This is a genomic window from Nocardia sp. NPDC056100 (genome assembly GCF_042266325.1).
Lineage (GTDB): Bacteria > Actinomycetota > Actinomycetes > Mycobacteriales > Mycobacteriaceae > Nocardia.
The window spans coordinates 1-56,683 of sequence record NZ_JBHJVY010000005.1 but is presented as its reverse complement, the minus strand read 5'-3'; the positions used below and the strand labels follow the sequence as shown (position 1 = coordinate 56,683).

General features: G+C 66.8%; 54 protein-coding genes, 1 rRNA gene and 1 pseudogene (1 of these 56 cut by a window edge). 16 read left to right on the top strand and 40 right to left on the bottom strand.

Features of this window, described 5'->3' with window-relative positions; genetic code table 11:
* A protein-coding gene (locus ACFC0O_RS36920; RefSeq protein ID WP_375966577.1) for a chlorohydrolase family protein crosses the window boundary here: on the top strand, positions 1–1,125 show its 3' portion. The gene continues 357 nt to the left of window position 1, outside the view; the window shows 1,125 of its 1,482 coding nt (coding positions 358–1,482); its start codon lies off the left edge, out of view; its stop codon occupies positions 1,123–1,125.
* Here the strand turns inward: ACFC0O_RS36920 and ACFC0O_RS36915 are convergent.
* Positions 1,122–1,883 carry a hypothetical protein gene (locus ACFC0O_RS36915; RefSeq protein ID WP_375966575.1) on the bottom strand — a complete coding sequence of 254 codons (762 nt, stop codon included), beginning with the start codon at positions 1,881–1,883 and terminating at the stop codon, positions 1,122–1,124. The genes ACFC0O_RS36920 and ACFC0O_RS36915 overlap by 4 nt on opposite strands.
* Before the next feature lie 274 nt (positions 1,884–2,157).
* Here ACFC0O_RS36915 and ACFC0O_RS36910 point away from each other — a divergent pair, with 274 nt between their 5' ends.
* Positions 2,158–2,331 (top strand): hypothetical protein, encoded by a 174-nt coding sequence (locus ACFC0O_RS36910; protein WP_375966573.1) that lies wholly within the window; start codon positions 2,158–2,160, stop codon positions 2,329–2,331.
* A gap of 5 nt (positions 2,332–2,336) precedes the next feature.
* Here the strand turns inward: ACFC0O_RS36910 and ACFC0O_RS36905 are convergent, their stop codons facing one another.
* From ACFC0O_RS36905 to ACFC0O_RS36885, 5 genes are all read right to left on the bottom strand, one after another.
* Positions 2,337–2,852, bottom strand: coding sequence for a winged helix-turn-helix transcriptional regulator (locus ACFC0O_RS36905; RefSeq protein ID WP_375966572.1), 516 nt, complete (start codon positions 2,850–2,852; stop codon positions 2,337–2,339).
* Positions 2,849–5,098 carry a molybdopterin-dependent oxidoreductase gene (locus ACFC0O_RS36900; protein ID WP_375966570.1) on the bottom strand — a complete coding sequence of 750 codons (2,250 nt, stop codon included), beginning with the start codon at positions 5,096–5,098 and terminating at the stop codon, positions 2,849–2,851. Before ACFC0O_RS36900 ends, ACFC0O_RS36905 begins: the two co-directional genes overlap by 4 nt.
* An 81-nt stretch (positions 5,099–5,179) precedes the next feature.
* Positions 5,180–7,645 (bottom strand): phosphoketolase, encoded by a 2,466-nt coding sequence (locus ACFC0O_RS36895; protein WP_375966569.1) that lies wholly within the window; start codon positions 7,643–7,645, stop codon positions 5,180–5,182.
* Positions 7,646–7,758: 113 nt separating this feature from the next.
* Positions 7,759–8,322 carry a TIGR03086 family metal-binding protein gene (locus ACFC0O_RS36890; protein ID WP_375966567.1) on the bottom strand — a complete coding sequence of 188 codons (564 nt, stop codon included), beginning with the start codon at positions 8,320–8,322 and terminating at the stop codon, positions 7,759–7,761.
* A 48-nt stretch (positions 8,323–8,370) separates the two neighbouring features.
* Positions 8,371–9,582: an alpha/beta hydrolase gene (locus tag ACFC0O_RS36885; protein WP_375966566.1), complete on the bottom strand. Its 1,212-nt coding sequence runs from the start codon at positions 9,580–9,582 to the stop codon at positions 8,371–8,373.
* Between the two features lie 92 nt (positions 9,583–9,674).
* Between ACFC0O_RS36885 and ACFC0O_RS36880 the strand changes: the two genes are divergently transcribed.
* The gene (locus ACFC0O_RS36880) at positions 9,675–10,250 is read left to right on the top strand and encodes a TetR/AcrR family transcriptional regulator (protein WP_375966565.1); all 576 of its coding nucleotides are present in this window, start codon (positions 9,675–9,677) and stop codon (positions 10,248–10,250) included.
* A 13-nt stretch (positions 10,251–10,263) separates the two neighbouring features.
* Here the strand turns inward: ACFC0O_RS36880 and ACFC0O_RS36875 are convergent, their stop codons facing one another.
* Complete coding sequence (locus ACFC0O_RS36875) at positions 10,264–11,940, bottom strand: CDGSH iron-sulfur domain-containing protein (RefSeq protein ID WP_375966563.1); 1,677 nt, start codon at positions 11,938–11,940, stop codon at positions 10,264–10,266.
* 122 nt (positions 11,941–12,062) lie between these two features.
* Between ACFC0O_RS36875 and ACFC0O_RS36870 the strand changes: the two genes are divergently transcribed.
* Entirely contained in the window at positions 12,063–12,971 is a 909-nt protein-coding gene (locus ACFC0O_RS36870) for a LysR family transcriptional regulator (RefSeq protein WP_375966562.1), read from the top strand.
* Here the strand turns inward: ACFC0O_RS36870 and ACFC0O_RS36865 are convergent.
* Positions 12,949–13,881, bottom strand: coding sequence for a DoxX family membrane protein (locus tag ACFC0O_RS36865; RefSeq protein WP_375966560.1), 933 nt, complete (start codon positions 13,879–13,881; stop codon positions 12,949–12,951). The two genes, ACFC0O_RS36870 and ACFC0O_RS36865, sit on opposite strands and share 23 nt — an antisense overlap.
* Before the next feature lie 282 nt (positions 13,882–14,163).
* On the opposite strand from ACFC0O_RS36865, the gene ACFC0O_RS36860 reads away from it, so the two are divergent.
* A complete protein-coding gene (locus tag ACFC0O_RS36860) occupies positions 14,164–14,934 on the top strand; it encodes an RNA polymerase sigma factor SigF (RefSeq protein ID WP_375966558.1) in 771 nt (256 codons plus the stop codon).
* Between the two features lie 60 nt (positions 14,935–14,994).
* Here the strand turns inward: ACFC0O_RS36860 and ACFC0O_RS36855 are convergent, their stop codons facing one another.
* Positions 14,995–15,402, bottom strand: coding sequence for a MarR family winged helix-turn-helix transcriptional regulator (locus tag ACFC0O_RS36855; RefSeq protein WP_375966556.1), 408 nt, complete (start codon positions 15,400–15,402; stop codon positions 14,995–14,997).
* Positions 15,403–15,458: 56 nt separating this feature from the next.
* Between ACFC0O_RS36855 and ACFC0O_RS36850 the strand changes: the two genes are divergently transcribed.
* Complete coding sequence (locus tag ACFC0O_RS36850) at positions 15,459–16,220, top strand: alpha/beta fold hydrolase (protein WP_375966554.1); 762 nt, start codon at positions 15,459–15,461, stop codon at positions 16,218–16,220.
* Here ACFC0O_RS36850 and ACFC0O_RS36845 read toward each other — a convergent pair.
* Positions 16,202–17,197, bottom strand: a complete 996-nt coding sequence (locus ACFC0O_RS36845) for an NAD(P)/FAD-dependent oxidoreductase (RefSeq protein WP_375966552.1) — start codon at positions 17,195–17,197, stop codon at positions 16,202–16,204. The genes ACFC0O_RS36850 and ACFC0O_RS36845 overlap by 19 nt on opposite strands.
* Positions 17,198–17,283: 86 nt before the next feature.
* On the opposite strand from ACFC0O_RS36845, the gene ACFC0O_RS36840 reads away from it, so the two are divergent.
* Positions 17,284–17,871 (top strand): XRE family transcriptional regulator, encoded by a 588-nt coding sequence (locus tag ACFC0O_RS36840; RefSeq protein ID WP_364632943.1) that lies wholly within the window; start codon positions 17,284–17,286, stop codon positions 17,869–17,871.
* Here the strand turns inward: ACFC0O_RS36840 and ACFC0O_RS36835 are convergent.
* Positions 17,865–18,782: an MBL fold metallo-hydrolase gene (locus tag ACFC0O_RS36835; RefSeq protein WP_375966550.1), complete on the bottom strand. Its 918-nt coding sequence runs from the start codon at positions 18,780–18,782 to the stop codon at positions 17,865–17,867. The two genes, ACFC0O_RS36840 and ACFC0O_RS36835, sit on opposite strands and share 7 nt — an antisense overlap.
* A 103-nt stretch (positions 18,783–18,885) precedes the next feature.
* Between ACFC0O_RS36835 and ACFC0O_RS36830 the strand changes: the two genes are divergently transcribed.
* Both ACFC0O_RS36830 and ACFC0O_RS36825 read left to right on the top strand, forming a co-directional pair.
* A complete protein-coding gene (locus ACFC0O_RS36830; protein ID WP_375966549.1) occupies positions 18,886–19,746 on the top strand; it encodes a LysR family transcriptional regulator in 861 nt (286 codons plus the stop codon).
* Positions 19,747–19,838: 92 nt separating this feature from the next.
* Positions 19,839–20,609, top strand: a complete 771-nt coding sequence (locus tag ACFC0O_RS36825) for an SDR family NAD(P)-dependent oxidoreductase (protein ID WP_375966548.1) — start codon at positions 19,839–19,841, stop codon at positions 20,607–20,609.
* Between the two features lies 1 nt (position 20,610).
* Here the strand turns inward: ACFC0O_RS36825 and ACFC0O_RS36820 are convergent, their stop codons facing one another.
* Positions 20,611–21,255 carry a pentapeptide repeat-containing protein gene (locus tag ACFC0O_RS36820; RefSeq protein ID WP_375966546.1) on the bottom strand — a complete coding sequence of 215 codons (645 nt, stop codon included), beginning with the start codon at positions 21,253–21,255 and terminating at the stop codon, positions 20,611–20,613.
* 132 nt (positions 21,256–21,387) lie between these two features.
* Here ACFC0O_RS36820 and ACFC0O_RS36815 point away from each other — a divergent pair, with 132 nt between their 5' ends.
* Entirely contained in the window at positions 21,388–22,260 is an 873-nt protein-coding gene (locus ACFC0O_RS36815) for an SDR family oxidoreductase (protein WP_375966545.1), read from the top strand.
* 2 nt (positions 22,261–22,262) lie between these two features.
* Here the strand turns inward: ACFC0O_RS36815 and ACFC0O_RS36810 are convergent, their stop codons facing one another.
* Positions 22,263–22,559, bottom strand: a complete 297-nt coding sequence (locus ACFC0O_RS36810) for a hypothetical protein (protein ID WP_375966544.1) — start codon at positions 22,557–22,559, stop codon at positions 22,263–22,265.
* Positions 22,560–22,710: 151 nt separating this feature from the next.
* Here ACFC0O_RS36810 and ACFC0O_RS36805 point away from each other — a divergent pair, with 151 nt between their 5' ends.
* Positions 22,711–23,106 carry a hypothetical protein gene (locus ACFC0O_RS36805; protein ID WP_375966543.1) on the top strand — a complete coding sequence of 132 codons (396 nt, stop codon included), beginning with the start codon at positions 22,711–22,713 and terminating at the stop codon, positions 23,104–23,106.
* 136 nt (positions 23,107–23,242) lie between these two features.
* On the opposite strand, the gene ACFC0O_RS36800 is transcribed toward ACFC0O_RS36805, so the two are convergent.
* The 6 genes from ACFC0O_RS36800 to ACFC0O_RS36775 all read right to left on the bottom strand — a co-directional run bounded on the left by ACFC0O_RS36800 (position 23,243) and on the right by ACFC0O_RS36775 (position 28,950).
* Complete coding sequence (locus tag ACFC0O_RS36800) at positions 23,243–24,109, bottom strand: GNAT family N-acetyltransferase (protein ID WP_364632927.1); 867 nt, start codon at positions 24,107–24,109, stop codon at positions 23,243–23,245.
* A gap of 87 nt (positions 24,110–24,196) precedes the next feature.
* Positions 24,197–25,276, bottom strand: a complete 1,080-nt coding sequence (locus tag ACFC0O_RS36795; protein WP_375966542.1) for a PrsW family intramembrane metalloprotease — start codon at positions 25,274–25,276, stop codon at positions 24,197–24,199.
* Positions 25,273–25,842, bottom strand: coding sequence for a hypothetical protein (locus tag ACFC0O_RS36790; protein ID WP_364632923.1), 570 nt, complete (start codon positions 25,840–25,842; stop codon positions 25,273–25,275). The genes ACFC0O_RS36795 and ACFC0O_RS36790 overlap by 4 nt, the downstream gene beginning before the upstream one ends.
* 147 nt (positions 25,843–25,989) lie before the next feature.
* Positions 25,990–26,838: a lysophospholipid acyltransferase family protein gene (locus tag ACFC0O_RS36785; protein ID WP_375966539.1), complete on the bottom strand. Its 849-nt coding sequence runs from the start codon at positions 26,836–26,838 to the stop codon at positions 25,990–25,992.
* Between the two features lie 397 nt (positions 26,839–27,235).
* Positions 27,236–28,003, bottom strand: coding sequence for an ABC transporter permease (locus ACFC0O_RS36780; protein WP_375966538.1), 768 nt, complete (start codon positions 28,001–28,003; stop codon positions 27,236–27,238).
* On the bottom strand, positions 28,000–28,950 hold the full coding sequence (locus ACFC0O_RS36775; protein ID WP_375966536.1) for an ABC transporter ATP-binding protein: 951 nt from the start codon (positions 28,948–28,950) through the stop codon (positions 28,000–28,002). The genes ACFC0O_RS36780 and ACFC0O_RS36775 overlap by 4 nt, the downstream gene beginning before the upstream one ends.
* Positions 28,951–29,057: 107 nt before the next feature.
* On the opposite strand from ACFC0O_RS36775, the gene ACFC0O_RS36770 reads away from it, so the two are divergent.
* Positions 29,058–29,798 (top strand): TetR/AcrR family transcriptional regulator, encoded by a 741-nt coding sequence (locus ACFC0O_RS36770; protein WP_375966535.1) that lies wholly within the window; start codon positions 29,058–29,060, stop codon positions 29,796–29,798.
* Between the two features lie 4 nt (positions 29,799–29,802).
* Here the strand turns inward: ACFC0O_RS36770 and ACFC0O_RS36765 are convergent, their stop codons facing one another.
* From ACFC0O_RS36765 to scpB, 5 genes are all read right to left on the bottom strand, one after another.
* Complete coding sequence (locus ACFC0O_RS36765; RefSeq protein WP_375966534.1) at positions 29,803–32,031, bottom strand: bifunctional serine/threonine-protein kinase/ABC transporter substrate-binding protein; 2,229 nt, start codon at positions 32,029–32,031, stop codon at positions 29,803–29,805.
* A gap of 154 nt (positions 32,032–32,185) precedes the next feature.
* Positions 32,186–33,601 (bottom strand): ribosome biogenesis GTPase Der, encoded by a 1,416-nt coding sequence (gene der / locus ACFC0O_RS36760; protein WP_375966533.1) that lies wholly within the window; start codon positions 33,599–33,601, stop codon positions 32,186–32,188.
* A complete protein-coding gene (gene cmk / locus ACFC0O_RS36755; protein ID WP_375967137.1) occupies positions 33,598–34,266 on the bottom strand; it encodes a (d)CMP kinase in 669 nt (222 codons plus the stop codon). Before cmk ends, der begins: the two co-directional genes overlap by 4 nt.
* 65 nt (positions 34,267–34,331) lie before the next feature.
* A complete protein-coding gene (locus tag ACFC0O_RS36750) occupies positions 34,332–35,927 on the bottom strand; it encodes a pseudouridine synthase (protein WP_375966531.1) in 1,596 nt (531 codons plus the stop codon).
* 11 nt (positions 35,928–35,938) lie between these two features.
* On the bottom strand, positions 35,939–36,709 hold the full coding sequence (scpB, locus tag ACFC0O_RS36745; protein WP_375966530.1) for an SMC-Scp complex subunit ScpB: 771 nt from the start codon (positions 36,707–36,709) through the stop codon (positions 35,939–35,941).
* A 98-nt stretch (positions 36,710–36,807) separates the two neighbouring features.
* Here scpB and ACFC0O_RS36740 point away from each other — a divergent pair, with 98 nt between their 5' ends.
* Positions 36,808–38,049 (top strand): RNA-guided endonuclease InsQ/TnpB family protein, encoded by a 1,242-nt coding sequence (locus ACFC0O_RS36740; protein ID WP_375966528.1) that lies wholly within the window; start codon positions 36,808–36,810, stop codon positions 38,047–38,049.
* Here ACFC0O_RS36740 and ACFC0O_RS36735 read toward each other — a convergent pair.
* The 7 genes from ACFC0O_RS36735 to steA all read right to left on the bottom strand — a co-directional run bounded on the left by ACFC0O_RS36735 (position 38,040) and on the right by steA (position 46,114).
* Positions 38,040–38,957: a segregation and condensation protein A gene (locus ACFC0O_RS36735; protein WP_375967136.1), complete on the bottom strand. Its 918-nt coding sequence runs from the start codon at positions 38,955–38,957 to the stop codon at positions 38,040–38,042. The two genes, ACFC0O_RS36740 and ACFC0O_RS36735, sit on opposite strands and share 10 nt — an antisense overlap.
* 41 nt (positions 38,958–38,998) lie before the next feature.
* Entirely contained in the window at positions 38,999–39,892 is an 894-nt protein-coding gene (locus ACFC0O_RS36730; protein WP_364635915.1) for a ParA family protein, read from the bottom strand.
* Between the two features lie 430 nt (positions 39,893–40,322).
* A complete protein-coding gene (gene xerD / locus ACFC0O_RS36725) occupies positions 40,323–41,243 on the bottom strand; it encodes a site-specific tyrosine recombinase XerD (RefSeq protein WP_364632909.1) in 921 nt (306 codons plus the stop codon).
* Positions 41,244–41,382: 139 nt separating this feature from the next.
* Positions 41,383–42,024 (bottom strand): NUDIX domain-containing protein, encoded by a 642-nt coding sequence (locus ACFC0O_RS36720; protein ID WP_375966526.1) that lies wholly within the window; start codon positions 42,022–42,024, stop codon positions 41,383–41,385.
* Between the two features lie 108 nt (positions 42,025–42,132).
* Positions 42,133–43,851, bottom strand: a complete 1,719-nt coding sequence (locus ACFC0O_RS36715) for a CTP synthase (RefSeq protein ID WP_375966524.1) — start codon at positions 43,849–43,851, stop codon at positions 42,133–42,135.
* A gap of 120 nt (positions 43,852–43,971) precedes the next feature.
* Positions 43,972–44,892 (bottom strand): copper transporter, encoded by a 921-nt coding sequence (locus tag ACFC0O_RS36710; protein ID WP_375966522.1) that lies wholly within the window; start codon positions 44,890–44,892, stop codon positions 43,972–43,974.
* 7 nt (positions 44,893–44,899) lie between these two features.
* Positions 44,900–46,114 carry a putative cytokinetic ring protein SteA gene (gene steA / locus ACFC0O_RS36705; RefSeq protein WP_375966521.1) on the bottom strand — a complete coding sequence of 405 codons (1,215 nt, stop codon included), beginning with the start codon at positions 46,112–46,114 and terminating at the stop codon, positions 44,900–44,902.
* A 139-nt stretch (positions 46,115–46,253) separates the two neighbouring features.
* On the opposite strand from steA, the gene ACFC0O_RS36700 reads away from it, so the two are divergent.
* Entirely contained in the window at positions 46,254–46,673 is a 420-nt protein-coding gene (locus ACFC0O_RS36700; protein WP_375966520.1) for an SRPBCC family protein, read from the top strand.
* 76 nt (positions 46,674–46,749) lie between these two features.
* Here the strand turns inward: ACFC0O_RS36700 and ACFC0O_RS36695 are convergent, their stop codons facing one another.
* Together ACFC0O_RS36695 and ACFC0O_RS36690 are read right to left on the bottom strand one after the other, a co-directional pair.
* Entirely contained in the window at positions 46,750–47,004 is a 255-nt protein-coding gene (locus ACFC0O_RS36695; protein ID WP_375966519.1) for a hypothetical protein, read from the bottom strand.
* Positions 47,005–47,042: 38 nt separating this feature from the next.
* A complete protein-coding gene (locus ACFC0O_RS36690; protein ID WP_364632896.1) occupies positions 47,043–47,456 on the bottom strand; it encodes an ester cyclase in 414 nt (137 codons plus the stop codon).
* A gap of 43 nt (positions 47,457–47,499) precedes the next feature.
* On the opposite strand from ACFC0O_RS36690, the gene ACFC0O_RS36685 reads away from it, so the two are divergent.
* Entirely contained in the window at positions 47,500–48,156 is a 657-nt protein-coding gene (locus ACFC0O_RS36685; protein WP_375966518.1) for a TetR/AcrR family transcriptional regulator, read from the top strand.
* A gap of 81 nt (positions 48,157–48,237) precedes the next feature.
* On the opposite strand, the gene recN is transcribed toward ACFC0O_RS36685, so the two are convergent.
* The 4 genes from recN to ACFC0O_RS36665 are packed head-to-tail and all read right to left on the bottom strand — an operon-like array spanning position 48,238 to position 52,153.
* Positions 48,238–50,010, bottom strand: a complete 1,773-nt coding sequence (gene recN, locus ACFC0O_RS36680) for a DNA repair protein RecN (protein ID WP_375966516.1) — start codon at positions 50,008–50,010, stop codon at positions 48,238–48,240.
* Entirely contained in the window at positions 49,988–50,983 is a 996-nt protein-coding gene (locus tag ACFC0O_RS36675) for an NAD kinase (RefSeq protein ID WP_375967134.1), read from the bottom strand. Before ACFC0O_RS36675 ends, recN begins: the two co-directional genes overlap by 23 nt.
* Complete coding sequence (locus ACFC0O_RS36670; RefSeq protein WP_375966515.1) at positions 50,947–51,885, bottom strand: TlyA family RNA methyltransferase; 939 nt, start codon at positions 51,883–51,885, stop codon at positions 50,947–50,949. The genes ACFC0O_RS36675 and ACFC0O_RS36670 overlap by 37 nt, the downstream gene beginning before the upstream one ends.
* 1 nt (position 51,886) lies before the next feature.
* Positions 51,887–52,153, bottom strand: a complete 267-nt coding sequence (locus ACFC0O_RS36665; protein WP_375966513.1) for a hypothetical protein — start codon at positions 52,151–52,153, stop codon at positions 51,887–51,889.
* 132 nt (positions 52,154–52,285) lie between these two features.
* On the opposite strand from ACFC0O_RS36665, the gene ACFC0O_RS36660 reads away from it, so the two are divergent.
* A complete protein-coding gene (locus ACFC0O_RS36660) occupies positions 52,286–53,044 on the top strand; it encodes a class I SAM-dependent methyltransferase (protein WP_375966512.1) in 759 nt (252 codons plus the stop codon).
* Between the two features lie 24 nt (positions 53,045–53,068).
* Here the strand turns inward: ACFC0O_RS36660 and ACFC0O_RS36655 are convergent, their stop codons facing one another.
* From ACFC0O_RS36655 to rrf, 3 genes and pseudogenes are all read right to left on the bottom strand, one after another.
* Positions 53,069–53,974, bottom strand: a complete 906-nt coding sequence (locus tag ACFC0O_RS36655; protein WP_375966510.1) for an HAD-IIA family hydrolase — start codon at positions 53,972–53,974, stop codon at positions 53,069–53,071.
* A gap of 451 nt (positions 53,975–54,425) precedes the next feature.
* Positions 54,426–55,178: pseudogene (locus tag ACFC0O_RS36650) on the bottom strand (hypothetical protein); the annotation flags it as partial.
* A 1,414-nt stretch (positions 55,179–56,592) separates the two neighbouring features.
* A 5S ribosomal RNA gene (gene rrf, locus ACFC0O_RS36645) occupies positions 56,593–56,683 on the bottom strand; the annotation flags it as partial.

Genomic DNA, 56,683 nt, shown 5'->3' with positions numbered 1-56,683 from the left:
CTGCTGCACGGAGTGACCACGGCCATGCCGATCGCCTCGGAGGTGCACAGCGACTGGGCCGAGACCTGCGCGGACGCCATCGCCATGGGCGAAGCGGCGGAGCGGCTCGGGCTGCGGGTGTATCTCGGGCCGAGTTATCGCTCGGGCGTCAATGTGGTGGACGCGGACGGCACCCGCTCCATCTACTGGAACGAGGCCCTGGGCAACGACGGATTCGACGATGCCGCACGGTTTCTGGATTGGGCGCGCGCACGGGATTCCGATCTCGTGCACGGAGCGCTACTGCCATGCCGGATCGAGACGCTCGGTGCGGACCTCATGCGGCGCACCGCGAAACTCGCGGCGGAATCCGGTGTGCTGGTACGGCTGCACGCACTACAGGGTCTGCTGGAACGACGACTGATCCTGGAGGAGTTCGGCGCGCCCCCGCTGGAGGTGCTGGCGCAGACCGGGCTGCTCGGGCCGAATCTGCTGATACCGCACGGCATTTACATCGATTCGAATCCCTTCGTCGACGCCGACACCGATACCGACCTCGCCACCCTGGCGGCCTCGGGAGCGACGGTCATCCACTGTCCGCTGACCATGGCCAGACATGGCGCGGCACTGGACAGCTTCGCGCGCTATCAATCCGCGGGTGTGCGCCTCGCACTCGGAACCGATTCCTTCCCACCGGATCTGGTGCGCGGCATCGACACCGGCGTCACCGTCGCCAAGATTCTGGCGCACCGCACCGATGCGATCGGCTACGCGGACTATGTCACCGCGGCCACCCTCGGTGGCGCGACCGCACTGGGCCGCACCGATCTCGGCCGCATCGAGGCGGGCGCGACCGCCGATCTGGTGGCCTTCCGGCTGGGCGACCCGCTCGACGGAGTGCTGGACGATCCCATTCGCACCCTCTGTATGAACAGCACGGCCCGCGCGGCGATCTTCTCCATGATCGCGGGCCGCATCGTCATGCGTGACGGGCGGATACCGGGTATCGACCTGACCGCCATGACGCGGCGTGCCCAGGGGCTGTTCGATCGGATGAAGGACGCCTACTCCGAACGAGATTATCTGCGCCGCAGCACGGATGACCTGTTCCCGGCGTCCTTCCCCGGGTCACGACGGGGCGATTAGGCCGCCGGGGCGGGCGGGGTGTTCAGCTCGTTGAAGAACTGGAACAGCGCCACGGCCGCGACCGGACCGCCGATGAAAATGGTGCCCGCGACCACGCCGATGGCGGCCAGGGCCGCGCCGGTGACCAGGCATCCGCCGATGAAACCGGGAATGGCCAGGGTGCCGATGGTGACGGCGCCCGCGCCCGCGCCGACCGCCGCGCCACCCGCGATACAGCCGATGCCCGCGCCGATCACGGTGCCGATGAGGCTGCCGATGGCGACACCGACGGAGACCTCATTGGTCAGGTTGCTCAGCGCCTGATTGAAGTTCGCGTTCGCGGTGGCGTCGATCTGCTTGACGGCCGGGGCATTCGGGGCGACCGGGGTGGCGGCCGACGGATCGGTGACCGGGGTCAGCGTGGCGGTGGTGCCGTCGATGCGGGCGGTGATCGGGAAGATCGCACCGTCGCGCTGGTAGCCCAGGGGCACGGTCGCGACGGTCTTCCCGGTCGCGTCGACGATCTGGAACTGATTGTCCTTCGCGGACAGTGAACCCGCGTCGGTCGTGATGACGACCGAGTGATCGACCACGCTCGCCCGGTAATGGATACCGGGCGCGATATCGGCGCCGACCGTGCTGTTGCCCGCGGGCTGCGCCGCGGCCACATTCGCGGTGACAGAGGTGACGGAGACTGCGGCGACGGCGACGGCCGCGGTCGCGATAAAGGAACGGAACTTCATCAGAATCTTTCCAGGTTCGGCGAATTCGGTATGCACGCCGGTAATTCGAATGCGCGACAACCGCGCTGGGCGCTCATCATGTGCCGCGAATTCGAGCCCTGTCAATCCGCGAATGGGAATAGTGACGCGCACCGCATCGATAGACTTCATGCACTGCGAAGCGCCAGGTCAGAGCCGAATTGCGGTGAATCGTAAAGGATTCGGGGCAAGCCGTAAAAGTTCCGTACAGAATTCCGCAAGGACACCGTTCGAGATTGACTCGCGGGCGGCGCGATGTGAATCCTTGGGAATTCATTTCAAGGAGATGGTCATGATGGTCACCGCACGTTCCCGTGCCATGGCGATGTTTCTGCTACTCGGCGATTCGGCACGCCGGATGCGAGCACGGCACACCCTCACCGCCGATGAGCGCCACAATCTGCGCGCCAGTTGTCATCATGCCGCCGTGCACACTGCCTCATTGGGCGGGCATTCGTACCTCTAGCGGTATTACTCGGGATTCCCCGGCTGCGCATCACCGAATCGCCCCGTGGCGAGGGCGGTTTCGCGGTGGCGGTCGGGGAAGCCGGGGCCGAGTGACACCGAGACGTCGGCGTGGCGCAAGGGTTCGCGGCAGTGCGCACAGACCACCTCGGCGTGGGTGTCGTGGTCGCAGACGGTGTGGTGCAGCACCACCGGCGGGCCGTCGGGGGCGAGGTAGCGATCACCCCAGGCCATCATGGCCGCGATGACGGGGAAGAAATCGCGGCCCTGATCGGTGAGGTGGTATTCGAAACGGGGCGGGCGCTCCTGGTAGCGCACGCGTTCGAGCAGGCCCTCGTCCACCAGGCGGGTCAGGCGCTGGGTGAGTACATTGCGGCTCAGCCCCAGAATGCGCTCGAATTCGTCGAAACGCTTTGCGCCGTAGAAGGCTTCGCGCAGGACGAGCGGCGTCCACCAGTCACCGATGAGGTCCACCGTGCGCGCCACCGTGCACGGCCAATTGGCGAACGTCGTCCGTTTCATGCGTCCACGGTATCCAAGCGGGCCGGAACGTACTTATGCCACGGGGTGCCGACCCATTCGTCGCGGGAATCGAATTCGGTGAGTTCATTGGGCGCAGCGCCGGTGGTGACCTGTGCTCCGGTGGCATCGGTGACCGAGAGCCCGAAACCATTGGGCAGGGACAGGTGGCCGGGGCGCATGCGATCGGTGGGCTCCACCGGGACCTCGACGCTGCCGCGCCGGGTGGTGACGCGAATCAGATCACCGGAGCTGACGCCGAGCTGATCGGCGTCGGATTGGCTCATGCGCAGCGTGCCGCCGCCATCGCGCTTGCGCCACAGCGGATCCCGGACGATGGTGTTCGCGGTGAAGGCGCGCCGTTCGCCGGCGGACAGTACGAACGGCCACTGACCGTCGGCGGCGTCGAGTTCGGGCAGCGTGGCCACGACGTTCAGCAGGTCCGCCAGGTGCAGCTGGATCTTGCTGTCGCGCAGCCGGTTCCAGGTCTCCTCGTAATCGTCCTCGGTGATGACGATGCCGCGTTTACCGGTGAGGATGGCCTCGAACAGCCGCTCGCCCGCCGCCAACCCGGTGCCGTATCCGGCGCGCTCGACGCTCGCGGGGAACTTGCGCGCGCAGTTGTAGGCCGCGGCCCACAGCAGCGCGGCCGCGTCCGCACCATCGGGCAGGGTCGGTCCCAGCGTCCGATACAGCAGTACCGGAGCGAGTTTCGACTTGTTCCGGTCGGCGAGAATGCCGAGGAAGGCCATGGCGAACGCCTCACGGCCCTGTGCGAGGGCTTCGCGCAGCGGGCGATAGTCGTCCTCGGTGAGCGCTCCCGATGCCTCGACCAGACGGGCGTGGATCTCCGGTTCGGCCAGGACGCCCTCGGGCGCGGGCAGCAGCGGATGCCGCAGGTGGAAGATATTGCGCGGGAAGTCGAAATTGAAGAACGTCGCCTCGTACTTCTCGAACTGGGTGGCGGCGGGCAGCACGTAGTCGGCCTGGCGCGCGGTCTCGGTCATGGCCACATCGACCACCACCACCAGCTCCAGCGATTCCAGCGCCGCGCGCATGCGGGCCGAATCCGCCAGGGAATGCACGGGATTGCTGCTCTCGATGAACATGGCGCGATAGCGGGCCGGATGATCGGTGAGGATCTCCTCGGTGATCACATTGCACGGCACCAGACCGCTGATGATCGGCGCGCCCGCGACCGGACTGCGCGGCCCCTCCCCCGCCGGATGTCCGCGATCATGGCCGATGGCGGCCATACCGGTGAAGGCGTACTGGGTGCCGGGCTTGCCCACATTGCCGGTGAGCAGCCACACCAGCTTCTCCACGTAGCTCACGACCGTGGAGTACCGGTTCATCTGCACGCCGAGATCCTCCAGCGCCGCCACCGATTCGGCGCGGGCCAGCCGATGCGTCGCCGCCACCACCAGATCGAGGTCGACATCGGCTATGGCGCAGTACTTCTCGATCGGCACCGAGCGCAGCACCGCCGCCACCTCGTCCAGGCCGAGGGTGTGTTCGGCGAGCCACGCGGTATCGATGAGGTTGTCGCGCAGCAGGATTGCCGCCATGGCCGAGAGTAGGTACACATCGGTGCCGGGCCGCAACTGCAAATGGAAATCGGCCAGTTCGGCGGTTTCGGTGCGCACCGGATCGAGCACGATCATGGATCGCTCCGGATCGCGGCCGATCTCCTTGAGCACCGTGCGGGCGCGCGGAAACCCGTGCGACTGATAGGGATTCTTGCCGATGAAGAACGCCACCTCGGCATGTTCGACATCGGCGCGCATGGGGTAGCCGGTCATGCGCGCGCCCACCCAGAAGTCACCGGTCTTCTCCTGCGCCAGCGCACTGGAGCGGTACTTCATACCGAAGGCGGCCATGGTGGCGGGCGCGTACGCCCCGCCCAGGTGATTGCCCTGACCGCCACCGCCGTAGTAGAAGATCGATTCGCCGCCGTGGCGCAGCCCGATCTCCTGCAGGCGCGCGGTGATCTCGGAAATCGCGGTATCCCAGTCGATTTCCTCGAACTCGCCATCGGGGCGGCGGCGCAGCGGCGTGGTCAGGCGGTCGGTGCGGCCGTTCTGGTAGTGGTCCAGGCGCAGCGCCTTATTGCAGGTGTAGCCCGCCGAGGCGGGGTGCAGCTTATCGCCGCGGATCTTCTCGAAGGACCGGCCGTCCGGCCCGAGCAGCACCTGAATGCCGCAGTTGCACTCGCACAGGATGCATGCCGTGGGCTGCCAGTCCGTCATTCGCCCAGCGTAGGTGAGTCAGTTCACTTGCGCTACCCACTCGGGGAAAGTCGCGGGCCGGGCGGGGGACATCCGCCGAAATCAGGTACGCGGATACGGCCACGTCCAGTTCGCGACCTCCGGGATGTCCTCGCCGTGCTCACGGGTCCAGGCGCGGGCCGTCCAGCGCGCGTCCACCATTTCCTGGCGGAGCCCGGCGGCTCGCGCCTGCAGTCCGGGTACGCGGTCGATGACATCCATGACCAGGTGGAAGCGATCCATGTCATTGAGCATCACCATGTCGAAAGGTGTTGTGGTGGTGCCCTTCTCCTTGTATCCGCGCACATGCAAACCGGAATGGTTGGCCCGCCGATAGGTGAGGCGGTGGATCAGCCAGGGATAGCCGTGGAAGGCGAAGATGACCGGGCGATCGGTGGTGAACATGGTGTCGAAGAGGCTGTCCGGCAGGCCGTGCGGATGCTCGTCCTGGGGTTGCAGGCGCATCAGGTCGACGATATTGATCACGCGAATCCGCAAGTCCGGCAGTCGTTCCCGCAGGATCGCGGCCGCCGCCAGGGTCTCCAGCGTCGGCACATCGCCCGCGCACGCCAGCACCACATCGGGGGTGGTGCCGAGGTCGTCGTTATGGCCCGCCCAGTCCCAGATGCCAGCACCGCGCGCACAGTGCACCGTGGCCTCCGGTACCGAAAGCCAGTCCGGCTGCGGCTGTTTGCCCGCGACCACGACGTTCACGTAGTGCCGCGAGCGCAGGCAGTGGTCATAGGTGGAGAGCAAGGTATTGGCGTCCGCGGGCAGATACACCCGGACGATCTCCGGTGACTTGTTCAGCACCACATCCAGGAATCCGGGGTCCTGATGGGTGAAGCCATTGTGGTCCTGCCGCCAAACATGTGAGGAAAGCAGGTAATTCAAGCTCGGAATGGGCCGTCGCCACGGCACCGCCGCGCTGGCGTCCAGCCATTTGGCGTGCTGATTGAACATGGCGTCGACAATGTGGATGAACGCCTCGTAGCAGGTGAAAACGCCGTGCCGGCCGGTGAGCAGATAACCCTCCAGCAGGCCCTCGCACATATGCTCGGACAGCACCTCGATCACCCGGCCGGTGCGATCCAATTTCACGTCGTACTCACCGATTTCGGCCTGCCAGTCCCGGCCGGTGACGGTGAGTATGTCCTGGAGGCGATTACTGGCGAGCTCATCGGGGGCGAAGGTGAGGAAGTTGTGCGGATTGGCGGCGGTGACATCGCGCAGCCAGGTGCCGAGCACCTGTGTCGCCTCATGTTTGGTCGCACCGGGTGAGGGGACCTCGACGCCGTACTCGCGCCAATCGGGCAGGGCCAGATCGCGTACCAGGGTGCCGCCATTGGCGACCGGATTGGCGCTCATCCGCCGGTCCCCCGCCGGGACCAGCCGCAACAGCTCCTCGACCGGGCGGCCGGAATCGTCGAACAGCTCGCGCGGGCGATAGGACTCCAGCCACTTCTCCAGTACCGCGCGGTGTTTCGCATCGGTCCGGGCGGCGGGCAGTGGCACCTGATGGGCCCGGAAGGTGCCCTCCACCTGTTCGCCGTCGACGATCGGCGGACACGTCCAGCCCTTCGGTGTGCGCATGACGATCATCGGCCAGACCGGGCGGGTCGGATCGCCGGTGCGCGCGATCTGCTGGATCTCGGCGATCCGATCCATACAGTCGTCCATCGCGGCGGCCATATCCTGATGCACCGCCGCCGGATCGCTACCGGACACGATGATCGGCTCATATCCGTAGCCGCGCAGCAGCGAGATCAGCTCCGATTCCGGAATGCGGGCCAGAATCGTCGGATTCGCGATCTTGTATTCGTTCAGCGCCAGAATCGGCAGCACCGCACCGTCGCGCGCCGGATTGAGGAACTTGTTGGCATGCCAGCTGCCCGCCAGCGGTCCGGTCTCGGCCTCCCCGTCGCCGATCACACAGAAGACGGTCAGGCTCGGATTGTCCAGTGCCGCACCGAAAGCGTGCAGTAGCGAATACCCGAGTTCACCGCCCTCGTGGAAGGAACCCGGCGTCTCGGGCGCACAGTGACTCGGCACGCCGCCGGGAAAGGAGAACTGCGCGAACAACGCCCGCATCCCGTCGGCATCGCGCGGAATACCGCTGTACAGCTCGGAGTAGGTGCCCTCCAGCCAGGCGCACGCGTTCGGCCCCGGCCCGCCGTGCCCCGGTCCGGCCACGAAGACCGCGTTCAGATCCCGGCTCAGAATGGCCCGATTGGCATGCGCCCACACCAGATTCAGGCCCGGCACGGTACCGAAATGCCCGAGCAGTCGCGGCTTGATCTGCTCCGCCTCCAGCGGCTCGCGCAGCAGCGGATTGGCCATCAGATAGATCTGGCCCACCGCCAGATAGTTCGCCGCCCGCCACCAGGCATCGATGAGGCGCAATTCATCGCGCTCGAGCGGTCCGGAGCTGTGATCGAGCCGATAGGGCTCGGGCGCGACCGTCTTACCGCCCGGCCCGCCTATATTATCGGCCGAAGTGTCATCATTCGCGCTGGTCAACTGCGTCATGCACCGAACTCCTCACGCTTACGGGGTGTCGCCTGGGCGGACCTTTCGGGCGGAGATTCACGCCCAGGCTACCTGCTCCCCCGGCCGACATCCGGACATAGCCGACCTCGGATTCAGAGCAGCGCCCTGCCCGTGAAGGCCAGCAGTCGCCGGTGTACGGGGGCGACTGCCGCGATACCCACCGCCGGGCCGAACATGCCGGGTCCGCGGAAGTCGTCGAAATCATTGTCGTGCAGGATTTCCAGGAGATCGGAGGCCGCGCGCTGATCGATGAGATCCTCCCGGCCGATGGCGACCGCGAGGTCCATACCGTGCACCAGGACCTCGGTCAGGTGGATCAGGGCCGCCAGGGTGCCGGGGACCGGGCCGAAGCCCAGGCGCACCGTGCCGGACAGGGCGTCCGGGCGGTGCCAGGCGGCGCGGTCGAGGGCCTCGGCGGTGCGGTAGGCGGCGTGGTGATCGGTGGTGAGCCAATCGGATTCGTGTTCACCGCCCGGATCGGCGCCGGTCAGTTCGGCGGCGAAGATGCGCATACCGCCGACCAGGTGGTTGAGTTCGGTTCGCACATCCCACTTTTCGCACGGGGTGGGCGCGGACAGCTGGTCGGCGGCGATGGCGTCGACTATGCGGCCGGTCGCGGTGAGGGCGGTGTCGATGTAGTCGACGATGCTGGACATGGTGTGCTCCAGGAACTTTCGGATGCGACGTGGTCGGATGCGGCCGGATCAGGCGAAGACGTCGTCGAGCCAGTCGTAGACGCGGGCGTAGGCCAGGCGTTGCGCACCGGATTGGCAATGCGCGTCCGCGCCTTCGGCTTCGGTGAACTTCACCAGGGTCTTGGGGCAGGTGAGGTGGTCGTACAGCAGTTCGGGCTGGCCCTGGAAGAATCCGTCGTCCACGCCGTCACAGACCAGGGTCGGGCAGGTGATGCGCTCGGCGATGCCGTCGCGCACGTGGTAATCGAGGTAGGCGGCGCAGAATTCGCGGGCGGTGCCGATTCCGAAGGTGAACTTGCCCTGATCGACGGCCCAGCGCAGCATCGGGCTGTGCTGAACGGCCGCGTCGAGCATGGCATCGAATTCGGGATCCGAATCGGCGCGCAGGCGGCGTTCGACCTCGGCGCGCTCACCGGGCAGGTTCGCGGTGGAGATATCACCGAGGTCGTAGACGCCGTCCACGGTGATCAGGGCGGAGACGCGGGGTTCGAAGGCGGCGGCGCGCGGGGTCAGCACACCGCCCATGCTGTTGCCGAACAGGGCCAGGCGGGCGGGATCGACCTCGGGGCGGGTCAGCGCGTAATCGATGACCGGGCCGACCACGTTCTCCCAATCCGGGCGGAAGTGCAGGCCGCGGCGATGCACCGCGCCGGGCTGACCCGGGCCGTCGTAGACCAGCACGTTGTAACCGCGTTCCACGGCGGCAGCCGCACCGGAGAAGTACATCTCCTCGGCGGAGCCGTCGAAACCGTTGCACATCAGCACGGTCGGGCGCGGTGCGCCGGACTCGTCGACGCGGTAGAAGTAGCCGGGCAGGGTGGTGCCCTCGTAGGGGATGTCGATCGGCTCGATCGGCGTCACCGCCAATTCCGCTGCCGCGCGGAAGCATTCGACCTGTAGGTCGTAGGCGTGGGTGACGCGCGGATCGGCCGGATCGCCGTGCAGGAAGAATTCGGCATTGCGGTAGTAGTTCGAGGCGCGCAGGAACGCGTCCCGGGCACTGACCCGATGACCGCCCGCCAGCGAGGAACGCGCCTGTGCCGCAACCCGATCGGCGGTGGTCAGCCATTCGTCATGCCAGCTGTCGTAGTCGCCGGCCTTGATGCGATGGGTGGTCGCGACGGCCTCGCCGAAATCGGCGCCGCCGTAGGTGATGTGGCCGAGGGTGCGCAGCGTCTCGTACCAGAACTGAGTGTCCTCGGGGAAGAAAACCGGTTGCATGATCGCTCCTAAAGCAGTTGATAGCGGCGTTAAGAACAACCGTAGAAGCATGCCGAACTAAACGCAACCCCCAACTGCGTTAGAGTGTGGTCATGGAATCGGAGAAAACCCGGCGGCCCGGCGGGCGCAGCGCCCGGGTGCGCACCGCCGTCCACCAGGCGGTGACCGAACTCGCCGCCGAACGCGGCTACGGCAATTTCACGGTCGGCGAGGTGGCGGCACGCGCCGGAGTGGCCGATACCAGCATCTATCGCCGCTGGGGCACGCTGGAGGCACTCAGCGCGGACGCGGCCATCGGCTGGCTCACCGAGCATTCACCGATTCCCGATACCGGCAGCCTGACCACGGACCTGCGCGGTTTCGCGGCGAAGGTCGCCTCGGATGTGTCCGGTCCGGGCGGGCTCGGGGTGCTGCGGCTGGCGATGGCGCTGACCAATGCCGGGGAAACCGGTCAGCAGGCCCGAAATCAGTTCCTCATGGCGCGTTTCGAACAATTGCGCACCATGGTGGACCGGGCGACCGCCAGGGGTGAGCGGGCACCGGATCCGATGGACATCGTGGACCACATACTGGCCCCGATCTATGTCCGGACCCTGTTCGGCATGGGGCCGCTCGACCCCGGATACACGAACGGATTGGCCGACCGGCTGGTCGACCAATCCGCGTGAATCACAAGGGAACTCAGGCCGGACAGCCGTCCTTGATCCATGCCTCGAAGGCGTCCACGTGCTCCGCGGGCCAGGCACCGTCGCACGGCATCGACCCCTGCCGCAGGCGGGTGAGAATGCCGTCGGCGTGTTGGGTCACGTCATCGTGCGACCACAGATCGAACACCCAGCTCATGGATTTGCGATCCATCTCGCGGAACAGCGGTTTGATGTGCTCGGCGAATCCGATCGGCTCACCGGCCGACGGCAGCACGGCCGACTGCTCGGCCTTGGGCGCGAGCGCCGAAATACGTGATCCCGGAGTCGCATTGCAGACCCACCACCAGCGCGGCACCGGCATATGCGGCGGCGGATTCGCACCCGGCTGGGAGTTCTCCACCGCGATGCGCGAACCCCATTCGACATAGGCGGCGAAGGCGGCGCGGAACTCCGGATCGCGCGGCAGGCCCGCGTCATCGGCGGCCCGCGAGATGAGCTGGGCCCAGCGGGCGCGCCACTGTTCGGTCAGCGCCTTACCAGCATGCTCGGCGACCATATGGTCGTAACCGCCGTAATGCTCGGTGTAAAGCTGTGGCCCGCCGAAGGTTTCGGTCAGCCAGGCGGCCACTCGCTCCGGATGGTCGGGGGACATGCGGGCGAACAGCGGGGCCAGCAGATCGTCCTGCGCCACGTATTTGCCGTAGAAGATCTTGGTCATTCGGGTGAGCGCGGGCAGCCCGCCCGCCCACTCGTAGAGCGAGGGCTCCTCCGACAGCGGCGGATCGCGGAATTCGACGTAGTAGTGCATACCGCTGCAGAACGGCTTGTTGCGGGACTGACCGCATCGGCACAGGCTGTAGTGCTCGCGGGCGTCATCGCCATCGAGCGGTACGCCGCCGGTGATCCGGTACGGACCGTCCTTGGACACCTCGATGGCCGGATCCCGGTGCGGGAGCACCACTTGCGGACTGCCCAGCGCACCGGACGGGCAGGCGCGCACCGCCGCGGTGAGCTCATCGGCGCGAGCGCCGCTTGGGGCCACGAAGGGCTCCTCGGTGGCGCGGAAGGCGGTGGGCACCCGGTCGGTGCAGAAACCCGAATGCGCGCAGATACCGCGATTGTCGGTGATGGTCATCCCGACCCCGGGATAGGTGTCGAGCCGATCCGGCACGCGCTCGGGATCCTTCGCGCCGCTGAACCCGATCCGGGCATGGCTGCCATCGCACAGCGGCTTCATTTCCGAAGCGCCGCAACGGCACAGCGCCATCTGCGGGAAGGTGCGCACGGGTTCGCCGAGCCAGTTGGTGAGCTGTTCCGGGTTCGTGACCAGGTACGGACCGTCCGGGGACACATCGATATGCGTCGGCGAAACACCCTGAATCTCAGTGAGTTCGGCGATACGCGCGGTCAAAACCTGTTCGTCCGAAGCGAATACGCACGCCAGATGCTGGAGCGCGGCCACCGCCTCCAGCAATTCGGGCTGATCGTTGCCCGCGCGCAGGCGGGTGGCGTCCTTGGCCAGCTCCCAGAGTCGCGATTCCGGTTCACCCGACTCGGGTTCGCCTGCGGCGGAGTCTGTTTCACCGACCGCGGCGGCCAGCGGGCGGATCACCGAATCGGCCAGCGGGGTCGCGCCCTCGACGAGTTCACCATCGAGCTGACGGGCACGAGCCAGCAGTGTGCGGAGTTCGTTCTGGATGGCGGTGGTCAAGGCGGCCCTTCCCTCGGCGCGAACGGATATCCACCTCGAAGAATGGCCCACTTCCAGGCTCGGGAACAACGACCGTTCGCTCAACGCTTACGTAGTGCCACTCAGGAAACGAGCGAAGGACCATGGAGCTCTACGAAATCGAGGGATTCCTCGCGGTCGCGGAACACCTGCATTTCGGGCGCGCCGCCGAACAGCTACACGTCTCCCCCAGCCGGGTCAGCCAGACCATCGGACAGCTCGAGCGCCGGGTGGGCGCACAACTGTTCCGGCGCACCACCCGGCGGGTCGCCCTCACCCGCATAGGCGAGCAACTACTCAGCGATCTGCGGCCCGGACACGAACAGATCCAGCAGGCCATCCGGCGGGCCATCGGCGCGGGCCGGGGTTTCGCGGGCACGCTCACCGTGGGATTCATCGGCGCGGCCGCCGGACAGCTCTGTCACGCCACCGCCGCGAGCTTTCGCGCCGACCACCCCGAAACCGAGCTGAATATCCGCGACGCCCAGCTCACCGACGGATTGCGCTGGTTCAGCAGCGGTTTCGACATGGTGCTGGTGAGCAGGCCCATCGAGGATCCGGGCCTGGTGCACGGTCCGGTGCTGATCACCGAACCGCGCGTGCTCGCCGTATCCGTGACGCATCCGCTGGCGAGCCGGGACAAGATCGAACCGGAGGATCTCGCGACGGTGACGCTGCTGGACGTGCCCGATACCGTGCCGCGCTCGTGGATCGAGGACCACATTCCCGGCGAAACCCCTTCCGGCAGGCCCATTCCGCGCGGCCGCGTCACGCACACCTTTCAGGAGGTGCTCGCCAGTATCGGCGCGGGTGAGGGCGCGTTCATCTGCGGCGCGCAGGTGGATCGGTTCTATCGGCGACCCGATATCGCGTTCGTACCGATCATCGAAACCCCGCCCATGCAGTGGGGTTTCACCTGGCGCGCCTGTGATGAGACCGCCCGCATCCGCGCCTTCGACGCCGGTGCGCACGCCGTCGCGATGGGAAATATCAAGCGCGCCAACGAGATGTGAACGACTTGCGCGCGGGCAGCTCCTCGCCGCGCTCACGCACCCGCTCGGCCAGTTCGGCACCGCGATCCTTGACCACCTCGCCCAGATCCGCGCCCCGATCCTTGACCACCTCGGCCAGCGCCGCACCGCGATCCTTGACCACCTCCGACAGCACCGACCCTCGATCCTTGACCACGTCCGAGAGCACCGCGCCCCGATCCTTGACCACGTCCGAGAGCACCGCGCCGCGATCCTTCATCACGTCGGCGATTTCCGCGCCGCGATCCCTGGCGAACTCGGAGAGCTCCGCGGCGCGCTCGCGGGCCGTCTCGGCCAACTGCGGGCCGTGATCCTTGGCGAATTCGGCCAGGTGCGAGCCCTGTACCTGGGCACGCTCGGCCAGATGCGCACCGGATTCCTGTGCGCGCTCGGCGAGCTGCGCGCCGTGCGTCTGTGCCGCATCGGCCAGACCCGCCGTTCCGGCGGCTGCACGTCCGGCCAGCTTCTTCCATCCGGGGGTACCGCGCCCGCCGACATCGCCCGAGGCGATGAGCAGACCGCCGAGCAGGCTCACATCCTTCAGGAATCCCACCCGCTTGGCCGATCGCAAAGCCGGATCGTTCTCGGCCCAGAAATCCTGTTCGGTGAGCGTCGCGGGAATCACGGTGGCCGCGAGCACCGCCGCGGCCAGCCGGGGCACCCGCCCGAAGGCCAGCAGCACGCCACCGCCCACCTGCACCATGGCATTGATGCGCACCGCGCGCTCGGGTTCGGGCAGCCGGTCCGCGTAGCGCTCGGGTAATGCGCGCTGCGCCTGTTGCACCCGCACCGTGGCGGCCTTGGCGCGCTGCTGCGGATTGGCGAGGGTGTCCAATCCGTCGGCAATGAAGGCCGTGGCCAGGAGCGGGCGGGCAAGTCGTCGCATCAACATGTGAGGGGTTCCTTCCGGGTCGCCGTTATTCCGGCGATACCCGGATCGGGCTCGATAAACCCCCCGGTGGATAGCGTGTTATCGGAATCTCGGTTTGACAACGAGCGCGCTGGGTACCCGCAGGGAAGGTTGATAACACAGCCGATCCCGGCGCGGCCCGCAGTCCCTGCGGCCGCACCAGTGCGACAGCCGATTTTTCCGCCGCGGCATCCGCGACGCGACGCAGCCGACCTCCCTCAGCGAGAGGTCACGAGCGAATCGGCGGAAGTCGGAGTGCAACCGATGAGCGAGAACAGCTACGACAATATCGAGGCGGCTTTCGAAGAGCTCGCCATCGCCGTAGAGGATCACGACCCCAAGCGAGAAGCGTTGCGCGAGCGCATCATTCAACGCTGCCTGCCACTCGCCGACCATATCGCGCGCCGATTCGCCGGGCGCGGTGAGGGATTCGACGATCTGCAACAGGTGGCACGGGTGGGGTTGGTGCAGGCCGTCGCTCGCTATGACGTCTCGCGCGGTTCGACCTTCCTGTCCTTCGCCATCCCCACCATCATGGGCGAGGTGCGCCGGCATTTCCGCGACTACACCTGGTCGGTACGAGTTCCGCGCCGCACCAAGGAGATTCAGCTCCAGATCGGCGGCGCGGTGGAGCGCCTCGCGCAGCGCCTGGGCCGGATGCCCAAGGCCCGCGAGATCGCCGCCGAACTCGGCGTCGACCTGCTCGAGGTCACCCAGGCACTGGTCGCCGCCAACGCCTATCAGACCTCCTCGCTGGACGCGTACACCAGCGATGACGGCGAGAACTCCCCCATTCCGCCCGCCGAAACCCTCGGCGGCGAGGATCCCGATTACGAACTCATCGAACAGCGCATGGCGGTGCGCCCGCACCTGATCGAACTCGGCGACCGTGAGCGCGACATCCTGACCATGCGCTATCTCGAATGCAAGACGCAGAAGCAGATCGCCGATTGCCTCGGCATCTCGCAGATGCACGTCTCGCGCATTCTCACCAGGACGCTGACCCAGCTCCGCGAGGACGCCCTGGCCGACTGACGTGAACCGCCCGGCCAGCGCCGATGCGAGCCGCTCGTCAGCGCCGATGTGAGCCACTCGTCAGTGCGTTCCCACGCGTTCGAGCAGTCCGCGCAGGGTGGCGCGTTCGGCGGCGGACAGCGCGGCGAAGGATTCGGCCAGTACAGCGTCGGCGACGCGGTTGGCGGCGGCGAGCGTGCGTTCGCCCTCCGGGGTCAGCCGATGCTCGATGGCTCGCCCGCGACCGGGCGCACGCTCGATCAAATCGCGGGCCAGCAGGCGAGTGGCCAGGGTGCCGAACGACTGTTCGCTCTGAAAAGTCTGCTCCGCCAGTGCCCGCGCGGTGGAGCCGGGCGTGCGGTCGATGGCGCGCAGGGCATCCCATTGGGCGAGCGTGCTGCCCACCTCCGTGAGGGCGGTGTCAAGGGCGCGGTGGTGGCGGTACTGGGCTTGTTTGATCGCCCGCCCCAGGGCTTGCAGATCAGGCATGGACAGAACCATATCAGGTGACTAAGGTTGTTTATATCAACATGTTTAGTCAGTGAATGGGGATGACATCCATGGACGAAATCGGCAGCGGCCCAGCCACTCTCGTACTGCACGGCGGTGCGGGGCCATTCAGCGTGGCGACCCTCACCGAACATCTGGGGCGTACCCGGCGGGTGCTCACACCCACCCATCCCGGCTGGAACGGCACCCCGCGACCGGCGGAGATCGACACCATCGCCGATCTCGCCGCCGCCTACCTGCGCGACCTCGCCGAGCGCGGGTTGCGCGATGTGCTCGTGGTCGGCTCCTCCATCGGCGGCTGGATCGCCGCCGAGATGGCCGCCCAGGACGACGCGGGCCTGATCGGCGGGCTGATTCTCATCGACGCCACCGGGATATGGGTTGACGCGGAACCGATTCCGGATTTCTTCGCCCTCGACGCGCGTCAGATCGCCGAATACTCCTATCACGATCCGGATCGGTTCTATCAGGACCCCGCCACCGTGCCCGCCGCGCAAATCGCTGTGCGACAGGGGAATATGGTCGCGCTGCGGCATCTCGCGGGCGAGCCCTACATGCACGATCCGAGCCTGTTCGACCGGCTCGCGGCGGTGCGGATTCCCGCCCTGCTGCTGTGGGGCGCGAGCGATCGGATCGTCACGCCCGCGTACGGGGCCGCCTATGCCGCGGCCTTCGGCGATGCCCACCTCGAAATCATCAGCGAGGCAGGGCATCTGCCGCAGCTCGAACAGCCCGGGGCGACCTTCGCGCGTATCGACGCCTTCGTCGGTGAACTGGATCAGGCGCGAGCGCGGTAGGCCGCCACCGCCGCATCGGTCTCCTCGGTCACCAGATCGGCGTTGATCATCGCGCCCGCCATGGCGCCCGCGGCGGCGGAGGCTCCCACCTGGGCGGACATATCGGTGACATTGCCCGCGACCCAGACGCCGGGCACCTCGGTACGGCCGGTGGGATCGACGGCGGGCACATGCTCCCCCATACCCGAGGGGTGGTCGACGGCCTTCAGGCCCAGGGGCGCAAGGAAACTCGCGCGGGCGACCATGCGCGAGGCCACCGTCACGGCCGTACGGGGGACGACGGTGCCGTCCACCAGCCGCACGCCGACGACGTTCCCGTCGGCGGTTTCCAGTGCCGCCACCTCACCGGTCACCACCGGAATACCTCGTGCCGCAAGCTGTTCGGCCTGTTCGTCGGTGGGGGGCATGTGATGCGCGAAGTAGGTGATGTCCGGGCTCCACTGCCGGAACAGCAGCGCCTGATGCACCGACATGGGTCCGCTGCCCAGGATGCCGATGGCGCGGTCCCGAACCTCCCAGCCGTGGCAGTAGGGGCAGTGGATCACATTGTGGCCCCACTGTTCTCGCAAGCCCGGGATATCGGGCAGCTCGTCGACCAGGCCGGTGGTCACCAGCAGTCGCCGGGCGCGCACGGTCCGGCTGTCGGCCAATTCGACCGTGAAGCCGAGGGTTTCGGCATCGGCCACCGCATCGGTCCCGTCCGCGCCGTCGCGGGTGGCGGCGACCACGGTGCCCGAGATGATGTGCCCGCCGTAGCCGCGGACTTCCTCGCGACCGCGTTCGACCAATTCGGCCGGGGAGATGCCCTCGCGGGCCAGCAGCCCGTGCACTCCCTCGGCGGGGGCATTGCGCGGTGCGCCCGCATCGATCACCAGTACCGAGCGCCGGGCCCGCGCGAGCATGAGCGCACCGTTCAACCCGGCCGCGCCGCCGCCGATCACCACCGCGTCATAACCGTTCGCCAGTTGATCCGTCATCCTGACCTCCTCGTTCGTCTGCTTCGACAATGCGAGAACACCCACAATCCTGGCAACTAATGTTGCCGATACGGCAAAATCGGGGGATGGACTCCGAACTCGATCAGGCCCTGGACGCGGTCGGCCCGCGCCTGCGGGAACTGCGCCGCAAACGCGACACCACCCTGGCGGAACTGTCCGCGAGCACCGGAATCTCGGTGAGCACGCTGTCCCGGCTGGAATCCGGTGCGCGCCGGCCCACCCTGGAACTGCTGCTGCCGCTGGCCAAGGCGCACGGGGTGACCCTGGACGAACTGGTGGACGCGCCCGCCACCGGCGATCCGCGCATCCATCTGCGGCCGGTCAGCATGAACGGGATGACCATGGTGCCGCTCACCCGGCGCGCGGGCGGTATCCAGGCGTACAAGCTGGTGATTCCGGGCGGCAGCCGGCAGGAACCGGATCCGCGCACGCATGAGGGCTACGAATGGATGTACATCCTCAACGGCCGCCTGCGCGTGGTGCTCGGCAACCACGATTTCGTCATGTCACCCGGTGAGGCGGCCGAATTCGATACCCGCGAACCGCACTGGTTCGGTTCCGCAGACGGCAATCCGGTCGAATTCCTCAGCCTGTTCGGCAAACAGGGCGAACGCGCACACCTGCGTGCCCGCCCCAAACCCAAGGATCAGTGACCGGCGTGCGCGTGTTCGGCGCACAGACAGCCGATACCGTTCTCGATCCATTCGCGTCCGGCCCAATCCGGGTGCCGCGCAAGCATTATCGCGCGCACCTCGGCGATGATCGTCGCCTCGCTCACGGCGCTGTCGCGGCGAATCCAGGTCTCCTCACGCAGCAGTCGCAGATAGTCGCGGACATCGGCGAGTAGTTCCGGACCGCCGATCGCACCGTGTCCGGGGACCACCGTGCCCGGCCGCTCGGCGATGAGCCGTTCCATGACCGCGAGCCAGCCGATACCCGAGACATCGGTGTCGTACGGCGGGAACCACGGGAAGATGGCGAACTGGCCCGCCTCCACCAGATCACCGGTGAAAAGCACGTCGGCGTCCGGAATTTCGACCACCTGATCGCCGAGACTGTGCCCGCGACCGGTGGCGCGCATGCGCACCCGGCGCCCGCCCAGATCCAGTTCGTGTTCGCTCTCGTAGATCCGATCCGGTGCGATGAGCCGCACATCCTCGAGTCGTCGCGCCACCGAATCGCCCAGGCCCCGGAACATTTCGAGATATGCCGCGCCCTTGCGTTCCAGATCCAGGGCCTGCGCCCGATTGATCAGATAGGTCGCCTCGCCCGCGAACACCTCGGCACCGAAAGCGTGCTCGGGGTGGAAATGCGTTGTGGTCAAATACAATCGGCGTCCGGCCGCGTAGTCGGCCGCGAACTCCAGCACCGCCTGCGCATTACTCTGCCCCATACCCGTATCGATCACCAGCACCGCTTCGCGCCCGCCGATCACCCCGATATTGGGCACCAATTGCACGCCGTGATTCTCGATCACCACCAGATCGCGGGCGACCTCGCGAGCCTGCGCGAGGTTCACCGCCGGATCCGGGATCGGATGTTCGGGTGTCACCGCTGCGGTCATTGCACACTCCTGTCCTCGACTCCCCCTCAGTCCAGTCGTGCGGCCGCGCACCGTCCAACACCCTTTCCGGCCGCCCGATACCCCGCGGGTATCGTTGCCGCTGATGGACTTACGCACGCTGCGCTATTTCGTGGCGGTCGCCGAGGAACTGCATTTCGGCCGGGCCGCCGCCCGCCTGCACATGTCCCAGCCCCCGCTCAGCCGTGCCATCCGGCAGCTGGAAACCGAACTCGGCAGCGTGCTGCTACTGCGCTCCCCCGCCGGTGTCACGCTGACCGCCGCCGGTGCGGCGCTCTACGACGAGGCACGCGCACTGCTGGCGCAGGCCGAACAGGCCCGTGCGAAGGTGCGCGCGATCGCCGCCTCGGCCACGCTCACCCTGGGCACGCTCGGTGACAGCGCCGAACAGGTGGGCGCGGATCTGGTCTCGGAGTTCCGGCGCGTACATCCCGATATCCGGGTGCGCGTGCGCGAGTTCGACTTCACCGATCCGACGGCGGGGCTGCGGGCCGGGCTGACCGATCTGGCGCTCACCCGAACTCCGTTCGAGCACACCGGGATCGCGGTGCATCCCTTGCGCTCGGATCCGATCGGGGTGATCGTGCGCGAGGACGATCCACTCGCCGGGCGGGACCGGATCGACCTTCGCGAGCTCGCGGACCGGCAGTGGTTCCGGTTGCCCGAGGGCACCGATCCGGTGTGGCAGGCGTACTGGACGCAACCCGACCTGGGACACGCCGATGGTCCGGTGGTGCGCACCGTGCACGAGTGCATGCAGGCCGTGCTTTGGAACGGGTCCATCGGGCTCGCACCGCTGGTGCACGCGCTGCCGCGGGGATTGCGCGCGGTGCCGATCGATGACGCGATGCCGAGTCACCTGGTGGTGGCCTGGCCCCGGGCCGATACGAATCCGCTGATCGAGTCGTTCCGGCGCATTGCCGCCGAGCTGTATCGAACCGGCTGATCACCGCCGCCTAACAACCAAGCACTTGCTTGTTTTGCCTCCGTGGACTACGAATGAGGTGGTATCGCCCTGTTCACAGTCGAAGGAAGTGCATGGACGACTTCGGTCATCGGCCCGGCGCCGCACTCGTATTGGGCGCCAGCGGCGGGCTCGGACTCGCGGTGGCGCGCATGCTCATCGAGCGCGGCAGTCATGTGGGGCTGACCTACTTCCGCTCGGCGGGCAAGCTCGATCCGCTGTTCACCATTGCCAAGGAGCAGGAGCGGCGGGCCCGATCCTGGCGACTCGATCTCACCGACGCCGAACGCGCCGCCGAGGTCACCGCGCAGGTCGCGGAGGAATTCGGCGGGATCCACACCCTGGTCTACGCCGCCGGACCGCATATCCCGATGCGGCATCTGAGCCGAATCTCCCCGGCCGACTTCCGATCTCAGCTCATCGACGACGCGAGCGGCTTCTTCAACGCCGTGCACGCCGCGATACCGCACCTGCGCCGGACCCAGGGCAATATCGTCGCCATCAGCACCGCCGCCACCGCGCGCTTCCCCATCCGGGATGGGCTGTCCAGCGGCCCGAAAGCCGCTGTGGAGGCACTGGTCCGGGGCATCGCCGCCGAAGAGGGCAGGTTCGGGATTCGCGCCAATTGCGTCGGACCGGGCATGACCACCGACGGTATGGCGGAACGGCTGATCAGCTCGGGCGAACTCGACGAGCAGGCGCTGGAGATCACCCGGGGCAATATTCCCCTGCGCCGCTTCGGAAATGCCGAGGACATCGCCGAAGCGGTGTGCTTCCTGGCCTCGGATCGCGCCGATTTCATCAGCGGGCAGAAGCTCGATATCGACGGCGGCTACGGGGTGTAGCTCACCGGTCCGAGACGTTGATTCCTATGGTGTGCGCGAAGATCGGGGCCAGATCCATCAGCTGCAGACTGGTGATCGTGGCCCCGCGCAGGGACTCCACGCCCTCGTAGACGCCGATCGAACGCGCCGTGCGCAGATCCACCTTGGACAGGGTGGCCTTGCGCATGGACAGCGACTCGATCTCGGTGCCCGGAAAGGTGACCGAGGTCAGCTTCGCCTCGCTGATATCCACATGGCGCAGTACGCAATCGGTGAACGACACCTCGGTCAGGTGCGCGCCGCGCAGATTCACCGAATCGAATTTGCAGTTGTAGAACTTGACCCGGCGCAGTCGCGCGCCGAACGCCTCCACCCCCGACCAGGCGTTCATCACCAATTCCGCATCCATCCACGAGGTTTCGGACAGATCGGCGCGGGTCCACTGGGTGCCCTGAATCCACACATCGTTGAACCTGGTGTGCCGCAACGAACCACCGGTGATCGAACCGCCGGTGATGGCGCATTCGGTGAGCTGAGCGCCGCGCACCTCGGCATCCTCGAGCCGCATTCCCTCGAAGAGGGCGCAATCGTATTCGCCCTCCATGGTGATCTCATCGCGCTCCTGCAGAAAACGCGCGAACGACAGATCGGCCAAATCCCGCGGCATCGAAGATCCTCACCTCTGCTCGGCAACCAGTGCCGTCGACCGTAGTCGAACACTCCGACAGGCCCGCGCGGGGCGTAGGCTGCCACAAAGGCACGATCCGAGATTCACTTCCTCGCACCGAAAGGTACGACCGTGACGAAAATCGGAGTCACCGGAGCGACCGGCAAGCTCGGCACCCTCGTCGCCCAGCGCCTGGCCGCGGCGGGCGCGGATCTGCGCCTGATCGCCCGCAAACCCGGGAAACAGCTGCCCATCCCCGATGCCGAGGTGCGCTTCGCCCCCTACGGCGACGGTCCCAAATTCGAGCTGGCGGCCAGCGGGGTGGAAACCCTGCTGCTGGTCTCGGCCATGGAGAGCGATCTGCGCGTGGCTGAGCACACCACCGCCATCGAGGCCGCGGTCGCGGCCGGGGTGCGGCGCATCGTCTACATCTCGTTCCAGGGCGCCGCGCCCGAGGCCACCTTCACCTTCGCGCGCGATCACTGGTACACCGAACAGCAGATCCGCCAGACCGAACTGGCGTTCACGGTATTGCGGGACAACAACTATCAGATCCATCTGCCCGCGCTCGCCGATCCCGAGACCGGGGTGATCCGCGGACCCGCCGGTGACGGCCGGGTCGCGGCGGTGGCGCACGAGGACATCGCCGATGTGGCCACCGCGGTGCTGCTCGATGATCAGTTGCTGCCCAACGAGATACGCGATGTCACCGGGCCCGAGGCGCTGAATCTGGATGAGGTCGCGGCCATTCTGAGCAAGCACACCGACCGCGAGATCACCTACAAGCCCGAATCGATTCCCGAGGCGTACGAGAGCCGATCGAAATACGGTGCGCCGGACTGGATGGTCGCGGGATGGGTGACCTCCTATCAGGCCATCGCCACCGGTGAGCTCGCGACGGTCTCGAGCACCGTGGAGGCGATCACCGGTCATCCGCCCATCGCCTTCGACCGCTATCTCACCACCCATCCCGAAGTGCTGGACCGCCTTCGGAACCGAACCTGATATCAGCGCGCCGCGATGGCGGTCAGCAGATCGCGCACCACCGCCATCAGCGCGACCGGTGACGGATCCTTGTGCAGCGCAACCAGATCGTCCTGTAGCTGCTGCGGCAGGGATTCGTCCGACTGATCGGCCAGCGCCTGCCACACCTCGCGCACCTGACCCTCGCTCAACTGTGCCAGCGGCGCCACCACATCCTCGATCTGCGCCCCGTCCAACCGCGGATCCGCCGCGGCCACCCGCACCCGCGCGGCGACAGTAGGAGGCAAGTGACCGGCGACAATCTGCAGCAGTGTCTTCACCCACCCGAGCGTATGTGCCCATCCCACACCCCACCCCGCTTTCGCCGTTCCCACCACCGGTGCAACATTTTCGCTGCGGTCTTGGAATATTCACGATTCGTCGCGTAGCCTTCGGCGCAGCCGACAGCACCACCGACCCGAGGATGCGACGATGAGCCAGGCGTTCGACGCTTGGAAGCGGACCATTACGCGCGGGGCGAGCACCCGGGCCATCGCGGAACGCTTGGACAGCAATGGGCCGCGCATCAAGCGGCATCTGGAGGAATCGGATCCGCCGGTGGCGGACACGGTGATCGAACTGGCCCGCGCCTACGACGCCAACCCGGTCGAGGGGCTCATCGCCGCGGGACTGCTCACGCGCAGCGATGTCGACCACGCCGCCACCCGGGACGCGCTCAGCGCGGTGCCCATGCTGCAACTGCTCGAGGAGGCGGTGGCCCGCGAACGCCGTGCCGTCGACCGCCGCGCCCCGGAACCCGAGCGCCACCCCGACGAAACCCACGGCCGCCGCATCAAACGACGACGCATCGGCGAGGGCATGCCGTGATGACGCACCTCGCTCACACCCGCTCGGCTCGGCTCTCGATCCAGGCGTGGCCGCGTGCAACGTGCCCGCGTAGCGGCGGAACAGTTTCAGCATGGCCGAGGACGGGATATCCGGGGGCCGAGCGCGTTGGGGTCCGTCAGGAGGAAACGCTGGCCGGTGTGCGGGAAATGCGGCCGCCCAGGCGCTCGTTGACGGCGAAGCCGTGCTTGCGGCACCAGGCGGCCAGCATCGGGACGGCCGAATCGTCATCGCGGTAGGTGGGCACCAGCTGACCGACGATGGTCAGGTGATGGGCATCCGCGGCCCGGCAGAGTTGTTGCAGCACAGCGGTTCCCAGTCCGGTTCCGCGTAACTCCGGATTGACGGTGATGTTGTCGAGTTTGATGGTGTCGGCGTACACATCGAAGACCACATCGACGAGATCGTCACTGCGGCGCAGGGATTCGATATCGGCGGGCAGCGGGCGCAGCACGCCGGGCAGATGATCCGCGAGCCGTCCGCGCGCGGCCTCATCGGGCGCGGTGCGGGTCAGCGCGACCAGCTGCTCGGTCAGATCGGCCACGGCCACCCGATCGCCCAGTGCCGCCAGCGGGCGGGTCTGTTCGGCCAGCGCGGCCAGCACGCGCAATTGCCGGGTCCAGTGCGGATCGGTGGTCTCGTATTCGGTGATCAGATCGGCCAGGGTGAACTCCAGGCCGAACGAACTGCCGCGGCTGCGAATATAGCCGCCGGACAGCACGCCCCAGCGTCTGTCGTCCGCGCCGACACCGTGCTGGGCCAGTTCGCGCAGCAGCACATCGCGGCGGCCGGTGGCATTGGCGATGGTGGAACCGGGCAGCCGGTGCAACCAGCGCCGCCACCCGGTGAGATTGGCTCGAATCCGGCTGCCCGCGACATCACCGCTGGCCGCCAAATAGTTGCACAGTGCTTGCTGTCTCCGGTCCAGCAGCTCATGCGCCCGCTCGAAACCGGATGCTTCCGGAAGCGATCTGCCCTCACTCATAACAAACAAGCTAGCGCTCGGCGGCTGAGTCGCAGGTAACCGGCACGCTCCCGATGGGTCGAAATCCTTCGGCGGCGCATGATGCGGCTACCTCCACGCCGTTTGCTGATAGTTCCAACTCGGCTCCGGCGGCACACCACCGGACAGCGCCTCGACCCGATCGATCAGCGCGCGTTCGTATCGCCGAGCCTGCCGCCGATCCATTCGGGTCGCGGCCCGCAGGCCCGCCCGGGCACGGCGGCGACTGCGCCGGGTGAGCAGCGAAGCCAACTGCTGTTCGGTGCCCAGCGTGCGCGCCGACGGCTGGGCGATGGTGGCGCGCAACCATTTTCGCTCGGTACCCAGCACCCAGCGATACGCCAGGCCGAAGATGAGCAGATCGACGATCACCGGGAAGAAGAGCGTCAGCACGCCCGGACCGCTCGGGCGCGGCGCGTCGAAGACGAAATGCATGGTCACCGCCATGGCGTAGAACAGCGCGAAGAAGCCGATCCGCCAGCCCCATGAGCGATCGGTGCGCAGCAACAGCACCACGATGCCCACACCCACCAGCGCCGACATCGCCCAGTGCGAGGTGAACGCGGTGATCAGCCGCAGGACCGCCACGATCAGCACATCCGCGATCGGATCCTGCGGTGCGCCCAGCGCGGTCTGCACGCTGTACAGGCAATCCTCGGAGATCTGCGCGCCCAATCCGACGAAACCGCCGATCAGCAGACCGTCCATGGGCCGTCGCAGTCGCGCCCGGAACAGCACCGCGACGATCGCGATGCCGATCGCCTTGATGAACTCCTCATCGATGGGCGCGGCGATCGCCGCCTGCCAGTTGTTCGCGAACTCATCGCCCCCGAGCTTGGCGACCAGCTGTGTCACATGGTCATTCGCCCACAGCGCCACACCCGGCCACACCGTCGCACCCCAGATGAAACCCATCAGAATCGGCGCGACCAAGCGCCGCCGCGCGCGAAAAGGGTCCAGCTCGAACAACACCCAGCCGAAGAACACCAGCGTCAGCGCGGTCACAGGTAGCGCGGCCAGCGCCTGCGCACCGCCGAACCACACCATCCCCGCGGCCTGCACCAGGAACACCAGCGGTCCGGCCGCGACCACCACGCAGTAGACCCAGAACAGCGCCGACCGCGGCTGGAACCAGCCCGGCCCGGTCATACCTCGACCGCTTTGCTCGACGCGAGCACCGCGAGAATCATGGCCCGGCCCGCCTCCCGGGTCGGACCCGTGACGGTGATGGTCACCGCGATATCGCCGGAATTGGCGACGGCGCAGACACCGCCCGCCGTATCGGGCAGCACACACATCCGGCCGTGGAACGAGCCCGCCTCGATGGCATCGCCGTCGAAATGCACCTGATGGCCCGACGCGCGCAGCGGCAGCAGCAGTCGCGGTGCGGCGGTATCGAAATCGGTGATGCCGTCCACCACCGAGACGCCCAATCGCTGCTCCCCGATATCGGAATCGAGGATCGCGGAGGATTCGGAGCCGGTGGCGATGCGGCGCATGGCCTCCGGGACCGCGAACCGCACCCCGTTCGAGGGATCGTCGGCGCCGTGCACGGCGCCGATACCGCTCGCGGTCAGCGTGATCTCGGTCCCCGCCGCGACCGCGGTCTCCCGATCGGGCACCGCCGCGTCCAGCAGGGGTGGCACCACGGCAATCACGGCGAGGGCGGCCACCGCCGCCAGCGCCGGTCCGACCGAATGAATCAGGCGCGCCATGTCTTCCAGCCTCCCGGTCCGTGTGGCGGGCCCGCAATGGGTGACCGCCACACATATCGGATCAGCGGACGGACAGCCGCCCACCATGCAATAGCCGAGAGTTAACCACAATTCATGATGCGAGCCCGGCGCGCACGCCGCGACCTGTTACAGCAGATTCGCCAGACCCGAGAGCGGACCGGGCAGCGCGGCCACGTGATTCTTCAGACCGGTCGCCACCGGGTTCGGGGTCGCCGCGCGCAGGCGATCCAGTTCGGTCTGCATGGTTCCGACGGTCTGCTCGTAGATGCGATCCACCAGTTCGGTGTCCTCCGGATCGCCGGGCTGGGTGGACCAGTCCAGGGCGGGCAGGAAGCTCACATCCACGTGCGAAGGCAGCGGAATCTGCGGCAGAATCGGCGCGATGCCGAACGGCAGGCCGACGGTGTACGGAAATACCTTGGCGCGCACCAGTTTATCGAGTCCGAGCACGCGGGCGGTGCGCTCACCGCGACTCACGATGAAGATGGAATCGTGGCCGCCGTTGGCGACCGCCGGAATCACCGGCACGCCCATTTTGAGCGCGAGCCGGATGAAGCCCTTGCGCCCGGCGAAATCGACCTTGCCGCGATCGGTCCACGGACGGCACGCCTCCCAGTCGCCGCCCGGGTAGACCATGACCGCGCCGCCGTCCTTGAGGCCCGCCGTGGCCGCCTCCTGCGAAGCAGGGATGACCCCGAAATCGCGCAGGCTGTCACCGAGACCCGGTGCGCGCAAAAGGATTTCGTGCGCCACACCGTAGGTGGGCTCATTCGGGCGGCGATCCATCGCCGCCATGAAGGTGATCCACACCTCGGGCGCCCAATAGATGGACGAGTGATTGCCGATCACCAGTGCCGGCCCCGCCGCCGGTAGGTTCTCCACGCCCGTCACCTGCGGCGTGAAGTAATTCGTATAGACCCGAGCCAGGGGAAGCAGTGGGTGGTTCGGGTTCGGAAGTACCGGTGTGTTGTTCATGGAATGTCCTGTCGTATCGCGTTACCGATGACGGGCGGCACGTAACGACACACGCCGACGTTTTCGAATTCTCGACGTCGAGCCGAAATGTATTGCCCCCGGACAACATCCCCATTGATAGTCCTGACGGCCGCGTCCAGCGCGGTCCGGATTGGCAGTGCGCGTGCCGCTGCGTTGCGACCGATGCCCGTCACCGTCCTCCTGCCCTTCCGAGGTTAGCAAGCCAAGCAATTGCTTGTTAGGAAGTGTGCGAAACCCAACATCCGCAGCATGATTCGCGTGTCAGCGGGAATGCCGACATAAGATGACAGGCCGGGAACACATAGTTGGATGCGCATATCCGGGTAGACGAATATTGCTGGGTCCGAGCGCTCCCGGACCCCAGCGGTGGTCATGATCAGTTCAGGCCGCGCCGGCGGTACAGCGTGCCCGCCGCCAGATAGCCGACCAAACCTATTGCGGCACACCAGATCAGCGCAGTCACCGGGCTGTGGCCGATCGGCGTGCCCATCAGCAGACCGCGCACCGTTTCGGTGATCGGGGTGATGGGCTGATGTTCGGCGAAGCCCCGCAACCAGCCGGGCAGCGTATGCACCGGCACGAAAGCGCTACTCACGTAGGGCAGGAACATGAAGCTGAAGGTGAAACCGTTGGCCGCCTCCGGATTCGGCGCGAGCAGACCCAGCGCGGCCGCCAGCCAGGACAGCGCGAGAATGAACAGCGCCAGCATCGCGATCACACCGAGCCAGCGAATGGGATCCGCGGTCGGCCGGAAACCGAGCGCCACCGCCACCAGAATCACCAGACCGGTGGTGATCATATTGCGCAACACGCTTTCCGCCACGTGGCCGGTGAGCACCGACGACCGCGAAATCGCCATGGTGCGAAAACGATCGATGATGCCGCTCTGCATATCGGTGGAGACCGCCACCGCCGTACCGCCCGCACCGAAACCCGAGCACAGCAGAATGATTCCGGGAACCACGTAGTCGATATACGCCCCGCCCACATTCAGCGCGCCGCCGAAGACGTAGACGAACATCAGCAGAATCACCAGCGGGATGATGATGGTCATCAGCAGGGTGTCGGGACTGCGCAGCGTATGCCGGAAACTGCGGCCGACCATGGTGCCCGAATCCTGGGCCGCGCGAACCAGAGTGCTCATGACCGAACGCCTTTCGAGGTGTTACCGGTCAGCGCGAAGAAGACATCGTCGAGATCCGGTGTGTGAATGGATAATTGGCCGATGGACAGGTCGTGATCGTCGAAATGTTCCAGCAGCCTTCGTATATCGCCGACACTGCCGTCCGAGGGCACCGACAGCACCAACTGCTCCATATCGGCCTCCGCCGATCCCACCGCGCGAGCGGCGGCCGCCAAGCCTTGTGCGTCGGCGAAGGTCAGCCGGACGTGACCGCCGGGGGCCAGCTTCTTCAACTCACCCGAGGTGCCCTCGGCGACGATGCGGCCGTCATCGAGGACGGCGATGCGATCGGCCAGTTGATCGGCCTCCTCCAGATACTGCGTGGTCAGGAAGATCGTCACGCCGTCGTTCACCAAACCCCGGATGACGGACCATAATTCGCGGCGGCTGCGCGGATCCAAACCGGTCGTTGGCTCGTCGAGGAAGACGATGCGCGGATCCCCCATCAGACTCATGGCCAGATCCAGGCGGCGCACCATACCGCCGGAGTAGGAACCGGTGCGCTTGCGCGCCGCCTCCACCAGATCGAACTGTTTCAGCAATCGCGTTGTGCGCCTGGCGGTTTCCGCCGCGCCGAGGTGCAGCAGCTTACCGACCAGGCGCAGGTTCTCCTCCCCCGTCAGCAACGGATCGACCGCCGAATTCTGGCCGGTGACACCGATGATGCCGCGTACGGCATCGGCCTCCCGGACCGGATCGTGCCCGCCCACCAGCATGCGCCCCGCATCGGGACGGCCCAGGGTGACCAGTAGCCGGACCACGGTGGTCTTACCCGCGCCGTTCGGGCCGAGTAGCGAGAAGACCGTTCCGGCGGGCACATTCAGATTGATGCCGCGCAGCACCTGATGGTCGCCGAAGGATTTGGTCAGCCCGGACACCTCGATGGCGGGCCGGTCAGTGACTGTCATGGGGAACCCCCGAATCGAAAACTGTGTATGGTCTACACTCTGTTTATAGGCTACACAGTTTCCTGGATGGCGCAAGATGTACGGGAGCGTGAGAACAGGAGGGTCGAATGGATCGGCACGACGAAGGCGTCCTGCCCAAATCGGTCAAACTGCTGTGGAACCTGGATGATCCGGGCACCCGCGGCCCCAAACGCGGTCTGAGCCTGGACCAGATCCTCGACGCGGCCGTCGCCATCGGCGATGCCGAGGGCTATGCCGCCATCTCGATGGGCCGCATCGCCAAGGAGCTCGGCTTCACACCCATGTCCCTCTACCGGTACGTGGACAGCAAGGACACCCTGATCGAGATCCTGCACGACCGCATAATCGGACCGCCGCCCACACTGCCCGCCGACGCGGGCTGGCGCGCCAACCTGCAAGCCTGGGCCTGGGCCGAATTCCACGCCATCCGCAATCGGGAATGGTGGATGGATATCCCCATGACCGGTCCCCCGCTGGGCCCGAACAATATGGACTGGCTCGAAACCGGTATGGCCGCGGTCTCCGCACTGCCCATCCCCGAACCCCAACGGCTGCAACTGGTGACGAACCTGTCCTTCTTCGTCATCGGCCGCACCCGATTCCTGCGCGACACCATGCGCCACGTCGAGGACGACAAGGATTACAGCACCATCCTCGCCGCCGTCCTGGACCCCGCCCGCTACCCCGCCGTCACCAGCGCCGTCACCAACAACGCCTTCGAGGATGACGATATGCACTGGGACGAAGGCGATTTCGGCTTCGCCCTGGACCGCCTACTGGACGGCTACGAGGTCTACATCGACACCTACCCGAACCGAAAACGCTGATCTCTCAACCGACTCGGTAGAGCCAGAGGCGGGGGTTGGCGGGGTCGCCGGTGGAGGTCCAGCCGTAGGTTTGGGCTATGCCCTCGCCGGAGTAGGCGGTGAGGTAGGTGAGTAGGTCGGGGTGGGTGACGTGGCCGGAGGCTATGCCGTGCAGGACTATTGCGGTGAGGTCGTACGCCTCGGCGGAGTAGGTGCCCGGGGGCGAACCGGTGAGGGTGCGGTAGGCGGTGGCGAAATCGGTGGGGGCGGCGGCACAGGGGCAGGAGAGGGTGGCTCCGGTTGCCACTGTGCCCGCGCGCTCTACGAAGGCGGGGTCGTTGCTGCCGTCGCCGGAGTAGAAGGGGATGGTGATGCCCGCGGTGTGGAGCAGCGGGAGGAGGGTGGCGGATTCGGTGTAGTAGCCCGCGTAGAAGATGGCGTCGGGGCCCGCGGTGGCGATCTTCGATACGGCGGCGTTGAAATCCCCGTGCGGGTCCAGGGCGAACGAGCAGTTGGTGTCGGCGGCCGCGCCGAGGCCGGTGGTGACGGCTTTGCCAAGGCTCACGCCGTAGTCGCCGGTGTCCCAGACCACGCAGACACCGTGATGACCGGCGGTACCCGCGAGATAGCGGCCCATGGTGATGCCCGAGAAGTCGTCATCGGCGAGGCCGCGGAAGAAGGTGCGCCAACCATTCTGGGAGAGTTGGGAATTGGTGGCGGACGGGGTGAGGAACGGGAGACCGGCGGCGCTGAAGATCGCGCCGGTCGCCTTGGTCTCACCGGAGAAGGCCGGGCCGATCAACGCCGCGATCGAGGAATCGGCGGTGATCTTCGGCGCGAGTTGGGCTGCGGTTTGCGGATCTCCGGTGGTGTCGAACTCCTTCACCGTGATCGCGCAGCCCGGATTCTTGCGGGTGAACTGATCGACTGCCAGGCGTACGCCGCCGAGCACATTGCGGCCCAGCGCGGCATTCGGGCCGGTGAGCGCACCGGCCATGGCGATGCTGGTCGGCGGACAGGTCGCGCCACCGTCTCCGGCGGGGTCCAAGGGAGTGTCAACGGCGCCGGCCGGATTGCCGTCCCCGTCCACTCGCATCAGGGGTTGGATACCGCCGCCCGGGGTGATCGTCATCTCCCCGCCCCCGGCCGGAATGGCCGCACCCGCCGAAGAATTGGACGATCCTTTGTCCCCCGACTTGGAATCCCTTGTCGCCCAAATTATTCCGAAGGTCACCGCGAGTAGTACCACGACAGCCGTCGCGCCGATCGCGATCCATCTACCTCGGCGCGGAGGCGAGGCGCTCGGAGCCGGGGTGACCGGATTCGGGTCGATCGTCGTTGGCGGCGTCGCGACAGGATTCGTCGCGATAATCGTTGGGGGCGCGGTGGTTTCGAATCTCGGCGCGGACACCATGGTCGGTGGCACACCGGTGAGGGCGCGGGTCGCGGCGGCGGCGAAATCGCGGCAGGTGTCGAAGCGTTCGACCGGATTCTTGGCCAGCGCGCGGCCGAAGACCGCATCGAGTTCGGCGGGCAGACCACCGCGGCGGGAACTGATCGGCGGGGGCTGGAAATGCAGATGACCCGCCACCACCGCCGCGGCCGTGCCGGATTGGAAGGGCGTGGCGCCCGAGAGCAGCCAGTACAGGCTGCACGCCAGCGAATACTGATCCGAACGCTGATCCAGGGGCATACCCGACAACTGTTCGGGTGAGGCGTAAGCCAGTGTGGCGGTGAGGGTTCCGGTGCGGGTCAGGTGCGCGGTGTCATCGCGCAGGCGGCCGATGCCGAAATCGGTGAGCAGTACCCGTTCCTCATGGCCGAGGGTGGGGCGGGCCAGCATGATGTTGGCGGGCTTCACATCTCGATGCAGCACGCCGACGGTATGCGCGTAATCCAGGGCTTTGGCGGTCTCCCCCACAATGCGAATGGCATGCGGCGGCGGCAACTCCGGCGGTTGCAGTGCGGCCGCGTCGGAGCCGTCGATGAACTGCATGGCGATCCACAGTCGCCCGTTCTCGACCCCGCGATCGGACACCGACACGATATTCGGATGATCGAGCCGGGCGATCAATTCCGCCTCGCGCTCGAATCGGGCGCGAATCTCGGCGTCTCCCGCGAACTCCGGGCTCAGCACCTTCAGCGCGACCAGGCGCGGCAGGCGCGGATGCCGGGCCAGATACACCGAACCCATACCGCCGCTGCCCAGCAGCCGTTCGACCTGGTATCCCGCGAAAATCTCACCCGCACGCATCGCCCGGTCCCCTCGGCAGCTACAGATTCCCTGGAACCGTACACCGGGTACGCGACGTGGGCGGGCGCATCGACCCCAACGCCCAACGCCTCGGCATACGACAGGCCCCCGGTCGGTAACCGGGGGCCTGTCGGGGCGAACTATCGCTCGCGAATTACTTCTTGCGCTCGCGCTTCTCGCGCACGCGCACGTTCACCTGCACCGGCGAACCGTCGAAGCCGAACTCCTCACGCAGTTTGCGCTCGAGGAACCGGCGGTAACCGGCCTCGAGGAAGCCCGTGGTGAAGAGCACGAACGTCGGCGGCCGGGTGGACGCCTGGGTCGCGAACATGACGCGCGGCAAACGCCCGCCACGCATCGGCGGCGGGGTCGCGGCCACGACCTCCTTCAGCCAATTGTTCAGGCGGCCGGTGGAAATGCGCTTATCCCACGATTCCAGCGCGGTCTCCATCGCCGGAACCAGCTTCTGCACCGCGCGACCGGTATGCGCGGAGATATTCACCCGCTGCGCCCAGCGCACCTGCACCATCTCGCGGTCGATCTCCCGCTCGAGCTGCTCGCGGCGATCCTCATCGACCAGATCCCACTTGTTGTAGGCGATCACCAGTGCGCGACCGGTTTCGGCCACCATGGAGATCACCCGCAGATCCTGTTCGGTGACCGGCTGCGAGGCATCGATCAACATGACCGCCACCTCGGCGGACTCGATCGCCGAACGGGTGCGCAGCGCGGCGTAGAACTCGGTGCCGCTGGCATTGGCGACCTTACGGCGCAAACCCGCGGTATCGACGAAACGCCAAGGCTTACCGCCCAATTCGACCAGCGAATCGACCGGGTCGACGGTGGTGCCCGCGACATCGTGCACCACCGAGCGCTCCACGCCCGAAAGCTTGTTGATCAGCGAGGATTTGCCGACGTTCGGCTTGCCGACCAGCGCCACACGACGCGGGCCGCCCTGCAAACCGCTGCCCTCACGCGGGGTTTCGGGCAGCACCGCCAGAATATCGTCCAGCAGATCACCGGTACCGCGACCGTGCGCGGCCGAAACCAGTTTGGGCTCACCGAGACCCAGCGACCACAGCGCGGCGGCGTCGGCCTCGAGCTTCTGATTGTCGACCTTGTTGGCGACCAGGATCACCGGGGTCTTGGAGCGGCGCAACACCTTTGCCACCGCTTCATCGGTCGCGGTCGCGCCGACCACGGCATCCACCACGACCACGATGGCGTCCGCGGTCTGCATGGCGACCTCGGCCTGCCGGGCCACCGACTGCTGCAGACCCTTGGCGTCGGGCTCCCAGCCGCCGGTGTCCTGCACCAGGAAACGGCGTCCGGCCCAGGTGGCCTCGTACGAGATACGGTCGCGGGTAACGCCCGGGACATCCTCGACCACCGCTTCGCGGCGACCCAGAATACGGTTCACCAGCGTGGATTTACCCACGTTCGGCCGGCCGACGATGGCCAGCGTCGGCATGGGCACATGCTCGGCGTCCTGCTCGCCCTCGAATTCGGCGATATCCCAATCGGCTTCATCCGACCAGATGCCATCACCGGCGAAGGTGTCCTGCGTCACTGCGCGCCTCCTGCCGAAATCTGCTGTCCGACAACGCGGTACAGCTCGTCGATAACCTCGTCCATATTCAGCTCGCTGGTGTCGACCAGCACCGCGTCCTCGGCCGGACGCAGCGGCGACACCTTGCGGGTGGAATCGAGATTGTCGCGGCGCTGCACATCGGCCAGCACCGCCTCGAAATCATCACCGCGACCCTCCGCGATGTTCTGCACATTGCGGCGCGAGGCACGGGCCTCGGCGGACGCGGTCAAATAGATCTTCACATCGGCGTCGGTCAGCACGACGGTGCCGATATCACGGCCCTCCACCACGATTCGGCCCGCGGCGGCAGCGATCTCCCGCTGCAGCGCCACCAGCTGATCGCGCACCTCGGACACCGCCGACACCGCGGAAACGGCCTTGGTCACCGCATTGCCGCGGATCTCCGCCGACACATCCTCACCGTCGAGCAGAATCACCTCGCGACTCGGATCGGTGCCGATGGTCAACGGCAATTCCTTGACCGCCGCCACGATCGCATCGGCGTCATCGAGATCGACACCGCTGCGCAGCACGCGCAGCGTCGCCACCCGATACATCGCACCGGTATCGAGATACCGGGCCTCGAGCCGGGTCGCCAGCTTGCGCGACACACTCGACTTACCGGTGCCGGACGGGCCGTCCATGGCCACGACCAGCGGCGCGACGCCGGTGAGTCCGCTGAGCCGATCTTTCACAGTTCCCACACCGTTCACAACGACACCGCCTCGTAGAGCTTCCCGATTTCGTCACGACCAAGAACACGCAGCGCGCCCGGGCGCTGATCGCCCAGCGCCACCGGACCCACATGGGTGCGCACCAGCGCGGTCACCGGATGGCCGACCTCGGCCAGCAGGCGGCGCACAATGTGCTTGCGGCCCTCGTGCAGCACGATCTTCACCAGCGATTTGCCCTGGCCGACCTCGAGCACCTGGAATTTGTCGGCCTTGGCCGGACCGTCCTCCAGCTCGACGCCGTCGCGCAGCAGCTTGGCGACATTGCGCTGATTGACCTCACCGTTGACCGTGGCCAGGTAGGTCTTGGACACCTCGTACGACGGATGCATCAGGCGGTGCGCCAGATCGCCGTCATTGGTGAGCAGCAGCAGACCCTCGGTATCGGCGTCCAGGCGGCCGACGTGGAACAGGCGCTGCCCGGCCGCGATTCGCTCGGCCACGATATCGCCGACGCACGGGCGGCCCATCTCATCGGACATGGTGGACTGCCAGCCCTTGGGCTTGTTCAGGGCCAGATACACCTGCTCATCGCGGACCACGACACGCACACCATCGACACGAACGACCGCGTTCTCCGGATCGATGCGCAGGCCCTGCTCGGTCACGATGCGACCGTCGACCTCGATACGACCGGCCTCGATCATGTCCTCGGCCACGCGCCGCGAGGCGACACCGGCCTTGGCGAGCACCTTCTGCAAACGCTCACCCTCGCCCCACGGGAGCTTCTTGCGGGTCTCGCGATTCTCGTCCTCGACATGCTGATGCCGCGCGGGCTTGGCATTGCTCAACATCACCGGCAGCGCGGGCGACGGGCGATGCACCTTCTTCTTCGGCGTGGGCGAGGTGCTCGGCGCGAGCGGACGACCGCCACCGATGCGACCGCGCGAGGCATTGCGATCCTGACCGAAACCGGTGCGATCGGCGCCGAAACCGGTGCGGCCCTGCGCACCTCGCGAATCGCCGGTGCGCGGGGCACCGCCGCGGGGAGCCGAACCACCGCGGGCGGACGGGGCCGCGCCGCGCGAATCACCGAAAGATCCACCGCCACTGCGGGATCCACCACGCGAGTCGTACGAACCCGAACCACCGCGGGAATCGCCACGCGAACCGTACGAACCGGAACCGCGCGAATCACCGTACGAGCCACTGCCACCGCGGGATCCACCACGGGAATCGCCGCGCGAACCGGCATAACCGGAACCGCCGCGCGAATCACCGCGTGCGCCGCCGCCGTACGAACCGGAGCCGCCGCGCGAGTCCCCGCGCGAGCCGCCACCGTACGAGCCACTGCCACCGCGGGAATCGCCGCGCGACCCGCCGTAGCCGGAACCACCGCGCGAATCGCCGCGCGAGCCCTCATAGGATCCGCGAGACGAGCCGCCGTACGACTGCGAGTCTCCGCGTGATCCGCCGCGCGGCGAACCACCGCGCGAATTGCCATATGAATCGCCGTCACGCGATGACGCGGACCTGTCGGTCCGGCCTCGGGCGGCCTGCGAACCGCCCCGGGGCGATTCGAAATTACGTTTACTACGGTCCGGTGTGCCATCTCGGCGAGCGGGAGTATTCACGTTGTCCTATTTCAATCCTCGGTGCCGAGGTCGATATTCGCCTCGGCTGGTTTTTTCAGCCTGGTGAACCGTGGGTCCGTATCCAGGCTCTCGTTGATCTCGTCGATCAGGTCGACGCCCGGGAGCAGCGGCGCCAACGGCGGCAAATCCGCCAGGGACGCGAGTCCGATCCGTTCCAGGAACAGTTCGGTCGTGACGTACAAAGTGCCGTTGGTCTCCGGGTCCGTTCCGGCCTCCGCGACCAGCCCCCGCGCCAGCAGGGTCCTGATCACGCCGTCGATATTCACGCCGCGCACCGCACTCACACGGGCCCGGGTAACCGGTTGACGATAGGCGATCACCGCCAGGGTTTCCAAGGCAGCGCGAGTGAGCTTCGAACGTGCGCCGTCCAACAGCATACGTTCCACGTAGGGCGCGAATTCCTGCCGCGTGTAGTAACGCCACCCATCCCCCACGAACCTGAGATCCATACCACTGCGCCGATCGGACAATTCGGCCGACATCTCCCGCAGCGCCGTCTCCACCCGCAACGCGGTCGCGTTCACCGCGTTCGCCAGCAAATCCACCGGCGCCGGCGCGTCCACCACCAGCAACATCGCCTCCAGCGCCCCCCGGAACTCGACCTCGTCCAACGTTTCCGAGTCGAGCGGATCCACCTCGTCCCCGAATTCGAGACTCGTCTGCCCCGGCTCCCCGGTGTCGTGGGCAATGTCACCTAGGACGTCGCTCTCACCACCCGGCTCCGGGGTCGCGTCCTCCAGGTTCCGCACTGCCTCGGTCATAGAACTTCCTCCGCGATACTCCGGCGCTGAGACCGGGCATGGTCACAGATCACGTGAATGGCCGACCCCATTCGAACATACGTACTAAAGTGTTGCGAGTGCCTAACGCCGTGGTCAAACGAGCGTTCCGATATCGCTTCTATCCCACCGATTCGCAGGCGAGCGAGCTCATTCGAACATTCGGCTGCGTCCGGAAGGTCTACAACCTGGCGCTCACCGCGCGCACCGAAGCATGGCAGCAGCGAGGTGAGCACTCCAATTTCGCCGCCACCTCCGCCCTGCTGACCGAGTGGAAGCGAAGCGATGAGCTGGCTTTCCTCAACGAAGTCTCCTCGGTGCCACTTCAACAGGCCCTCAGACACCTGCAGTCCGCCTTTGTCGCGTTCTGGGACAAGAGGGCACGGTATCCGCGATACAAGTCGCGCAAGAAGTCCCAGGACAGTGCGACCTACACTCGAAGCGCGTTTCGCTTCAAAGATGGTCAGCTCATCCTCGCAAAGATGACCGAACCGTTGAAGATCGTGTGGTCGCGACCTCTTCCGGATGGTGTGCTGCCCACCAGCGCGACAGTGACTCGGGACAGCGCCGATCGCTGGTTCGTCTCCCTGGTCTGTGACGATGCCGGAGTACAACCGCTGCCACGGACCGAAACGGCCATCGGCATCGACATGGGACTGCACAGCCTGCTCACGTTGTCCACCGGAGAGAAGATCTCCAACCCGGCACACGAACGACGTTCTCGTACAAGACTTGCCAGGGCTCAGCGGGCGGTGCAGAGGAAGGTTCCGGGGTCGGCGAACCGCCGTAAAGCCCGCATCACGCTCGCGCGCGTTCACGCTCGTATCGCCGACCGCAGGCGCGACAGCCTGCACAAACTCACCACTCGGATCGTGCGTGAAAACCAAACGCTCGTCATCGAGGATCTGCCCGTACGCAACATGATCAAGAACCGTCACCTGGCGCGAAGCATCTCCGACGCCGGATGGGGGACATTCCGAAACATGCTGGAGTACAAAGCCGACTGGTACGGGCGCGAAGTGATCGTGATCGACCGATGGTTCCCATCGTCGAAGCTGTGCTCGACTTGCGGGTGGCGTAATGAACAGACGTCGCTTCGAGTCCGCGCATGGCGATGCGACGACTGCGGCGCGACCCACGACCGAGACGTGAACGCCGCCAAGAACATTCTGGCCGCTGGGCGAGCGGCGACAGTCTGTGGAGACGACGTGAGACCTCGCCGGAATCGTCCGGCGAGGCGGTCGTCGGTGAAGCAGAAAACCCCGGCCCGCGAGGGCTTGGAGCCTCTCTCCGCTACGGAGAGCGGACGACGTCAACCGTAATCCTCCTCGATGGTTACCGGTTCGGGTCGGTCGCCCGGCTCGCCCACGTAGCTCACCGAGAGCGGGCCGAGTGGATCGGACTGATCGAACTCGATCGTTTTGCCGCGGTAGAGCTCCAGCAGGGCCAGGAAGCGGGCGACGATTTGCACCGCTACCTCGCAGTCGTGGCAGATCTCCGCGAAGGTGGTCCAGCCGCCTATGCCGCGGGCCTTGAGCATTTCCAGTACCAGGGCGGCCTGTTCGGCCACCGAGATGGAGTGGTTGTGCAGATGGTCCAGGCCCACTGTGGGGATCGGGCGGGGGCGGAACGCGGCCGCGGCGACCTCCGCGAAACCCGCGGCATCTACTCCCAGCGTAACGTCCGGCAACAACTCCAGGTAGCGCTCTTCAAGCGAGACCGCGCGCGGATAGCGTTGGAGCGCAGCCGCCTCCAGCTCGCCCAGCAACTCCGCCACCTGTTTGAAGGCGCGGTACTGCAGCAGGCGGGCGAACAGCAGGTCGCGGGCCGAGAGCAATTCCAGGTCTTCCTCATCGGAGACCTCGCCCGAAGGCAGCAGGCGCGCGGCCTTGAGATCGAGCAGGGTGGCCGCGACGACTAGGAATTCGGTGGTCTGATCCAGGATCTTGTCCGCGCGCAAGCCCTGTTCGGTGGACATGCTGGCGGTCAAAGCCTTGGTGTAGGCGATGAATTCGTCGGTCACCTTGTGCAGGGCGACCTCGGTGACATCGAGGCGGCGCGAGCTGATCAGCTGCAGCAGCAGATCGAACGGGCCCTGGAAGTTGCTCAGCTGAAGGTGAAATCCGGTCTTCTTGTCTGAATTGACCGATTCTGTCGGTATTTCGGGCGCGACGATATTCGCGATGACACCACTCACGGCATCGGAACCCTCGGGCAGCGGTGTACTCACGTCCACCGGGTCGGGTGCGGACGCGGGTTCGAACGCATCGCTCAACGGCCCGACCGGAGGATGACTTCCCGCGCCATGGCCCGATACGCTTCCGCGCCACCGGATTTGGGCGCCCAGGTGGTGATCGGCTCACCCGCGACGCTGGCGTCGGGGAAGCGCACGGTACGCGAGATCACCGTGTCGTAGACCAGGTCGCCGAAGACCTCGACCACACGCGTCATCACCTGCCGGGAATGCAGGAGGCGGGCATCGAACATGGTGACAACGATGCCGTACAGGGCCAGCTCCGGATTCAACCGGTCCCGCACCTTCTCCACCGTGTCATTGAGCAATGCGAGCCCACGTAGCGAAAAGTATTCGCATTCCATCGGAATGATCACACCGTCCGCGCAGGCCAGCGCGTTCACGGTGAGCAGACCCAGGGACGGCTGGCAGTCGATGAGGATGTAGTCGTAGCGGCTGCGCAGCGGCGCGAGCGCGCGCCCGAGCGTGTGCTCGCGGCCGACCTCGTTGACGAGCTGGATCTCCGCCGCCGACAGATCGATATTGCTGGGCAGCAGGTCCATATTCTCGACCTTGGTGTTCATCAGCACCTGATCGACGGTGACCTTGCCCGGACCGACCAGCAGATTGTGCACGGTCTGATCCAGATCATGGTGCGCCACACCCAATCCGGCCGAGAGCGCGCCCTGCGGATCCAGATCCACCAGCAGCACCTTGCGGCCGTACTCGGCCAGTGCCGCACCGAGATTGATGGTGGAGGTGGTCTTGCCCACCCCGCCCTTCTGATTGCACATGGCGACAATCAGCGCGTCCCCGGTGTGATCGGGTGCGGGCGGCTCCGCGATCTCACGCAAAGGACGTCCGGTCGGACCGAGTTCCGCGCTGCTGGCGACATCCGGCGCCTCCCACAGGGTTTGCGCGGCGGTTTCGATCCGCTGGCCCGCACCACCGGCTTTCGTCACGTCCGCTGCTCCTTCGACGTTCCTGCCCTTGCCCCGCCCCGCCCGAAATGCTGTTGGGCGGCGCGCCCGGCCGCGTGTGCGGTCCGGTATCTAACAGACGCTACCGTCTGTCGCTCCCGTACCCACGTTCGGACACGCACCCTAAACCTGCACTTCAGACAGGGAAAAAGCCGTCCAGTCCTGCGCTGACGCTGGTCGGGGCCGCTTTCCCGTTGTAGCCCTTCGGGATTGACCCATTCTGAAGCCAGACACCGGCATCGGCAGGGTTACGCCCGAATCCGAGCCGAACGGGGTGAAAACATGCGATGAAGCATGCCGTGCGCACCGCCGATTCGTCACGGCCGGGCACACCGGTGTCCATGTTTCGCGGGAACACGCGTCAGGGACGCGCCAGGACGGCCTAGCGGGCGCGCGGATGGGCGGTGGCCCAGACCTCGTGCAGCGTGCCGACGGTGACCAGGGTGTAGATCTGGGTGGTGGTCACCGAGGCGTGGCCCAGCAGTTCCTGCACGACGCGAACGTCCGCGCCGCCGTCCAGCAGATGGGTGGCGAAGGAATGCCGCAGCGTATGCGGGGAGACGTGGGCGGCGATACCGGCCCGCTCGGCGGCGGAATGCAGTATCTGCCAAGCGGTTTGGCGCGATAGTCGGCCGCCGCGATGATTCAGGAACAGCGCCGGATTGCCTTTGCCGCGCACCGCGAGCGCGGGACGGCCCCGGACCAGGTAGTTGTCGACGGCGGCCAGCGCGGGACGGCCGATGGGGACCACGCGCTGCTTACCGCCCTTGCCGCGCAACAGCACCGCGCGTTCGGCGGCATCGATATCGTCGACATCCAGGCCGACCATCTCCGAGATGCGCGCGCCGGTGGAATAGAGCAATTCCAGCAGCGCGCGATCGCGCAGTCCGCGCGGGGCGTCGGCGCTCTCCCCGCCGGTGGCGTCGAGCAGGCGCGAAATCTGGTCGTACGGCAGCGCTTTGGGTAATCGCCGCGCGGGCGAGGGCGGTTTGACCGGATGCGCCACATCCGCCTCGATAATGCCCTCGGCCGCGGAGAACCGGTGCAGCCCGCGCACCGCCACCAGCGCCCGCGAGGCCGAACTGGCCGCCAGCGCCGGATGATCGGCGTCGCCCGAGCGCATGGACACCATGAAATCGGCGATATCGTGCTCGGAAACCCGCGCCAGGGTGTCGATTCCGCGCCCCTCGAGAAAACCCCGATACCGCACCAGATCCCGGCGATACGCGGACAGCGTATTGCGCGCCGCACCCCGCTCGACCGTCAAATGGTCGAGGTAGGCGTCGATCTCGCGGCTCAGCACGCAGACATCATGGCAGCAGGTACCGACACTCAGCCGCACCACGACAAATCCGGCGCGGCCCGGCGCGCGGGCCTCCGTCATGAGGCGCGCGAACACGGGCCGGGTCCGCCGGGAAGAGCGGGCGGCTTGCCGCGAGCGGTTAGCTCTGGGCTGCTTTGCGTTCCAGGAAGGCGGTGGGCAGGCCCGGCCAGGGGGCGTCGGCGGGGCGGAGTTCGGCTCCGGTGGCGCGGGCGGTCATCAGGGCTGTCACGCCCGCTACCGCGGTGGCATTGGTGATCTCACCGGCGAGGGCGGCGCGGACGGCTTCGGCGAGCGGAACGCGCAGGAGCTGGATGTCCGCCTCTTCCAATTCGGGTTCGGGGCGGTCGGTTTCGTAGAGGCCGGAGGCCAGGTAGATGCGCAGCGCCTCATCGGTGAACCCGGGCGAGAGCGCGATATCGACCAGCACCGACCATTCCCGGGCGGCCAGCCCGGTTTCCTCGGCCAGCTCACGCTTGGCGGCTTCGAGCGGATCCTCGCCCTGCTTGTCCAGCAGTCCGGCGGGCAACTCCAGCAGCCGCCGTCCGACCGGATGCCGATACTGGTTGATCAGCACCACATTGTCGTCCTCGTCCACCGCCGCGACGGCGACCGCGGCGTGGTGTTCGATCACCTCGCGTTCGGCGACCTTCCCGCCGGGCATGACGACCTGATCCAGCCGCAGCGCCAGGATCGCCCCCGAGTACACGGTGCGGCTCGAGACGGTATCGAATTCATGTGTTCCGGGCGCGGATTCAGCCATTGGGCAACCTTATCTGTCGATCGGACCGCGAAACGCCGACGGCCCGGCGGATATGGGTTCCCACCATCGGGAACCCGCTCCGCCGGGCCGTATTTCGACGTGCGAACGTCAGCTGGTCACTTTCTCGCCCTCGGCGGCTTCCGGCAGGTCCACCGGAAGCTGTTCGGCGAGCTTGTAATCCAGCGCCGCCGCGATGAGCGCCGCGAACAGCGGATGCGGGCGCGTCGGCCGGGACTTGAGTTCCGGATGCGCCTGCGTGGCAACGAAGAACGGATGCTTGTCCGCGGGTAGCTCCACGAACTCCACCAGGTTGCCGTCCGGCGAGGTGCCGCTGAACTTCAGTCCGCTCTTGGCGATCTTGTCGCGGAAGGAGTTGTTCACCTCGTAACGATGCCGGTGCCGTTCGGACACCTCGGTGGCACCGTACGCCTGCGCGACAACCGAACCGGCCTCGAGCACCGCCGGGTACGCACCGAGTCGCATGGTGCCGCCCAGATCGGCCTCACCGGCCACGGCCTGCTGCTGATCGGCCATGGTCGAGATGACCGGGTACTTCACATCGGGCTCGAACTCGGTCGAATTGGCATCGGTCAGACCCACGGACCGCGCCGCCTCGATCACCATGCACTGCATGCCCAGGCACAGGCCGAGGGTCGGAATGCCGTGGGTGCGCGCGTAATTGATCGCACCCACCTTGCCCTCGATACCGCGGATGCCGAAACCGCCCGGAATGAGCACCGCGTCGACATCGGCCAGATGCGATTGCGCACCGGCCGGGGTCTCGCACTCATCGGACTGCACCCAGCGGATGTTCACCTTCGCCTTGGAGGCGAAACCGCCCGCCCGCAATGCCTCGGTGACCGAGAGGTACGCGTCCGGCAGATCGACATACTTGCCGACCAGCGCCACGGTGACCTGCTCGCGCGGGTTGTGCACCCGATCCAGCAGCCCGCCCCATACGGTCCAGTCCACATCGCGGAACGGCAGCCCGAGACGGCGCACCACGTACGCGTCCAGACCCTCGCGGTGCAGCACCTTGGGGATGTCGTAGATCGACGGCGCGTCCGGGGTGGAAATGCAGGCGTCCACCTCGACATCGCACATGAGCGCGATCTTGTTCTTGAGCGGCTGCGGCACCTCGCGGTCGCAACGCAGGATCAGCGCATCGGGCTGGATACCGATATTGCGCAGCGCCGCCACCGAATGCTGGGTCGGCTTGGTCTTCAGCTCGCCCGACGGACCCAGGTACGGGACCAGCGAAACGTGCAGGAAGAAGCAGTTGTCCCGGCCCACATCGTGCCGGATCTGCCGGGCCGCCTCGAGGAACGGCTGCGATTCGATATCGCCGACCGTGCCGCCGATTTCGGTGATGACCACGTCCGGAACCTGACCGTGCAGGTCGGGTCCGGCCATGGCCAGAATGCGATTCTTGATCTCATCGGTGATGTGCGGGATGACCTGCACCGTGTCACCGAGGTATTCGCCGCGCCGCTCCTTGGCGATGACGGTCGAATAGATCTGCCCCGTGGTGACATTCGCGTCCTGCGACAGATCGCGATCGAGGAAGCGTTCGTAATGACCCACGTCGAGGTCCGTCTCCGCGCCGTCCTCGGTCACGAACACCTCACCGTGCTGGAAAGGGTTCATGGTGCCGGGATCGACGTTCAGGTACGGATCCAACTTCTGCATCGTCACGCGCAGACCGCGTGACGTAAGCAGCTGACCGAGGCTGGAGGCGGTCAGACCCTTACCGAGTGAAGAGGCAACGCCACCGCTGACGAAGATGTGTTTCGTGGCCGCGCGCGCCGGAATCCGTGATTGACCCACGGGACTTCACGGTAACACGTCTTGCGGATGCCGATCGAATGCCACGCGCGCCATCCGGTCCCGTTCCCGCCCGCTTGCCCGGTGGTAGCGCCGATATCGCCCGCGCTGCTCGCGAATCGGTCAGCGCGGCATGGCGGCGACTGTGAGCGAGGTCGCCCTGGCACCGGTGCCGTATCGCCCGGTACCACCGTTCAGCTGCTCGGTGAGGCCGAGCACGGTGGTGAGGCGGCCGATGGCGTGATCCACATTGTCGACGGTGGTGATGGTCGCCAAGGGGGCTTCATCGCGGGCCACGGCGATCGGTCCGGGGCCTTCGGCGGCACCGTGGCGACCCGCGAGCACCACGCCCGCGCTATGCGCCCGCAAACCACCGGCGAACCTGGCGATGATGGTGCCGCGATTGTTCTCCCCGGCGCGCGCGCCGTCGCCGGTGACCACCACGGCCAGCTGTGCGGGATGCACCTCACCGAAAGCGAGGAAGCCGCCGCCGCGCAAGGTCTCCAGCGCGAGTCCGCGTTCCTGTTCGGTGCCGCGCGGCTGATTGCTCACCGGATCGGTGAGTAGCACCTGGCCGAGCAGATCCCCGCCGAGGCTGCCCTGATCGGCGGCGTCGATCTGCAATTTCGCGCCCGCCGGAACGACATTGGTGAGCGCGGTGCGCAGCCGATCGCCCTCGGCGGAATCGGTGAACGCACCGGTGAGCGCGACCCGGCCGGTGACCGTGGCTCCGGCGGCGGTCAGCGAATTGGTGACCGCGTCCGCATCGGCGTTATCGGCGTCGGGGGTGGTGAAGACCAGCACGGACTTACTGCCGAGGCTGCCCGCGAGCACCTTGGCCGCCGACCCGGTGAGGAAATCGTCAGCCGCCTTCAATTGCTCTGCGAGCCTGGTGTTCTCGGCGGTCAGCGCATCGACCCGCTGTTTGTCCGCGGAGCCGGGAAAGAATCCGTCGCTGTGCGTGCGGGTGCCGAGCACCACGCCGAGCGCGAGCGCCAGAAAGACGGCCGCGATCGAAACCGCGTGGTGCCGAAAGGAAATCATGGGTCCCCTATTTCAGGTGGCGATCGAGCTGGGCCTGCATCCAGTGCGCGCCACGATGCCAGGTGTCGGCGATCCAATCGGTGACCTCGGTGCCCATATGCGTGGCCAGCAGCGCGACGATCAACGCGACCAGCGCGGCCAGCACCACGAGGGCGACGGCCCAGCCCGAACCGCGGTGCCGGTACAGCGCCGCAACGGCTTTCGCGTCCATCAGTTTGGTGCCGATCTTCAACCGGGTCAGGAAGGTGGCCGGGTTGGAATCGCGGCGGCCGCGATCGAAGAACTCGTCGAGGGATACGGCCGCACCGGCGGTGACGATCAGGCTCGCGCCGTGATGATCGGCCAGCAGCAGTGCCAGATCGGCGGCCGCACCGGAGGACGGGAAGGTGGTCGCGCCGATGCCCAGATCCTGGATGCGCTCCAAACCCTTTGCGTGCCCGTCGGTATCGGCGGGCAGGATCACCTCGGCCCCGCATTTGAGCGTGGTGGCGGTGATCTCCTCCGGATCGCCGACGATCAGATCGGGGCGATATCCATTGCGGGTCAAGGTATCCGCACCGCGGCCGACGCCGATGAGCACCGGCGCGTACTCCTTGATGAACGGTTTGATGCGCTTGAGATCCTCGGCGTGATCGGGTCCGTCACCGACCACGACGACGTGGCGCTTCTTCATGTCCAGCGCGACCTCGGGCACCCCGATGCCGTCGATGAGCAGTGAGCTCTCGGTGCGGATGAACTCGATGGTGTTGCCCGCGAACGCTTCCAGATGATCGGCCAGACCGTTGCGGGCCTCGATCATGCGTTCGGCGATCGAGGTTTCGGTGAGTTCGATGCCCTCGATGAGCGCCTCGGGCTCCTTCTTCACCACCTTGTCGGCGAAGATGACGCTGCCGTCGATGCGAACCCTGGCGCCGTCCTTGATCTTGGTGAAGACATCGTTGCTGAGCGCGTCGATGAGCAGAATCCCATTGGCCACCAGCACTTCCGGGCCCAGATTGGGATAGCGGCCGGAGATGGACGGCGAGGCGTTGACCACCGCCGCGACACCCGCCTCGACGAGCCGGTCGGCGGTCAGCCGATCCAGGTCCATTTCGTCCAGAACGGCCACGTCACCGGGTCCGATGCGTTGCAGCAGACGCCTGGTATTGCGGTCGACCCGGGCCATCCCGGTGATACCGGGCAGCGATTCGGTATTACGCGACAGCAGGGCCAGCATCTTCATAACGATCGATCATTACCGCAAACCCTCAACCATTGGTGGAGGCGCGCCGGTCCGCGAAGGGATTGTCTCAGTCGGACTGTGTCCTTACCAGCCGGTAAGTATATGCTCCGGACAACGGTTCGAGAGGAGACCCACCGTTATGGCCAGCACCACCGTTGATACTGTCCTGCCCGCTTCGCGCGACCGCGTCTACCAGCTCTTCGCTGATCGCGATGCCCTCAGCTCCTATCTGCCGATTCAGATTTCGCTCAAGAAGCCGGGCATCGGCAGCCCGTCCGGCGTCGGCGCCCAGTACCTGCTCGGACTCGCCGGACTCGGCATCACCGAGGAGACCACCGAACTGGTTCCCGGCGAGCGCATGGTCTACCGGGTCGTGAAGGGTGCGCCGGTCAAGCGGCACGTCGGCACCATCACCTTCGCCGACGCCCCCGGCGGCACCCGCGTCGTGTACACGATGGAGTCGGACCCGAGCCTGCCCGTGCCCGCCAAGGTGCTCGAAGCCGGTCTCAAGAGCCTGATCAACGTCTTCCTCGGCGGCGTCCGCAAGGCCGTCAAGTAGGTCGCACGCATACGGCGAACGGCCCGCGGAGTTCTCTCCGCGGGCCGTTCTCGTTCCGAAATCCGTTCGGCCGGAACTACTTCGGCTGGATGTAGTACGAACCGTAGGAACCGACGCAGTCGTAGTCGTTCCATTCGCCGTTGTCCATACCGCGGTTACCGCGGCCCAGGCATTCGGCCAGGCTTTCGAACGGGCCCAGCGAATTCTGGTTCGGCTGGGCCACCTGGGCGCTGCCGGAATCGAGCGGGCCGGCGGTCGCGGTGGCCGCGGCCCCGGTCACGAGAGCACCGGCGCAGAGTGCGGCGGCGGCGAGACGGCTGATTGGCATCATGGTCGAATCTTTCTGTAGGACTTGAAGGTTCGAAACTGTCAGGCGGGCGCGAGCTGCTGCATGATGGCCGCGACATCGAGCCAGATGTTCTCCCGGCTCATCCGACCGTCGCGGAATTCGCAGACGTGCAGAATGCGGAAGTCCACCGGCCGATTCCCGCCGGGAATCCCCAGGAAGACCCCGGGAACCCGGCCGTACCAATGGGATTCGTCGACCAGGAAATCGTCACCGTAGTACCGGTGCAGCGTCTCGAACTTGTCCTCGTCGAGTGCCGCCAGCAGACCGTCGTAGCGCTGCCGAATGGCGGTGTGATCACGCAATATCCCGCCTGGATCGCCGACCACATCGTGTTCGGCGTCAGCAGTGAGCGTGTCCAGGATCGCGTCGACATTCTTGCTCGCCTCCCCGGCCGCATGTCTGGCGAAGAGTGCGTCCATCTCATCCCGCGTCATGACTGTTCCCTCCTGTTTTGTGAGACTCTGCTATCTTCATGAGATGAGCTTCTCACGTCAAGAGAAATTTCTCACGACAGGACGGCACAACCAGAAGCAGCGAACTCGACAGGCACTGCTGGACGCCGCCATCACACTCGCCAAGGAGGGCAGGCAACCCTCCATCGCCGAGGTGGCCGACGCCGCGCGGGTCTCCCCCGCCACGGCCTACCGGTACTTTCCGAATCCGCAATCGCTCTGGGCTGATCTGGCGACCCAGCAACGCACCCGGCGTGACGACTTCACGGGAATCGTGGACGAACTCACCGGCACCGCGGAGGAACGGGTGGAAACGGTGGTGCGTTCCACCTCGCAGATACAACTCGCCGATGAGGCTCTGTGGCGCAACGTATTACGTGCCACCCTCGATCGCTGGTTCGAACAAGCGGATATGCCGGAGTCCGAACGGGTTCCGATAAGGGGAATCACCCGACTCCAGATGACCCGCACCGCACTGGAACCACTATCGGACCGGCTCACGCCCGAACACCTGGATCGGCTGGCCAATGCCATAGCCATCGTCTTCGGCGTGGAGGCCATCGTCAGCACCCGTGACACCTGTGGTCTGTCGCCCGAGGCCGCCGTCGATCTGATGGCATGGTCCGCTCAAGCCCTCGTGCGCCAGGCACTCGCCGAAGCCGAAGGCCGCCACACCGATTGAACACCCAGCCCGATTGAACACAAAGATCCGGCGGAGCACGAGGGGTGCTCCGCCGGACCGGAGTTCAGGTTTTGCTTCGACTCAGCTTGCGGCGGTGACCTTTTCGGCGTCGGCCGTGGTGAGCAATTCCCACGCGTGCGCGCGGCCGGTTTCGGTGTCGTCGAGACCGGCGAGCATGCGGGCCAGTTCGACTACGCGTTCATCGCGGGTCAGGGCGCGGACGCCGGATTTCACGCCCTTGCCGTCATCGACCTTGTCGACCACCAGGTGGGTGTCGGCGAAGGCCGCGACCTGGGCGAGGTGGGTGACCACGATGACCTGGTGGGTGCGCGCCAATCGGGCCAGGCGGCGGCCGATTTCGACCGCGGCGCGACCACCGACACCGGCGTCGACCTCGTCGAAAACCATGGTGGTGCCGTGTTCGGAACTGGCAAGCACCACTTCCAGCGCCAGCATGATGCGCGAGAGCTCACCACCGGAAGCGCTGCGGCTCAAGGGCAGCGGCTGTGCGCCCGAATGCGCGGCGAGCCGGAATTCCACCTCGTCCACACCTGTCGATCCGGCGTGCAGTTCCTGACCGTCGACCAGCAGCGGTGCGGAATCCTGCACCCCCGCGGGCATAGGGCGCACGCCGACCTCGAGCTTGGCACGGCCCATGGCCAGACCGCCGAGTTCGGTGCTGACGGCGCTGGCGAGCTTGCCCGCCGCCTTGGAACGGGCGACCGTGAGCTTGCGCGCGGCCTCGCGCACCTTCTCCGCCGCCGTCTCGACCTCGGCGGCCAGCGCCGCGAGCGCCTCCTCCGAGACGTCCAGGGATTCCAGGCGGGTGCGGGACTGATCCGCCCACGCGATGACCCCGTCGATATCGGGCGCGTATTTCCTGGTGAGCGACTTCAATTCGGCCTGGCGGGTGAGCATGGAATCCAGCGCGCCCGGATCGGACGGCAGATCCGACAGATAGGAGCTGAGTTCGGTGGCCAGATCCACCACCACCGAAATCGCTTCGCCCAGACGGGGAGCCAGCGCGGTCAGCGCGGGATCCTCGGCCGTATCGAGGCGGGCACGCGCACCGCCGAGCAGCTCCAGCGCACCCGACCCCTCGCCCGGGGTGTCGGCGGGACCGGCGAGCGCGTCATGCGCGGCCGAGGCCGCCTCACGCAGCGAATCCAGATCCGAGAGCCTGCGCACCTCGGCGACCAGGCGCTCATCCTCACCGGGTTCCGGTGCGATGGCGTCGATTTCATTCAGCGACTGGGTGAGATGATCGGCCTCGAGGGCCAATTCGCGACTGCGCGCGGTGCGTTCGAGCAGCTGATTGCGCGCCTCGAGCCAGTTCTTGCGCACCTTCTGATATTTGGTCAGCAGCGCCGACACACCGTCTCCGGCGAACTGATCCAGTGCGTGCAGCTGCTGATCCGGGCGCTGCAGGCGCAGCTGATCGTTCTGGCCGTGCACGGTGAGCAGCGGTGTCGTGAAATCGGACAGCACCGATGCGGGCACACTGCGCCCGCCCAGATGTGCGCGCGAGCGGCCGTCGCTGCCGACGGTGCGCACGGCGATCACACTGCCGTCGTCATCGTGTTCGGCGCCGGAGGCTTCCATCACCTCCTTGACCTCGGAGACCGCGCCCTCGTGGACGGCGTCCACGGTGAAGCGCCCCTCCACCAGCGCGCGCGACGCGCCGAGCCGCACCCGGCCCGCATCGGCGCGCGCGCCGCTGAGCAGGTGCAGGCTCGTGACCACCATGGTCTTGCCCGCACCGGTCTCACCGGTCAAAACGGTCAAACCTTCATGGAATTGCGCGGTGGCGGTGGAAATTACGCCCAGCCCGTCAATCCTGATCTCTGTCAGCACTCGTGCTCTCCGTCCGTCGGCCTCGCCAGCCTGTCACGGGTAACTGGAACTTGCGCACCATCCGGTCTGCGAAGGGTGCGGAATCCAAACGCACCCAGCGCACCGGCTCGGCCCCGCGGACCGCCTCGACCCGGCCGCCCCGCGGCAGTGCGAGGGTGCGTCGGCCGTCCAGGAAAACTATTGCATCATGGCCCGTCGCAACGGTTTCCACCGCTATGCGGGACTCCGGGCTGGTGACCAGGGGCCGCGCGAACAGGGCGTGCGCATTACTCGGAATCACCAGCAACGCTTCGAGTTCGGGCCACACCACCGGACCGCCCGCCGAGAAGGCGTATGCGGTCGAACCGGTCGGCGTGGCGATCAGCACACCATCGCAGCCGAAGGAGGAGACCGGTCGCCCGTCCACCTCCAGCACCACTTCGAGAACGCCCATGCGCGCGGCGTTTTCGATACTGGCCTCGTTCAATGCCCAGCCGCTTTCGACGATCTCATCGTCGACGCGCACCCGGACATCGATGGTCATCCGCGTTTCGAGGGTGTAGTCACCGCGCACGACCTGCGATAGCGCCTCATCGAGGTGTTCCGCCTCGGCCTCGGTGAGAAAACCGATGCGGCCCAGGTTGATTCCCAGCACCGGCACCGACGCGTCCCGGGCCAGTTCGGCCGCACGCAGGAAAGTGCCGTCACCACCCAGCGCCAGCACCATCTCACAGCCGACCGCCGCGTCCGGGCCGTGCGCCATGACGCGCACCGGATACCCGTCCGCCGCACCGGCATCGTCGAGATCGAAACGCGTGCTGTATGCCTCGTCCTCCAGCACCCGCAGGCAGATGCCGGCCTCGGCGAAAATCTTGGCCACCCGATGCGCGGTCTCGGTGATCTCGGACCGCCCCGGATGCGCGACCAGCAGGATCTCCCGTGCGGCGCCCCGCGAATTCACTGTGGTCCCTCCTGAACCGCCCGATCGATCAATGCCGCCACCCGAGCCTGTTCCTCCGCACTGTATGCGGAGGGGACAGAGCTCGCAGCGGACACCGTATCGCCCGGCACCGACAAGCTGTCATCGACAGCGCGAACGCCATCGGACTTCGCGGTGTATTCCTGCGCGGCGGCCGATTCCGCCGCCTCCTTACGCAACCACAGGAAGTACTCGACATTTCCGGACGGACCCGGCAGCGGACTCGCCGTCACACCCCGGGTGCGCAGGCCCAGCTTCGCGGCGGCGGCCGCCACCTCGCGCACCGTCTCCGCGCGCAGCGCCGGATCCCGCACCACGCCACCGGATCCGAGCCGATCCTTGCCGACCTCGAACTGCGGCTTCACCATGGGCAGCAGATCCGCCCCGGGCGCACAACAGGCCGCCAGCGCGGGCAGCACCAGCGCGAGTGAGATGAACGACAGATCCGCGACCACCACATCGACTGTGCCGCCGATGAGTTCGGGGGTCAGCGCGCGAACATTGGTGCGGTCGTGCACTTTCACCCGGTCGTCGTTCTGCAGCCGCCAAATCAATTGGCCGTAGCCGACATCCGCGGCCACGACTTCCTTCGCGCCCTTGGACAGCAGCACATCGGTGAAACCGCCGGTGGACGCGCCCGCGTCCAGGCAGCGTTTACCGTCGACCGAAACACCCTCGGCCTCGAACGCCGCGAGCGCACCGAGCAACTTGTGCGCGCCGCGCGAGGCCCACTGCACCTCATCGGGCTCATCCCGCACCAGCAACGCCGCGGCTGTCTCCACCCCCGTCGCCGGTTTGGTGGCCACACTTCCATTGATCAGGACGCGGCCCGCGCTGATCAGCTCGACCGCGTGTTCCCGCGATCGCGCCAATCCGCGGCGAACCAATTCCGCGTCCACCCGTGCGCGCCTGGCCACCTCAGATCTTGTCCACCGTTGCGAGTGCGTGCACCAGCACATCGTGCGCCTGCTCCAGAATCCTGGCGCGCCGCACCAGATCCGTGCCGTCGGACGCCGAATCCCGCGCCCCCGCCGACAATTCGGCCAGCAGCGCGTCCACTTCCGTGCGCACCCGCACCGGATCGGCGAATTCCTGATTCGCACCCGCCATATGCTGGCCCGGCAGCGGCATCCCCGGACGGGGACCCGGCGCGGGCTGCTGCGGATTAGACGTGGGCATACTCATCGTGGCGTCAACGCTACCCGAACTCGCATTCGAACAGTATCCAGCCCACGAGGTTCATCCGGTGTGTCCGATCGGCCCCGGCGGGTGCGCGGGTACGGAAAATCGGTGGACTCGACTGGCAGAATCGGGCAAATGGACCGCAACTTCGAGGAATTGATCGCGGAGGCTGATTCGGTCTCCGTCGCCGGCTGGGATTTCTCCTGGCTGGCCGGGCGCGCCACCGAGGAACGGCCGTCCTGGGGGTATCAGCGGCAGCAGGCGCAGCGGCTCACCACCGCGCGGGCGGCGCTGGATATTCAGACCGGCGGCGGGGAGGTGCTGGCCGAGGCGGAGCATTTCCCGCGCACCATGGTCGCCACCGAATCCTGGCCGCCGAATCTCGCCAAGGCGACTCGACTGCTGCATCCGCGCGGGGCGGTGGTGGTCGCCGATCCCGATGAGCCGCCGTTGCCGTTCGCGGACGAGGCGTTCGATCTGGTGACGAGCAGGCATCCGGCCACCATCTGGTGGGACGAGATCGCGCGGGTGCTGGAGCCGGGCGGGGTGTACTTCGCACAGCACGTGGGGCCCGCCAGTGTCTTCGAGGTCGTCGAATACTTCCTGGGGCCGCAGCCCGAGGCGCGCAAGGGGCGTGATCCGGAGATCGAGGCCGCCGGGGCGCGCGCGGCCGGACTGGAGATCGTGCAGGCGCGCACCGAACGACTTCCCATGCGGTTCAACGATATCGGCGCGGTGGTGTACTTCCTGCGCAAGGTGATCTGGATGGTGCCGGGATTCACCGTGGCGCAGTACAAGGATCGGCTGCGCGATCTGCACGAGCAGATCACGACCCGGGGACCGTTCGAGGCGTATTCGGCACGGACCCTGTTCGAGGCCCGAAAGCCCCACTGAGCCTTCGGGTCTCGATAGGGAGCGTCAGTCCTGCGCGGCGGGCGGTGCGGAGATCGCGATCGCGCGGCCGGGGAATTTCGCGAGCAGGGCCGCGATCACCTCGGCGATATCACCGTCACCCGGGATGACCGGGGCGGTGTCGGCGATCGGATGATTCAGGGCGTCAAGGGTTTCCGCGATATAGGTGGGCAGGTGCTCGATCGGCTGGGTGCGCAGATCCTCGAGGGTGCTCACACCGGTCAGGACCATGAACGATTCCAGGCCGACACAGTGCGCGCCGTCGATATCGGTGTCGAGGCGGTCGCCGACCACCAGGGCGTTGCGGGTTCCGGCGCGCACCAGCGCGTCTTCCAGCAGGGGCGCATACGGTTTGCCCGCCACGAGCGGTTCCCGGGCCGAGGCGGTGCGCAGGGCCGCGACCATGGAACCGTTACCGGGTGCGAGACCGCGCTCGTTCGGGAGGGTCGCATCGGTGTTCGAGGCGACCCAGAGCGCACCGGCGCGCAGGGCGTAGGCGGCCTCGGCCAGATCCGCCCAGGCGGTCTGCGGCGAATGGCCCTGGACGACCGCGGCCGGAGCGACGCCGTTGAAGCGGCGGATCGGTTCCAGGCCAACGGCATTCACTTCGGCCACCAGATCATCGGTACCGACGACCAGCACCGTCGAGCCGGGCTCCAGCCGGTTCGCGAGCATATGGGCGGCGGCCTGCGCGCTGGTGACGACCTCGTCTTCGGCCGCGCGGTAACCCAATTCGCGCAGATGCTCGGCCACCACGGGGGCCGAGCGGCTGGCATTGTTGGTCACATAGACCAACTGCTGGTCACCCGCGACCGAAAGCGCTTCCGGCGCACCCGGAATCACCTCCGGTCCGCGATACAGGGTGCCGTCCAGATCCAGTAGCAGTGCGCCGAATCGATCCCGAAGCCGCATATCGCCGCCCTCTCCCAAAGTTCCCGGCCTACAGGTCGGCCGCCCCCGTTCGGGGACGGCCAGCCTACTAGGCCGATGTCACAGCCTGCCTTCGCGCGGCGGCCGATTCGCATCGACTACCGCGGTCACCTGGTTCGAACCGTTACTGCTCGTCGTCGTAGGCCGCGGGCGAATCCTCGGATTTCACAGTGGACTTCGCGGCTTCCGGCTTCGTGGATGCGGCCTTGTCCGCCGGGGCCTTGTCATCGTCGACATCATCGGCATCGTCCGCGTCGTCGATGTCGTCGTCATCCTCGTCGTCGACGTCTTCATCGTCTTCTTCGTCGGCGTCTTCGTCGTCCTCGGTGCCGTCCTCGACCTGGGCGGTCCAGTCCGGCTCGTCATCGGAGTCGTCCTCGGCATCCACGGCGACGGCGTTCGCGGTCCAGCTATTGCCCGAACCGCCCTCGGCCAGGTCCGCGGCACGGTCCTCGGCGTCGGTCTCACCCTCGGCATCGGCGGAGGCCGCGTTCATGAACCAGGTCAGCGATTCCTCGCGACGACCGGCGGCCAGCAGCGCCTCGGCGTAGGCGTAGAACAGCCGCGCCGAAGCCGAACCGGTACGCGCCGGATCCAATTCGGGCGTCTGCAGGGTGACCACGGCCTGGTCGTACTGCCCCAGATCCATACGAGCACCGGCCACCACGATGCGGAGTTCGGTGGCCTCGTCGCCCTTGAGCAGGCGGGCCTCATCACTGCGACCCAATTCGATGGCCCGCTCGGGACGGCCCAGACCGCGCTCGCAGTCGGCCATGACCGCGAGCAGTCCGGAACCACCGGACATGCGGCGCGCGGTACGCAGCTCGGACAGCGCCTCGGCCCATTCACCCGCGTGATAGGCCGCGACACCGGCAGTTTCGCGCACTACGGCGATCCGGCCGGCCCGCTGCCGCGCGGCACGAGCGTGCGCCAGCGCCAGCTCGGGATCCTCGTCCAGCAGCTGGGCGACCATGATCAGGTGCCGCGCAACGGATTCCGCATTGCTCTTGTCCAGGCTCAGCAGATCGCGGCGTACGGCCGGATCGAGATCGGCGGCCTGAACGTCATCGGGCAACTCCGGCTCATCCGGGCGACCCTCACGACGCTCGCCGCCCCGGGCACCGGGACCGCGCGCACCCTCGCCGCCGCGGCGACGGTCCGAATCCCCACCCGGATACGACCGCTCGGCCCGCTCCGGACGCTCGGAGCGCTCGAACCGCTCCGGCTTCTCCGCGCCCTCGGCACGGGGCGAACGCTCCGGCTTCTCGAACCGCTCGGACTTGCCGAACCGCTCCGAACGATCCCGATCCGGGCGATCACCGCGATCGGGACGATCGGCGCGATCACGATTGAAGCCGCCACCGGAATTGCCGCGATCACCGAAGTTGCTGCGCCCGAAGCTCTTACGATCGTCGCGGTCGCCACCGCGGTTATCGCGATTGAAGCCACCACGGCTATCGCCACGGTTGTCTCCACCGCGGCTGGAATTGTCCCGATCGCGGTTGAACCCACCGCGCTCGCCGCCACGGCTGTCGCCGCCGCGATTGAACCCGCCCCGGCTGTCACCGCCACGGCTATCCGAACCACGGTTGAAGCCACCACCGCGGCTATCGCCGCCACGATTGTCGCGATCGCGGTTGAATCCACCGCGCTCGCCATCACGGTTGTCACGGTTGAACCCGCCACGGCTATCGCCACGACTGTCCCCACCGCGATTGAAGCCACCACCGCGGCTGTCACCGCCACGATTGAAGCCGCCACGATCGTTGTCACGACGCTCGCCACCGCGGCTATCGCCACCACGGTTGTCGGAGCCCCGGTTGAACCCGCCCCGCTCACCGTCACGATTATCGCGATTGAAGCCGCCCCGGCCGCCGCTGTCGCCGCCCCGGTTGAAACCGCCGCGCTCGCCGCCACGGCTGTCGTTCCCGCGATTGAACCCGCCGCGATCGCCTTCACGACGCTCGCCGCCACGGAATCCACCACGGTCGTTATCGCGGCCCTCGCCACGATTGAATCCGCCTCGGCTGTCACCGCCACCGCGGTTGTAGCCACCTCGGTTATCGCTGTCACGGTTGAAACCGCCGCGACCACCGGAATTGCTGTCATTGTCGCGGCGGAATCCGCCACGATCGTTGTCCCGGCCCTCGCCGGAACGGTTGAATCCACCGCGCTCGCCACCGCCGCGGTTATCGCCGCCACGATTATCGGAGCCGCGGTTGAAACCGCCGCCACGGTTGTCGCCGGTACGGCCGCCGGAACCGCCGCGGCTGCCACCGGAATCGCGGTTGTAGCCGCCGCGCTCGCCGTCACCGCGGCCCGCGTTATCGCGACCACCGCGGTTGAAGCCGCCTTCCGGACGATCGGATCCGCCGCTACGGCGGAAAGGTTTGCGGCCGTCGTTGTGCTCCGCCACGGTGGTCCCTCTCTATAGTTTGCCTGCGGTACCCGGCCGCGGCGCTGGCGCGCGTGACGGTCGGCGGGACGTTCTGTTTCCCACCACCACAAATTCAATCACGCACCGCTGAGCCGCCAAGCGGCACCGGGTCGTAAAACGCCGAAAGGGGACCCAGCAAGTGGGTCCCCTTTCGCGAAGGATGTTCCGGCGGTGTCCTACTCTCCCACACCCTGTCGAGTGCAGTACCATCGGCGCAGGTGGCCTTAGCTTCCGGGTTCGGAATGGGACCGGGC

Coding starts and splice junctions, on each gene's coding strand:
- ACFC0O_RS36910 (WP_375966573.1), top strand. CDS start 2,158: ATGATGGTCACCGCACGTTCCCGTGCCATGGCGATGTTTCTGCTACTC.
- ACFC0O_RS36905 (WP_375966572.1), bottom strand. CDS start 2,852: ATGAAACGGACGACGTTCGCCAATTGGCCGTGCACGGTGGCGCGCACG.
- ACFC0O_RS36900 (WP_375966570.1), bottom strand. CDS start 5,098: ATGACGGACTGGCAGCCCACGGCATGCATCCTGTGCGAGTGCAACTGC.
- ACFC0O_RS36895 (WP_375966569.1), bottom strand. CDS start 7,645: ATGACGCAGTTGACCAGCGCGAATGATGACACTTCGGCCGATAATATA.
- ACFC0O_RS36890 (WP_375966567.1), bottom strand. CDS start 8,322: ATGTCCAGCATCGTCGACTACATCGACACCGCCCTCACCGCGACCGGC.
- ACFC0O_RS36885 (WP_375966566.1), bottom strand. CDS start 9,582: ATGCAACCGGTTTTCTTCCCCGAGGACACTCAGTTCTGGTACGAGACG.
- ACFC0O_RS36880 (WP_375966565.1), top strand. CDS start 9,675: ATGGAATCGGAGAAAACCCGGCGGCCCGGCGGGCGCAGCGCCCGGGTG.
- ACFC0O_RS36870 (WP_375966562.1), top strand. CDS start 12,063: ATGGAGCTCTACGAAATCGAGGGATTCCTCGCGGTCGCGGAACACCTG.
- ACFC0O_RS36865 (WP_375966560.1), bottom strand. CDS start 13,881: ATGTTGATGCGACGACTTGCCCGCCCGCTCCTGGCCACGGCCTTCATT.
- ACFC0O_RS36860 (WP_375966558.1), top strand. CDS start 14,164: ATGAGCGAGAACAGCTACGACAATATCGAGGCGGCTTTCGAAGAGCTC.
- ACFC0O_RS36855 (WP_375966556.1), bottom strand. CDS start 15,402: ATGCCTGATCTGCAAGCCCTGGGGCGGGCGATCAAACAAGCCCAGTAC.
- ACFC0O_RS36850 (WP_375966554.1), top strand. CDS start 15,459: ATGGGGATGACATCCATGGACGAAATCGGCAGCGGCCCAGCCACTCTC.
- ACFC0O_RS36845 (WP_375966552.1), bottom strand. CDS start 17,197: ATGACGGATCAACTGGCGAACGGTTATGACGCGGTGGTGATCGGCGGC.
- ACFC0O_RS36840 (WP_364632943.1), top strand. CDS start 17,284: ATGGACTCCGAACTCGATCAGGCCCTGGACGCGGTCGGCCCGCGCCTG.
- ACFC0O_RS36835 (WP_375966550.1), bottom strand. CDS start 18,782: ATGACCGCAGCGGTGACACCCGAACATCCGATCCCGGATCCGGCGGTG.
- ACFC0O_RS36830 (WP_375966549.1), top strand. CDS start 18,886: ATGGACTTACGCACGCTGCGCTATTTCGTGGCGGTCGCCGAGGAACTG.
- ACFC0O_RS36825 (WP_375966548.1), top strand. CDS start 19,839: ATGGACGACTTCGGTCATCGGCCCGGCGCCGCACTCGTATTGGGCGCC.
- ACFC0O_RS36820 (WP_375966546.1), bottom strand. CDS start 21,255: ATGCCGCGGGATTTGGCCGATCTGTCGTTCGCGCGTTTTCTGCAGGAG.
- ACFC0O_RS36805 (WP_375966543.1), top strand. CDS start 22,711: ATGAGCCAGGCGTTCGACGCTTGGAAGCGGACCATTACGCGCGGGGCG.
- ACFC0O_RS36800 (WP_364632927.1), bottom strand. CDS start 24,109: ATGAGTGAGGGCAGATCGCTTCCGGAAGCATCCGGTTTCGAGCGGGCG.
- ACFC0O_RS36795 (WP_375966542.1), bottom strand. CDS start 25,276: ATGACCGGGCCGGGCTGGTTCCAGCCGCGGTCGGCGCTGTTCTGGGTC.
- ACFC0O_RS36790 (WP_364632923.1), bottom strand. CDS start 25,842: ATGGCGCGCCTGATTCATTCGGTCGGACCGGCGCTGGCGGCGGTGGCC.
- ACFC0O_RS36785 (WP_375966539.1), bottom strand. CDS start 26,838: ATGAACAACACACCGGTACTTCCGAACCCGAACCACCCACTGCTTCCC.
- ACFC0O_RS36780 (WP_375966538.1), bottom strand. CDS start 28,003: ATGAGCACTCTGGTTCGCGCGGCCCAGGATTCGGGCACCATGGTCGGC.
- ACFC0O_RS36775 (WP_375966536.1), bottom strand. CDS start 28,950: ATGACAGTCACTGACCGGCCCGCCATCGAGGTGTCCGGGCTGACCAAA.
- ACFC0O_RS36770 (WP_375966535.1), top strand. CDS start 29,058: ATGGATCGGCACGACGAAGGCGTCCTGCCCAAATCGGTCAAACTGCTG.
- ACFC0O_RS36765 (WP_375966534.1), bottom strand. CDS start 32,031: ATGCGTGCGGGTGAGATTTTCGCGGGATACCAGGTCGAACGGCTGCTG.
- cmk (WP_375967137.1), bottom strand. CDS start 34,266: ATGGACGGCCCGTCCGGCACCGGTAAGTCGAGTGTGTCGCGCAAGCTG.
- scpB (WP_375966530.1), bottom strand. CDS start 36,709: ATGACCGAGGCAGTGCGGAACCTGGAGGACGCGACCCCGGAGCCGGGT.
- ACFC0O_RS36720 (WP_375966526.1), bottom strand. CDS start 42,024: ATGGCTGAATCCGCGCCCGGAACACATGAATTCGATACCGTCTCGAGC.
- ACFC0O_RS36710 (WP_375966522.1), bottom strand. CDS start 44,892: ATGATTTCCTTTCGGCACCACGCGGTTTCGATCGCGGCCGTCTTTCTG.
- steA (WP_375966521.1), bottom strand. CDS start 46,114: ATGAAGATGCTGGCCCTGCTGTCGCGTAATACCGAATCGCTGCCCGGT.
- ACFC0O_RS36700 (WP_375966520.1), top strand. CDS start 46,254: ATGGCCAGCACCACCGTTGATACTGTCCTGCCCGCTTCGCGCGACCGC.
- ACFC0O_RS36695 (WP_375966519.1), bottom strand. CDS start 47,004: ATGATGCCAATCAGCCGTCTCGCCGCCGCCGCACTCTGCGCCGGTGCT.
- ACFC0O_RS36690 (WP_364632896.1), bottom strand. CDS start 47,456: ATGACGCGGGATGAGATGGACGCACTCTTCGCCAGACATGCGGCCGGG.
- ACFC0O_RS36685 (WP_375966518.1), top strand. CDS start 47,500: ATGAGCTTCTCACGTCAAGAGAAATTTCTCACGACAGGACGGCACAAC.
- ACFC0O_RS36665 (WP_375966513.1), bottom strand. CDS start 52,153: ATGAGTATGCCCACGTCTAATCCGCAGCAGCCCGCGCCGGGTCCCCGT.
- ACFC0O_RS36660 (WP_375966512.1), top strand. CDS start 52,286: ATGGACCGCAACTTCGAGGAATTGATCGCGGAGGCTGATTCGGTCTCC.
- ACFC0O_RS36655 (WP_375966510.1), bottom strand. CDS start 53,974: ATGCGGCTTCGGGATCGATTCGGCGCACTGCTACTGGATCTGGACGGC.